This window comes from Mesorhizobium sp. M0293, assembly GCF_040321735.1.
Taxonomy (GTDB): Bacteria; Pseudomonadota; Alphaproteobacteria; order Rhizobiales; family Rhizobiaceae; genus Mesorhizobium.
Genome location: NZ_JAMYSA010000005.1, coordinates 1 through 55,685, shown reverse-complemented (window position 1 = coordinate 55,685; position 55,685 = coordinate 1). Strand labels below are relative to the sequence as shown.

Below are 55,685 nucleotides of genomic sequence, written 5' to 3'. Positions count from 1 at the left end.
CAGCTGATGCTCTACGATTAGCGAGTGCCGCTCTCCGCCGCCCGTTGCCGCGAGAATGACCGGCTTGCCGCGCAGCGAGGCCGGATCGAGCAGATCGAAGAAATGCTTGAAAAGCCCGGTATAGCTGCCCTTGAAGGTCGGCGTGCCGACCACCAGCACATCCGCGCCCAACACTTGTCCGATGATGCTGCGCGCGGTCAGGTCGAGATTGCCAATGCTCCGTGCGGCGGGGAGCGAGGGACCGAGGTCTTCAATGTCGAATACACCCGAAGTCGCCCCGATGTGGTCCGCCACCTCGCCGACTATATGACTGATGAACGCGTTGGTCTTCGACGGCCGCGTCAGATTGCCCGATATCCCCACGACCAGCTTTTTTGTCATTTCGGGCTCTCCTTCGATGCGCGCTTTCAATTAAGATTACCGATTTTGTAGAATTAAATGAGCGAGAAGATTTCAAAAGCAACCGGAAGGCGGGATTGAAATTGCGCCGCAACGCCGTTCATTGGTTCAGCGGATGCGGGCTTCGGGCCGTTTTGACTGCTCCGCAGCAGCGACATCTGCCTGAATGATGGAACCCGAAAACATTGTCCTTTCGGGACTTGCTCCATTCGAGAAATTCTACGATGCTTTTGGGAACAATTCGCGTAGCGGACACGACGACCGCAACAGTCGGTGCTGAGAAGGTAACTAGGCGAGCAGGCCGCACCTGCATTCTCGCTATTGTCCCTATGGGCTAGGCCGCGCCACCCGCTTCCCTAGCGACGTCGACCTTGCCATTGCGCCGCAAGGAGGTCCGCAGCTGATGCACCTGGTAACGTGTCGGGCGTAAACGGCACGTTGATATAGGCACGTCCGTCCGGCTCGGGTCGCGCGTGCACACCGCATTCCCTGAGCAGATCAAAGGCTGTCCGACCCAGAATGAGCATATCATCGTGGCTAGCCCAGCTTCCCCGGTTTTCCCATAGAGAGCGTAACTGTGACACGAGGGTGGTGACGGCAGAAACGAAAGCCGGGTCCTCCTTCGGGACCTCCAGCGCAACCTCGGGGAGTTCTTCCTCTGCCATGCCGTCAAGATGGCCAAACAGGTAGGAAGCCATGCGTAAAGGCTCCAAAACGACCGACTTCCTGAAAAACCCGCTCCACATCTCCGTGGGTCCGGTAAGATCTGATAGCATCGCGGGCCTTGATGCGCGCGTCCTGCAGGCGAACAGCGAGATTGTTCCGGAACCGCTGCTCCTCGTTCCTCGCAAATCGAGCAGATGCTCGGCATACGGCGTATTCACACCAAAAGGCTTGGGAGAATTGCTGCTCGTAAAGGCGCATGTAACTAGCTGGCGTCTGGTCCAGAAGGATACCGGGGAACTGCCGCTCACGGTCGGCATGTTCCGCCACATGTGCGCATTCGTGAGCGATGATCGCCAAAGCAACACGGAAATCCTCAGGCTCATGCTCCTCAAGTGCAAGGCAACATACGGGACCAGCTGAGAACACTAAATGCGTCTTCACGGCATCGCCGCGCTTGACCACGATGGATTTGCCGACTCCTACCAATCCCTCGTCATTGGTCCGCTCTTCAGGCCCAAGACCCTCGACGCCTCGATCGAGCTCCCGCAAGGCCTCGTCATAGTCCATCGCGATCGTAACACCGTCGATGGTGCTGATATCAATATAGCGCCCGACCTCATGGATAAGCGCCAACATTGCATGGGCCAATGCCTTCGCGGCTTCCTCGTTGTCGAAACCGCGGACGCTCACGGAGATGTTCGGGAGCGTTGAAGGGGTCTCGTCTTCTTCGGTTTCACAGATCGTATTTATGGCCGACCCCCAAGATGGCGCTGTGAAGCGGCATGTACTTACTCGCGCGCCCGAAATTAAGGGTGCCGTTGCAATTATTTTCATCTACCTCCAACTCGCATCGCTGGCGACTGAGCCTGCTGAAAGCCCTATCGCCTCCGGCTCCATTGACATCGGCGCGTCAGAGCGAACTTTGGAAGTGCCAAAGCTGGTGATGAAACGCTTCGGCTATCCGTCAATCCTGGAGCCGGACAAGCAAGACCTTGCCGTCGGCGAGCATATTGTCGTGTTCATGTGTCGAGACACGCGCGGATTGCAGTTCCGCACGCCAGGCGCCAACTTATGCTCACATGCGCGGGAGCATCCCGTTGTCGGTCGGCAAGCGCCCGCCGAGGAGATTTGCGTGCCTTCCGGGCGATGCAACTCCAGGTTAGGGAGGAATTGCAAGAAGCTCAAGACCGCGCCAGCAAATGTTTCCGGGCAGACTGCTCGCGTCAATTCCCATTCGCATAAAGGGGTAACGAGCAGAAGCCGCCTATGTCGGCCACATCCGGGAATTGATCGATAAGTACCTCCTTCGCTTCAGACTCGGATCGAATGATGCGGAGTTGGACCGGGTCAAGTCGATGCATTCAAACGGGTTTATGCTCACTGTTCCAAACACGCTTCTTCCTCCTGGCAACTGTTCTGGAACCCTGTCTGGCTAGCCAGCAACTGGGAAGTGTCGCTTACGCTTCCGGTTCCCACCGAGGGCGGAGCGAGCGACCCTCGGCGGCAAAAGAGCAGCATTAGTCAGCAAATGCCACCAAACTCAGATGCTGATTTGTCAAAGAGCAAACTCGCTTTCCCTGTCTAAATTCTAAATCGAATTGGGCGCAGTCTTTGGGAGCGGATGCCTGGCCAAGTCATCCAGTCGCAGCAGGTGTATCGAACCGTCGGACTTTGCTAGTTCTTCGACTTCTGCACGGAAGCCGTTGCGGCTGAATAACAGATAGTGCTTGCCTTTTTTCCCTGCGCCATAGGTCGTCTGCTCCGAACGATTTCGCAGGGTTTCGAGCATCGCAAGATCCATCGCCACCGAGCGCCACTTGCATTCGCCGTAAAAGAAGGAGCCGTTCAGGGTCCGACCCGCGACGTCGATGTCAAAGTCCGCATGGCCCCAGACGCTTCCGACCTCCATCGCGGGAGAACCGAGAGATTCCTGAGCGTTCGCGCGGGCATGATCCACGCACATGCGTTCGAACGCTCCGCCCATGAATTCAGGCAGCCTGGACTCGATCACGTCTTGGTATAGCCGTTCGCCAAAGCCGCTGTTGATCGCAGACAGGTTCGGACGGACGAAGTGATGCCAGAAGGCCATCAGGGGGTCATTCAGCGTGTAGCGGCGATTCCTCGCCTTCTCGCTTGCGTCCAAGGACTTGTTGACGTTTACGAGGTCGAGCCTCGAAAGCTTCTGGATGTAGGGAGGCAGGCTTCCTGCATCCACCCGAAGCCTTCCTGCGATCTCGCTTGATGTCGTACAGCCGTCCGCGATCGCGGCCGCGATGCTTGAATACATGCCGGGGTCCCGCAGCTCGTTTTTGAGCAACGTCATAGGTTCGTCCAGCAGTGCGCCTGTTTCCGTCAGGAGCAGGTCCACCACATTTTGCCTAAGGCTCTTCTCCGGGTCGCAGAGCTGCAGGTAGTGGGGGATTCCCCCGAAAATGCCATAAGCCTCGATGGCCTGGCGCGAATCGTAGTCTGGAAAAAACAAGGCGGCGTCCCGCAACGGAAGCTGTTTCACCTCAAGCGTCATCGTCTTGCGGCCATAAAGCGGGTTCCGTTCTGCCAGCAATTCCTCCATCTGCGCGATCGCCGAACCGCAGATGACCAGCTTGAGGTTCCCTTTCCGGGCGGCGCCGCCATCCCAGAATTTCTGGAGGATCGAAGGCAGTGCCTGCTCTTGGTCGACGATATATGGAAACTCGTCGATAATCACGGCAAGCCCTCTGCGGCCGCTGCCGGCGGCGCCCGCCACATAGTGGAGCACCCCCTCCCAAGACTCGATAGCTTGGAGCAGCGGATCGCTTCCAAGGACACGTGCCGTTTCGCCTTTGAAAGCTTCGAGGTTCAAGGTCGACGAGACGCGCGTCGCTTGGAAATAGATTTCGTTTGTCCCGTCTACTGCTTCCCGCAGCAGCCGTGACTTCCCGATCCGCCGCCTGCCATAGGCCACAATCAACGATGGCCGAGGAAGGGCAAGTTCCTTGCGGATAAGTTCAAGTTCGCGTTCCCTGCCGACAAACCTCATCATCCGCCCCCTAGCATAATCACGATTAGCATAATTACGTTTAGTATAATCACGATTATGCTAATTTCAAGCGCGCCATTGATCCCGGTCTTCCGCCCGGCATAACAGTCGCCTCCTCAGCGAGTTTCAGTACGCGAAGAGGTATGTGCCCTCCTATGATCAGAGCGTGCCAGCCCCGGCCCCGTGCCGACTTTTTCCTGAATTGCATCGGGTGATATTAAGTGGGCCGGGAGGGGTTTAACGGTTGGTGGCTTTTGCTACCTAACGCTGCAAAAGAGGCGCTCGGAATTCAATCGGACGTGGGTTCCGGACGGCACCAGGGGTTCTTGGGCAGAAGAGCGGCCTCGGCCTCTCAGACGGGAAGACTGTCTCGTTCGGTGTTGCTTGGGATCGACGTTTCGGGGGATTTGATCTCCGGCGGTAGGACAGGCAATTATAGCATCCGGCAGGGCGTACAGCAGGAGCGAACGAACCATGATCTTGTATACCTATTCACTAGACGTTGAGCCGAACGAAGGCCGCTGGAAAGACCCTGGAACCCCGGGCTTCTTTTTTGCGGAACTGGACGAGGTGCGGCAGGCCGTCATCGAACTCCGCCGCGAAGTCACCTCGAATGAGGACGACGAACCTTCATGGAGTCCGGTTCGCATCGAGCGGATTGAAATCCTCGCTCCGACAGCGCAGAGCGTCCTGACCCTACTCAACGATGGGATTGGACCGCTGATCCAGCGCTATGAGATCGTGGAGACCATTGCGTGAAAGTGATGGTCAAAGGATCGCTCGGCTAGGGGTTCGCGGCGGGCGCCCCATGCATCCATCTGCGGAACGACTACGCCCTGGTCGATCTCTGCTTGGCATACGCCCTGACTTGCGCTCACGCGACGAGAGGCAGAATGCCACCTGGACGAGAAGCTGCTGCGCGACCTGAGTCGGCAAGCGGGTTTCCCTAAGCTCAGCGAGGCGGATCGACTAGCGGTGACCCCTTGGATTCACCAGGCGGACCCCGCGCAGATGGCGCTCCAGCCAAGATGCGACCGTATCGGCATTTCGATCCGGCCTCATGTTGACGCAATTGCTCCGACATGAGATTCCGGTAATAACGTAAATATGAGGGAAAAGTGACGGGCACGCGCACGATCGACTTCGAAGGAAAGACCTACGTCATCAATGGAAAAGGACAGGTCAAGCACGATGGAGGCAGGCACAACGTCTACGAAATCCACTGCGGAGCGGAGCGTTTCGAAAACATTATAATGCCGACCGGCAGGGCGATCGTTGAACACCTGCGAAGAATTGGAGGTCCGAAGCCCCTCGGCGAAAGGCCCCCTTCAATACAGTCGACGTCGCTGTCGCCAGCGGAACCGAACGAAGCGATGCTTCGCGAGATCACAGCGCCGATCCTCGCTTATTATCCGGCCGATAAACGGAGCGATCCATTTCTCAGCCGACACTTCGCGAACACGCTTACAGGCGTCGCATCACTCATGAGCGGAGGATTCTCAGGAACAGCAACAGAAGCCATTCTCGAAGCCCATCGCATCGCAAAAATCACGCCGGGGCAATACGACACAACGGGAGCCTGGAAACACGAAGCCATCGAGCGCATCGTCATGAAGCTCATTGACGTCCAATTTCCCGCACAATCTCCGAAACGGCGTGGTCGGCTGCCGAAGACCGGCGTAGCGATGTCGAATGCCGAACGGCAGGATGCCCTTCAAAAGCGTCGCAGACAGGCTGTAGAAAAGGTCAAAGGCATCAGGACCGCGATCGAAGAAATCGAAAAGGCGACACGATGGCTGGGCCAAATCGCAAGTAGTCAAGACGAACCGAGCAGGCGCGACGTCAGTCTGATTCATCACAGACTGAACTCAGCCTGTGATGCTCTCAAAAAACAAGCATCAGCGGACTAGGACACGGTTTGCTTTAATGATGACGCGGCCGCCATCTTGTTCCGTGATCTTCATCGTCGGACCGGACGCCCGGAAATCTGCGATTACGCAACCCGGGAAAACGCTATCAGCGCGAGCGCAAAATCCCTGTTTGTGCTCGGTCGCAAATGCGGATCACCCTGTCGATTGCGGTCATGTCGTCCCGTGGCTGCCCTGATGCGGGCCTCCCCGCTCCAGACATCGGGGCCTACCATTGCTGGGAGTTCAGGCATGGCGGTTTTTGCTGCCGAATGCCGCTCCAAAGGTATGTCGAGGGTTGAGCGATCGGTTGCCAGGTGGATTCCGGAATGTGGTGCCGGAGACGATTCCGGTGACATTCACTGTCAATATTCAATGCCTCATGTTAGGGGCGCGCTCGATGCCGTTTCAGTTCATGACGGGGTAGATGCCGAATACTCTCATTCAACATCCTTCAAACGGCACGTATTATTTCGGGAGGGTCGAAGAAAAGAACGTCAGGGGAGTGGCAATTCCAGGCGCACCCATCGTCCTAAAACTCGGGCGCCACCGTCACATCTGGGCGCGACACAAAGCGGAGGTCCTCGCGTGCGGATACGTTGAGGAAGGCGACGTTCCGAACGTCGCCGCTATCGTCTGCCCCGGCTCGCCAGTGTATTGCGAGTTCGGCCACATCCGGGACGTGCGGGTGACAGTCGTCCGCACAAAAATCGGGATTGCCGTCCTCGAGCACAAGATTCGCGGCGATGATATCCATTATTCGGTGGTAACGGCTTTCGCGCAACGAAACCCACACGGGACCCGGATAGGTTCTATTCTTGCGCACGTGCCGCTGACTGATTAGAGAAGGCCGCAGAAAGCGAAACGCCCAGGGAACCTGCATAGGCTCCACGGGCGTTCGTTAAAATTTCGACAGTAGAAGCGCTTCCTTAGCTCAAGGGGTTGGAAGCCACCCGAAGTGTCCTGTCACAAGCTTCCTGCACAACTTGGTCGTCCTAGCGAGCGGGCGCTGAAACAGGGGCCGATGCTCGTTATGCTCTTTACGACAACCGAAACCATAGCGATCTCGGTAGAAAAGTCAATCGCCGGCGCGACCTTTCCGCGACCTTTCATCGTCCTCAAGCATCCGGCGCACGATCCAAGATCACCAAGGCCGCATCATCCCGAGATGCTCGAAACCTTGCCGACCGCGCGCCAGTTCCTCCTGCATGGAAATCTTGGTCATGGCGTCGAGGGCGCCGAGCGGTTCGTCAAGCAGCAGGATCTCGGGCTGCACGGTCAAAGCGCGGGCAATGCCGACACGCTGCGCCATGCCGCCGTAAAGCTGCCTCGGGTAAGCCCCGGTGAATTCGCTGAGGCCTACCAGCGCGATGTAAAAGCGCGCCCGCTCCTCGGCTTCCGCCTTCCCCAGGCCGCGCACTTCGAGACCGAAGGCTGGGACTCCGGTCTGTCTAGGCGATCCACTCGAACCGCTGCTTCAACCTGTTCAGCGCCGTGTTGTAGGGGACCACGCGCTCGTATTGAAGGCGCCCGACTCCCCGGCGCCTCCGCACGTTGCATGGGACGCGTTCTCGGCGTGATGAGGCCCCTGCATCCGCCGAATATCCGAACGCAATTCACGGGCCGTCAAGTTATGTTGAGATATCGGAGGATAGATGGGAATCTGCTGAGGTCGAGTTTGGATGGACACTAAGGAATTCAGAGGCTTCGGAAAGCGTGCTGACAATGTCGGCAAGGCAAGACAGATCAGGGCCATTGTCGCTCCACCCCCAAGGCGAACTCCAGCGGACTACGGGTTCTACGCGGTGCTTGGTCTGCTGGTCTTTGCCACCATCGGATTCGTCGGCCTTATGCTGAAACGTCCAACCATGGCAGCTGAGAAGACGGCTGCCGTCAGAGCCGTCGTGGAACTGCCATATGACGGCGGTTTGGTTACAGAGCCGACTCGCGTCGATCGGGCGGCGGAGCCTGATGTGAGGTATATGGTTCAGAAAGTGGCTTATGAAGGTGCTGGCGTCGTCAACGTGGTCAGCTCACGCAGCAGCGCCAACACTGGCATCTGGTTCACGCAGGCCAAGTACGACTGCAACAAAGGAACGCTTTTCGACCTTGCTGGTGGCGAGAGTCAGGCCGCTATGTCGACCAAAGGCGCGGACTACAAGTGGAGCTATCTGGTGGACGGCTCCTCGGCAACGATGGTAGCGCGGTTCGCTTGTTCCAAGGCGGGGTTGAAGCTGTACGTCGCGGGTAGAGTGATCGGTTGGTGATGGTCCCGGCTCAGACCCCGAGATCGTGGACGCGGTTCGTAATCACATGCAGCTGGTCCTTTGCTTCCTGCATTTCGCCTATGGTGAAGCGCCGCCGACTTCCGTCATGCATCACGCAGACTACCGCAGCTTCCTCGCCGCGCCATGGATTTGCCGAGGCCGACGACAAGCCGTGCGCTAAACAGTTTCGAAGGGTGGCCACTTCCTCGATATCGGCGAATAGCTGCGCCAGCCTCGGGTCACCGCGGTCGGCTTCCGCATGACGCCATCGGGCAAGCACTGGGGTTTTCGTTGGGACCTTGCCCTCGGCCGTATGGATCGCAGCAAGGCGCTTGCGTATCGCCGTTTCAAGAAAGCCCCAAAGCAATAGAAGTTCGCCGACCGTCGCCATCAGGTCGCGCATGGTTGGGCCAGGTGGCGGGGTGTCAGTCATTCGGCTAGATTTGCATGGGAATGGTGGAGTTGGAAGGTTGAGGGCAGAGCGCAGCCAAATCCAGCGCAGAGTTCAAATACAACTACGCGCAATAGGCGGCCTTAAGCCCCCTAGGCCCATACTGCCGGTTGGTTCCATAGGGGTCTGCTTCTAGAGGCGGCATGACCACCGCTTCTCGTTGAGGTATTTCGACTGGTACGCCCGCCGATCTCGCGTGGCACGAGACCATCGAATGAAGAGCACCTGTGAATTGCGTTCGGATATTCGGCGGATGCAGGGGCTCACCATGCCGGGGACGCGTCCCATGCAACGGTGACGTGCATGAAGGCCGCCAGCACCCCCGCATGGCGGACCGGCCCGGTCTTTCTGCAGGCTATCAAGGATCGAAGCCAGGCGGTTGTCGATGGTCGTGGCGCGTGGGTCGTGCTCACTGCATATCGATGAGGTCGATAACATCGATAGCAGGAAGAGGTCGTGGTTCTCACCACCGAGTGCTGCAGGCTCTTTTGCTCCGAAAATAACCGCGGGCTTGACGTCCGGCGGGCTCACAAGTCTGCGCCGGCCGGCTACAATTCGAGGACAGAGCAGGAGCGAATGAACATGTCGACGGCAATGGTGGAGTACACCGACAGAACGCCTTCCTCAGGCGAGGAGAATAGGCTTGAATTGCTTCGGGAAATGGTCAGGGACTATGCCGCCAATGAGATGGTCGATATCAAAGCGCCGCAATTCCTGTGGCCGATACTGTCCCCATTGGAAATCGGGCTGACTTCCGAACTCGGATGGGAACTCGGGCCAACACCCGACCATCAGAAATATGGCTGGGATGGCTCCTATGGCTGGGTCATCGAAGCCGTGAAGGAGATCTATCCTGTATGGAACAGTGTCGAAGAAGAATTCGGCTGGGGCGCGATGCTGAACATCGAAAAACCCAACATTACGGAGGCGATCGCTCGTCCTGCAGGAGCAGAATTCATCGGCCTTGAAAGGATCGAGAATGCCCGCAAGCTCAGGAGCGCAAAGGGGACGAATTGGTACCGGAAAGTTTTGGATTTCCAGTTCGCGGATCGATGAATTCTATCAATTCGCTGAGACTGCTGGTCCTGAACACTCCTTCGTCGGATGCAGTGTCGATTGACATGCAAACCTTGGTGCCGTTCTCGTCGATATGAACCTTACGACCCTCTAACATGCGCGCATATCTGTCATGCTCCTCCCGGAAATGCAGTATAAGCAGGTTCCGGAGCACAGCGTTCCGAATGGCGGCTAGAACTTTTCCAAGCCCTTCGGGGGCGAAGCCGCTCTCCTCGCTGCTGTCGTCAAGCTTGACGTGGAAGAACAACTTTCCTTGCCGAGCTTCAATTAGAATGTTCAATTCACGCTTCCTATGACATAAAGTGGCCTACCGAGAAACAGTAAACATTTCGCGACGAAATCCGAATTTTCGCTGGGAAAGCTTACTTGTGATGTCGCATACGCCCTGCCTTAGGCCTTCGGCAATCCGAAAAATCCCCGTCAACTATCCCAGTTAGTTCGCCAGCGAACCAGTCTCCACTTTGACTGCAAGTCGGTATCATTTGCCATTTGCCCCACCTCTCGCGGCACCCTGACCAAGAAGACAAGGATTTCGATATCGCGATCGAAGAAGTTCGGATCCTATCGAATTTGATGAGTTTTCCTAACCATATCTCAATCCTTTGCCGTCAAAACGCCGCTCCCGGCACCAAGCCTGCCGGAAAAAAGGAACCGAATTCCATGATGAAATTCATATCGATAGTTGGGCAGGACGGCCGTAAAGCCAGAACTTAAGCCATCGGTATGATTCATGCCGATGGCAGACATCGGCTTCGGTTCGCCCTTCCCCAGCTAGCCTGTTTATCTAGCCAGGAAGGATCGTAGTCATGAGCAAACAGCTCGCCTCTAAACATTTTTCTCCCAACGGACAGATGATCTGCCGCTGGCTGAGCAGGCGGCACCCGCTGCCGTATCGCGATGTTTGCTCAACGCGTTGGCCGCCCCGGCGGACGGTCGCCAGGTCCGCCGGATCCTCTGACCCACCGGCGTAACCTTCTCCAAGATTTTCTTTTGACACGCTCCGCTTTGACGCCGTATTCGCCGCTCCGGTTGCGGACCCTTAATGGACACGCGCTTAAGCGACCATTCGAGAGGACAATTTCATGTTCGCGAAGAACATATCGATAGCACTGCGGGAAGTCCGCAAAGCACAGAACTGAAGCCCCCGGTATGTTCCGCCGGGTTTCAAGCCCGGCTTTTCGGCCCTCCCCTTGATCGATGGATGACGTGGCGGTTTCCCGTGACGGCTTGCGTGAACGTTTCCATGACCGGAAGGTCGGGTCTGGTTCCGCCTGCTGTCGGAATCCTTCCCGTCGCCTGCGGTCGGCTCATCAATGCGTACGTCGCCTGTTGGCGGGGCGCTCCGATTGTCGCAAGGGAAACGAAAATGCGCTGCCATAACCTCCTGCTCGCCGAAGCCTTGAAGACATCCTTCCACGGATTCAGCTTCCGTTCCGACGCGCTCGCCAACCATCAGGTGGCCGAGGTCCGCAGCTCGTCCGGGGGCTGGTCTATACCGATGCCGCTCCGCGTGACTGGGGCCGGGATGCCCCTGCGGTAGACGTCGAGGACAGCGTAGCCAACCGTGTGCCGCGGCCAAGGAAGCGCGGCTCCAAGGTAGGCGCCGTAGTCGATCCGTTCCGTCGCAGGACCATTCGGTTCGACAGTGGCCTGGAAGAGGTCGCACTTGTTGTCCTCATCACCCTCCCCGAAACCCAGGAGATTTGCGAACAGCAGAAGGCGGAATACATCCAGCACGGCGAGAAGCGAAAACATTACTTCGATATCTTCCAGCGACAGGCATCCCGCAGGATTGCCTACGCGGTCAAGTACGAGGAGGACGTGGATGACGACCTCCGAGAAACGCTCCGGCTTGTCTCTGAACAACAGGGTGATCGGTTCGCCGACGAGTTCCGGATCCTGACCGAGAAAGACCTGACACTGACGCAGATCGAGAACGCCAGGGAAATCCTGGCGTATGCGTCCGACTTCGACTTCGAAGGCCAGGCGCTCGTGACCGCTGCGCTGCAAGGGCTTCCCGCGCGGGTCCTGCTCGCCGACGTCGTCCGCGTGACAGGCTTGGGTGAACGCGGGCGACGCGCCGCTGTGGCCTTGGTCCAGAAAGGACTCCTGAAGGTTCCGGCGAACGTCCGGCTGGCCGACAACGCGCTCCTCGTCAATCTCGCGGCACGCGAAGTGCTCCGTTAATTCAATCCTTACGGGAACCCAATAAAGGCGAAGGAAAACAAGATAATGGGGGCGTGCGTGAAACTGATGAACCCGGCGGTGTTGGCGGGAGGCTACGAAAGACCTCACCTATTTGGCCGCCACGACAGGCTCGTCATCGACAGTCAGTCCTTCAGGGTCGAGCGCAAGGTCAAGGACTCGCACGTACTGCAGCCCGTGACCGGCGACCTGATCGCCGAGGACTTCTTCGTCGTAAAGACGGACAAAGAGATCAACGGCCTGATCCGTTCGAAGCGCATTCGCATCGACGAAGGCTATTATTCTAAGGCCCTCGGCATCCTGCGGGTACGGTTCGACGACTCCGACCTCAGCGATCTTTCGGAAGCGGATCTCAGGACCGTCGCCTGGAAGAAGGAGTGGTGCGTTCGTTTCTTGGACGCCGCGGCAAACGTCGAAGGGCATTGGCGACCTCGCCGCACGATCGATGATTGCGCGCGTTTCATTGAGGAGAACGCGGACCGCATGGATCGCTGGTACCTCGACACATTCGGAGAGCGACGGCGGCCCGGCCGGCGACTCCCAGGCGAAGTGCGGAAGGCATTCGATTACCCAAGCCCTCCCTCCCTAAAGAAATGGATGGCAAAGTTCATTGCGGGGCACTGCCGCATGGACAGCTTCCGTCCGCGCTACTCGAACTGCGGAAACCGGGATCAACTCGACCCCCGCGCCGCCGCGGTGATTGCCGTTGAAGTCCAAAAGTTTGCCAGCATCCTGAAGCCCAAGCTGGCGGACATCTGCCAGAACGTTGAGCTGGCCTTCCACGAAATCAACAAAAGGCTTCCGCCGCAACAGCATGTCTACGCCAGCGACAACGCCATTCGCCGCAGGATTCATGCGCTCGACCCCTTTATGGTCGACGCCGGCCGTGAGGACAGCGACTACGCTCTTCGGAAATACACACCGGTCGGTAGGGGGCTTTCGGTCACCACCGCGTTGGGCCGGGTCGAGATGGACGACTGGGAAGTTGACCTCCACACACTCATCGAGCGCTCCGCGATCTGGAAGGCCTTGACGCCCGCGCAACGAAACCTTGTTCCTCGCATCCGAATGGCATTTACGGCGGGCATCTGCTGCGCGTCCCGCGCCATCGTCGGGTTCAACCTTTCCATCAACAGTCCCTCAACTGCCACGACGAAGCCGGCGCTCAGGTCGGTAATGGTCGACAAGACCGAATTGGCGGCTGCGGCGGGCGCAAAGGCCTCTTGGCATATGCATGGCCGCCCCACCTATGTGGCGACTGACGGAGGACCGGCGTACGGCAGCGAATTCGATGACGCAGCGATGCGCGCTAACGTCAGTCGTGTGATCCCAGAGCAAGACCCCCGCATGCGCGGCACGGTCGAAGCCTTTTTCCGCTACATGAAGCGCCTTTGCCGCTACTTCGCCGGACGAGCGTTCGCGAACGTTGTCGAACGGGGAGACTATCCGGCGGAACAGCTCGCGGCGCTGACGGTCGGAGAATTCTACAAGACCCTCATCGTGTTCATCGTCGACTATTACCATCTCCGCCCCCACCGTGGCCTCGAGGGCCGGACGCCGTACGGCAAGTGGATGGAGCTTGAAAAGGCTGGCCTGCCGCCTGCCCCATCCAAGCAGCAACTGGCCGTTGCCTTCGGGCTGCGGCGCAAGGATCGCAGCATCAGCAAGCACGGCGTCGAGTTTCTGGGGATTTCATACAACTCGCTGGAACTCGCTCGTCTCTATGCTCTCTTGGGCCAGAAGAAGGTCGACGTCATCATCGAACCCGAGGACCTCGGCTACGTATTCGTCCGGATTCCCAAGCAGTTCAGAGGGCGGATCAGAGAAGTCCCCGAAGACCAGCACTTCCTCACGGTTCCCAGCGTGGATGGCACGGGCAACGGGAAGACGCTCGCTGAAACGCTCCTAGCGAAGCAGGCGGTGCGCGAGTTCGTTAAAGGCGAGCAGGCAGCAGGGCGAACGATCCGCATCGATGCCCATCGGCACTTCCTTGATCTGGCCGAAAACGTCCGCAGGAGGGCCGCCATCGCGACCCACGAAATCACGGAAAAGACGCTGGATCTGATCGAAGCTCGGATCGCGTTCTCCGGCAGGGCAGGACTTGGGTCTGTTGAACATGCGGCCGAGGAACCCGAGGGCGACGGTTTGGGTACAATCGTCGCGCTCTCGACACGACGCCGTGTCGATGCCGGGCAGAAGGCCCTCCCGTCTCCGGAATCGCCCCACGAAGAAAGCTCACCAAAGCCGAAGCCGTTCGGCGGAAGCATGAACCTTTACGACGGAGACGACGAATGAGGCGTCAACTTGCCGATCAGGGGCTCCGTGCAGATCACGAGCGTGCCGACGGTACGCTCCCGACGGACTGGGACGATGCCATGTCCGACGACGACTTTCTCGATACGATCGAGGGCCGCCTGAGCGAGAAGGACAAACGCGTCAAGGAGATGCTGGAACGCGCGAAGAGCGTTTACGTGCGCTGCGGACGGGACGACGTCGCCAAAAAGACTCTCTCCCGCTTTGTCGCGATGATGCTGGCGAAGAAAAACAATCGGAGAGACGACGGCCGCATCCTGTTCGTCACCGGCGAAAGCGGCGCGGGAAAAACCACCTTGGCGGAGCGCATGCTTGAGGAAAACCTCACGCTGGCCCCGATCAAGAAGTCGTATGGCACCATCGAACCCGTGATTTCCCTTACGCTGATGGGACCTTCGACCCTCAAGTTCCTAGGGCTGAATATCCTGCGGAAGGCAGGTTACAAGATCACCCGCAAGTACGAGCAAGGCGAGGTATGGGACATCCTCCCCGAGCAGCTCCATCTGCGGAAGGTTCTCGTCATTCATATCGACGAAACGCAGCACCTGCTGAAACTGACCGAATCCGACAAGGAGCGGGACTCCGTCAGGAAGGCGCTCAAGGGCGTCATGAACTACACGCCCTGGCCTGTCAGCTTCATCATGTCTGGAATGCCGAGCATCACCTCTCTGGCCAAGCTCGATGAGCAGATCGAGCGGCGCGCACGACACCTGCACCTTCCGGATGTCGTTCTTCCGGAGGAGCGCATCCTCATCCTCAATGTCGTGGCCGCTATGTGCGAAGCGGCCGGCGTGAACCCCAGCAACGTGCTGGAAAGCGACCTCCCGGACCGTATCGCGCATGCGGCCAGGTATCGGTACGGACGCATCGCTCAGGTGATCCTTGCCGCAATTGAGCAAGCGGCGTCGCAAAACGCTGCCATTCTGACACGAGACCATTTCGCCCTCGCCTACATCGAACATTCACAAGCCCGTGGGCACGACGAAATGAATCCCTTCCTCGTAGACGACTGGATTCGATTGGAGCCCGGTCTGTTCATGATCGAGGACCACTGGCCATGAGGACGAACGGGCGGATTCTCGAACCGCTTGCGTTTGCCTATCCGCTCGAGGACCAGGAACCGGCGGCGGGCTTCGCGTCCCGCCTGGCGGCCCTGAACGGCCGCTCGCTGAAGGATCTCCTCCGCGACATGAGCATCCATCAGCGGAGCCTCGACAAGGGTGTCCCGTCGGCAGTGCGAGACATCGCCACGCTTGGACGGGCAGACCCGGATACCCTGCTGAGGTTTACGCCCATTCCCAAGGGCGGCAGATTCTACGAGGTAGCAGACGAGACAGTCGTCCGGCTTGCGGTCAATCGGACGTATTTCCGGTTCTGTGCCCGCTGCGCGCGGGAGGACATGGACCGCTATGATGGTCCGTCGTCCAGCAGACCGTGGCTCCGGCTTCAATGGACCTTGTCTCATTTTCGGTCCTGCGGCCGGCACAATGTTCTTCTCACTGCGACGAACCCCATCCGAACGCCTTTCGCTCCGTTCGATTTCAGCGGCACGATGCATGGGCTGATTCCGAGCCTTCACCAGATTGCTGACGCGGCGATCCCTGCGCCCGCCTCCCCTTTCCAGACATGGCTTCAGAATCGGCTCCGCGGTGTGCGGTCGCAGGAGAACTGGCTGGACGACCTCCCGCTGTACGTGGCGGCCCCGTTCTGCGAGGCTCTCGGCGTTTCCTCGCTGCACGAGCCCAAGGTCAAGGTCGCGCAGTTCACCGCCTCCGACTGGGCCGCGGCCGCCGATGAAGGATTCCGTATTGCCAGCGTCGGTGAGGAATCCCTTCGCACGTTTCTCGGAAGGCTCAACGACGCGCAGTCTTCGACGCGCGGTTTCTGGGGTCCACGGGACACCTACGGTTATGCATACGGCCTGCTCCAAAAGACGGTGGACGACCCGGCATACGCCAAACTGCGCGACGCCGTGCGCTACTTCGCTCTGGCGACCATGCCGATCGAACCCGGGACCGACGTGCTCGGAGAGCCAGCGGGCGACCGCAAGGTCCACACGGTTCGCACCGCGGCCCGGGACTCCGGCGTGCATGCCCTCACCATCCGTCGGCTATTCAAGCGGATGGGCATCGACGGCGCGGGAGAGCGATCCGGGGTCATGGACCATCGCATCCTCGCCACGTCCGGCGACGTCCATCGAGTCGTTTCCGAGCTCAAGGATGCGATCACCGCTCCGGAGGTCGAGAAGCTTCTCGGCGTTCCCCGCCTACACCTGAAGGCATTGGTCGCCGGCGGGCACCTTTCTGCATTGGCAGATACAGGCTCTCGAAGGAATGCGAAGCGACGTTTCTCAACAGAAGCAGTCGAAGAGCTTCGGACCCACCTTTTCGACGGCGCTTGCGAGATTTCAGAACCAACCGAGCGCCAGGTCGATGTTATCGGCGCGCGACGTGCGTCCTCCTGCAGCATTCCAGACCTTCTCGACATGGTCTTCACGGGGAAGCTGAGTTGGAAAGGCAGGCTAGTTGGCAGGACGGACTACATGGCACTGCTGCTGGACGCCGACGAGATGACGCGGATCGTGCGTTCTCGCGAGACGCGCACAAACTTTACCAAAGCGGAGGCCGAGGCGTTCCTTCCCGGTACGCATGAGCGTGTCGTCAACAGGTTGATCGAGGCAGGCCACCTTACCCTCGTCGAAGAATTCAGTCCCGACGCAAGGCGGATGATCCCGGTCGTTTCACGGGAGAGCGCAGAGGCATTCAGGACGCGCTTCGTTTCGCTTGGCGAGCTCTGCCAGAAGACGTTGATGCATCACAAGCAGGTCCGTGCGCTTCTCAGGCTGGCCGGAATCGCGCCGACCCTGCTCCCGGAAACGGTCGGAGCGTTCTTCTATAACAGGCAGTTGGTCGAATGCTTTGAGGCCGAAGGCGCGAATGCCTGGGCCTACGACAAGGCATCAGTTCAGAAAATGATCAGGAAGCAGAAAGCGGAAGTGCGGCGGGCCGCTCCTTCTGCAGTTGCGCCCAGAAAAACAGACCCTCCGGCCGACGCGACGTCAGGTCCGCGGGTTTCCTGATGCTCACCGCAACGCACAACCGTAAGTGACAGACAGAGACGGCAGGAATACGCAATTAAAAGGACAATGTAGGAAACAGTTCACCATGCGGCGTTGCCATTGACGGCGTTGCATACGAGTACGGTGAGGAAGCTGGCGATCTGGTTGTTGTGGAGCGAAAGAACGCCGGATATGGTCGCAATGACGAACCAACGGAGAATGATGCTTGAACGGCGTTGTAGAGGCTGAAAACAAAGGGGGGCTGGCACCCGTAGGTCCAACCCCCATGTCTGTGTCCACCGGGGATTTGACTGCTAGTGCAGAAATGGAACCCGACAGCGCATGCGAAACTTATAAGGTAGCTGATCACTTTCTGCAAGGCCCAAATTCCGTGCCTATCGCAGCCTTGGAGAAACTGAAGAAAACCATATCGCCTGCCCGTATGAAGCGCTACCTCGATTTGGCCGATGGCGACCTGCGACTAGCGGTACGCTTGCATACGTGGAATGCTGCGGTCGCTGGTTCGCTTCTGCCAACGTTGCACATCGCAGAGATCACGATTCGGAACGTCGCGATGAGAAGGCTCGCGAGCAAATATGGCAGGCAATGGTACCGTAGCACCGATCTCCTCGATTATCGGTTGGGAAAGTCGAACCTTGCCCAGCAGTTGACGGACGCCTATCAGAGCGAAATCGATAAGGGGCGCCGAGGCGACCTATCCGACTACATCACCAGCGAACTGACTTTCGGTTTCTGGGTGAACGTTTTCACGAGGAAATTCCACCCGCATCTATGGAGAGCCGAACTCCACACAATATTGGCGGGGTTCCCGAAAGAGAAGAATATCGATCACCTTCACGATGGAGTGGAGTTCGTCCGCACGTTCAGAAATAACGTAGCCCACCACAAGGACCTGATATGCAAGCCGGTGGTGGAGAACTACGAGAAAACATTGGACGTCATCGGAATGCTATGCGCCAAGACGCAAGATGCAGCAGGCAAGACTTCGGCATTTCGCCGCGTCTGGGCATGCGCCCCCATACCTCATGATCGGCTCGCAATCCAGAATTAGCTTGAGTTTTGCGCAAGCAACGAGGTTTGCACGCGCGTGGAAATTTCGCCAGCTCCTTTCTAAAACGCTGCCGTCCGATGGATCTCCAGTTTGAAACAAGGTGGCCGCTCATCTGGAGCGGATTCATGCGGATCAAGGAGTTTCGAAATCGGATCGCCCACTACGCCGAACGTTCCAGCTCGCCGATATCCAGCACGTATGCTTGACATCAGCAGTGAATCCTTGAGTGCCGAATGTGGCCGGATCGCGCTAACCAGCGGACTGCAAGGATTCGAAAGCTGGTCGCTACCGAAAGCGAAGCTAGTGGAAGGAGCAAGACTTTGTCAGGGAACCATTCCGACGACATCGCCCCGGAGATCGAAGAAGGTCCGGTCGACAGCAACGGCGATGGCGAAATCGTTGAACAACGGAAGGGCGGAGAGCATGTCGCCTACGTGGTCATTCCGGCGAAGACCGGGAAACGACACACCGTGGTTGGTGACTTGGGAGACGCTCATAAGGCGCTCGGAGTGTTGAATTCCGGCAAGGACGAGTGAGCGCAGGCATATGCCTCTGCATTGCGGATGATATCCGAATTTAACAGCCCTTTTGCACGCAAGTCCACGAAGACCGGATCGTCGAGCTTCAGGAGGGCGCCCTCGCCCCATTCCGCCTCGATGGCCTGCCACTTCTTTGTGACTTCCTGCCATCGTGCGTACTTCGCCCTGACGTCCTTCGACGCCGAGGTCGCCAAGTCCGAGAAGTTCCCCTTCAAGACGTTGGCCATCATTCTGACACTGCCGGACCGCTCGAGCCCGGCGAGGACACTAAGCTTTTCATCCTCGGTCAGCCTGCAGAAATACCGTGGCTCGTTTTCCATCGCGCAACCTTTCTGTTCTCGATGCAGAAAGGGTCAGGCGCCAGGTTGCTGACGTCAACCGCAGCACGCCTCATATCCCGCTCCCTTTGGCTCGCCCGGAAGCCGAAGCAAGCTGACACCATAGCAAGAGATGAGGCGCGATTCCATGAGGGGGCGCGTTACGCTTCCATGTCGCTCCGGCAGTTCCACTCGCCCGTTCCCGATCCGGCAATCTCAGCCGACCGTTCCATAGTCGTCACGAAGCGCAATAAAATTGAGGTCTCTGGCTTCTGCTCCAAACGAGCCCAGGCGGCATAGTCAACGTCGCGAGACGGTAAGGGCGACTCCCGGGCATTGCTCTGTGGTACGTGCCCGGAATCCGAAACCCCAAAGAGCGATACGCAAAACAATCTGTAAACCCGAATGGATGTAGTTCTCGCAAAGCTCAGTGTCGACAGCAATTGTGGTGGAAAGAAATACTGTGAACGACGACCAGCCTCACCTGACTTTTTTCATGGACGATTTCGGAACTCGTACCATGTGCAAACCGGGTGACGCCCTGCCTATGGAGTCTCATATCTTCAGCTTTGGCCTCGGCGGGATAATCGTTCCTTCGGAGGCGGTCCAGGCGCTGTCTGATGCCACAATTCGGTTCTGCAAGCGCTGGGGTGTACCGGAGCTGCACGGAAATAAGATTCGATCCGGAAAGGGCAAGTTCGGTTTCCTGAAACAGGACGAGGAACGGAGGAACCTCTTCTTCGAAGAGCTGGAAGCTCTGATCATCGATGATCGTATTACGGCCCATGCATGCGTGATCTGCCGCCCGGGCTATCGAGACAGGTACTATGAGAAGCACGCTGAAGGATCACGATGGCAGATGAGCCGGACGGCCTTCGACATCTCCGTCGAGCGTGCGGCAAAGTACGCGAGGCTCGCTGGCCGGAAACTCTCTATTGCTTATGAACGATCAGGCGCGGTCGAGGATCGCCTCATCGAAAATTATTTCGAGGGACTTCTCAAAAGGAACTGGCTTTGATGCAACAAACTCATCGAGGCATACGCCTCTCACGAAAGATGAGCTGGCAGAGACGCTTCTGACCATCTGGCCAGACGGGAAAAGCAATCCCATGCTGCAATTGGCTGACCTTGTTCTTCACCCCCTCGGTCACCGTCCAACCGGCTTGAAAAACCGAGCGCACGACCGATTGTCAGAAGCAGGACAAATTATCGATTTGAGGAGCAACGGCGACGAGACGATCGCGGTCAAGTACTCCTGCTACGATGATCCATACAAGGAATGGGTGAACCCTAGAAACACATAAGGGACCCGAAGGTCCCTTATGGCGGTCAGCGTAAAGCCAGACCCCGTGGCAAAGCCATGAACATGTTATAGGGCGGTGCTTCCGGCTTTTCAAGCGCTTTTTTAGATCATCAGAACAGTGAGCCGGCCTTCAAAAGCTGCACGCTGCTCCGATTCCCGTTGTGGCTTTTGCTGCCAGGCGAGCTTGAGCTTCTTCCAACGCTGGACGGGGGCTTCCGAGGCCAAAATGCAGCTAATGCTGATCTTGGAGGGCCGAAAAGCCCTTGAAGTCCCCCCGGGGCAGCCAAGCTTTGAAGCTTGCATCGCGCCGCGCAATCTTCTCCCGAGATATCGAGGAGATGAAGGATGCGACGCAGGAAAAACATGAGCCGCCCTACCGGCGTTGATGCTTACTTGGGCATTCCCGCGACAGTTTTCCATGAGAACTGGATCCGACGCACTCCGAACTACGTCGTCCACTTCCAGCGCAACCCTTTCTACGATCCGGCGCTGCCGCCCTTCTGGGAACTGACGGTTGGAAACTCAAGGTACTCGTACCGAGTCATCTTATGCCTCCCTGCCGACGAGCTCGAAACTGCTATGCGGAGCCTTCCGGTACCATCGGCCGAAAGGCATGGCGTTGACTTCATGCGCGCATACAAGGAGGTGATCCTTCCTGAAGACATAAGGCGGCTCAGCGGCGAGACGATAATGGCGATCCTCATCTACAAGGTGAAGTTCGCGCCGCCGGGATCACCATACAAACAGGGGCGGTACTACAACGACGCCGACCTTAGTCGTCCAATCACCCAAACCGAGGCGGACGTCGCCGCCAACGACAGGCGCAACGAGGCTCTGTTGAAGGCAGTTGAAGTCGAGATAGCCTCCCGGCAAACTCGCTGTCACAGCGCGAGGATGTCTCCGTAAAGCTCCGCCAAGGACCGGGTCCGTCACTCAGGCCGCTCTGAGCAGAACCAGCTGGATTGTGGATCGAACAGTCCTGCCGTAATCACTCCAATCTCTTTCCCGATATCCGACCGCGCTTTCTCCCACAGCCTTCTCGGCAGGGCCTCCGAACCATTCCGTGAAACTTCGCTGCCTGGAAATTCTCGACGAAATCTGAGATGGGCGTTCCGCGACCTGCCAAAGGACCGCTGCCGCTTCTTCCGGCGTCGTGTTCAGGGCTGTCACGCCGACTTCGTACGCCAAGCATTCGAGGCGCGCAGAAACCAGCGCGAAGGCAAGGACGGCATCAAGTGGACCAGCCGAACACATCGTTTCGATCGCGCCCCGCCTCCTGTGCGATCACTTTGCGACGAGCCGGCGCACGGCAGCTACGGCACGCACGTTCTCAAGCCTCAGGTGATCGAGCGGATCCAATCCTTCCCGAGATTTCGTAAAAGGACTATTGATCGATTGACTCGCTTTCAAATTGTGCTGCATCCCTCGATCGTGCGCAGGCTGAAGGAGGAAAGCGGTGGGGATCAGCTTCGATGGGAGAATGCGGATCGCCGGTTACAGACCTGCGGTTTTCAAGCAAGCGCTGCAGAGCTTTGAGAGGACCGGATCGCCAGGAAACGTAATCGATCTCAAATCGGTATTCCCGTTGCGTCGGGACGGCGCGATCGTGTTTGAAGAATGCCTTGACCGAGGGCTAATCGACCAAGAGACGCTTAAGCTTACCGACAGCGGCGAAGCCATCGCGCGTGCGAAAGCGAAGCGACGGACACCTTATTCCCAGGCACAGACACAGCTCGATGAATTCCTCGACCGCGTCAACGCTCTCAATCAAGATCCCGATGCGGTCAATTTTGTCGAAGAAGTTTGGCTGTTCGGCAGCCTCCTGAGGGAGCAGGACAGCGTTGGCGATATTGATCTGGCATTGAAGAAGGCGCGACGGCCCAGATATGCTGGCGATTACGACGGCATGTTGCGCCACATCGATAGGCTTTTGTCCAGGATTAGCGACGCTCCGAGCCACTGGGAGCGTCGTTGGTCGAAGGAAGGTTGGATAACGGACCGCGTTCTCTTCGGATCTCGCCGGCATCCTCTTCTTAGCGGTGTCCAAGAGAGCACCATGAATCTCATCGCTTTGGCAGTACCGTGCCGACTGATCTACGACCGTAAGCGTGGCGGAAGGGTCAATGATCCTATGCTGCATCGACATCCAGAGGCAGGCGAGCGCGACAGCGAGATTAAGGCTCCTGCAGAGATGCCCGATTTGGCGCCAGGACCAATCAGGCCTATGGATGCGCGCTGGGTCGCCGATTATCGGAAATGGGGCAACGTTTCACCGTATGACATTTTTCGGGGTTGGACGGATGATGCGCATAAGCTGTTCCCGCACTATCCTGAAGGACTGCGTGTTGCAGGAGACGATTTTCGTCGGCACAGCGAGTTTTGGGTACCGAAGCGTCTGGGGGCGACAGGACTTGATGGACGAAGCGCCGTCGGGTTGATGAATAGGACACAATGGTGGGGGACCAGCATCGTGCTTTGTCGAAGGATTGAAACCACCGCAAAATTGTGGACACTGGATGCCAGTTTCAGCGACCTTGAACTCTACCGAAGCCGTAAGCGGCTCGAACTTATGACCTTGCCTGACTTAGCGTCTGTCACGGCGCTAATCCTTGCGGTGGATGCCGAACGAATGCTCCGGCGCGCTGCAGACTCGTTAGCGCCCCCATCGATCGAAATCAGGATCGCAGGCGTTACCGACAACCGGGACTTTCAATCTCACTTTGTTGAGCCCCTGCATAACCTGCTGAAAACCCGAGCAGTTCGTGTCGAGCCTCCTGGTTGGGAAGACCGGTCCGTTCAAGTCAATCTGCAATTAGCGGGACTGGCAAAAGCCTAGGCAGCGATGAGAGCAGGCCGAGAGGCGATCAAGAACGGAGCTAGGTACGGGCTGGCCAGCAAATGAAGCGTCTTGTTGGCGTTGGAGCCGATAACGGCGGACGGCTCCTTTCGGCAAACTCTTGCAGCCGCGAGGACATAGCGAGGATTTGGCGGGTCGATTTCCAGAACCGCATCGGCGAACCGTTCGAAGCCTTAGGACAGCAATCGCGCGTTTGGTGCCGACCCGCTTCGGCAAGACGATGCGCGGACTCTACACCGCGACGAGCACGATAACGAAACCGCAATGTTTCAAGGGTTACGGGTTGCCGACGCATAAGTCCTTAGAAGGGAGCTTGAGTATGCCTGTGGAACATCCTGAACATAACAAAGAAAACGAGAAACCCGGCCATATCAGCCAGTACGAGGAACGCCTGGTCGATATGAGCCAAGACGGCGAGATCTACCTTCAGCTGAAACTAACGGAGGACGGAAAGGCGCCGGACGAAAGCGAAGGAACCTTTATTGTGATTCCGGCTAGCACGGGGGTGCGGCACATAGTGGTCGGCACCCAAATTCGCGCCTACAACGAGCTTGCTGAATTGAACTCAGCCGGCGGATGAGCTGCGGCATACGCTTCCGCATTCCGGACGCGGACGGGATTCATTTGCCCTCGTGCTCGCATGTCGACGAAGACTGGATCGTTAAGATTCAGGAGAGCCCCCTCGCCCCATTCCGCCTCGATGGCCAGTCCATTCCGGGCAACCTCCTGCCATCTCGCGTATCTCGCCCTGACCTCTTCGGACTGCGAAGCCGCCAAGTCGGCGTAACTTGTCCCGAGGAGCCGATTCAGGGTGCGAACGCTTCCGGACAACTCGAGCCCGGCGAGAACCTCAAGCTTCTCTGCTTCGCTCGTCACGTAGATTTTCCGGCTTCCATCTTCCATGACCGTGGCTCCTCTTGTTTGAACCCAACCAAGGTCAGGCGCCAATTGGCAAACGTCAACGGCTCATCTCGTAGGCCTATTCCCCCCGAGGGATCTTCCAACTCAGGCCCGGAGGCACGCTCTCCAATCGGTGTTGAAGAGCTCGATGCTGAGGATAAACGTTCGGAATCTGCCCTGATCTCGCTGTCACCGTCGGTTCGTGACCGTCTTCATAGCGTCAAGGTAGTCCGTCGGCGCGGGTCATCCGCCTAGTCCTCTGCTGGTCTCTTCCCGCCAAGACCCCGGTTGGTAGTGCCGCCGTCGTCCCGCGCGCCACTCTGCTCAGGGGCATCGCGGGCTCGCCAGCAGTCAGACTGTGGTCTCAGCGCCATCTCCCGCGGTGACGGGTTGCCCAGCTCCTCTTGGGCGCGATCCGGATGCTAACGGGAGAGCGGCCTCGGCCATCGCCCAGGCGCAAATACCTCGTCCCGCACGAGATAGACTTGATCTTGATGCCAGAAACGGGGCCAGAAAACCCTTGTCAGGCACATCAGGATACAACTTTGCGTCTGGCAGGTACCTAACTTTGGGTGTGGAATATATTCCCAATTAAAATGCCTGCAATTTCAATTAGATCTGAAGGGGCCTGGATACAACTTTGGCTCTCGCACCAGCCACCTCGTCGGCTTACGGTTCGCGAAGTCATTCGCCTGCTGGAGGCCGACGGCTGGTATCTGGTTGCAACCAAGGGCAGTCATCGCCAATATAAGCACAAGATCAAAGCCGGCCGCGTTACCGTGGCCGGCAAGCCGTCTGAAGAGGTTGCACAGGGAACACTGAACAGCATCCTCAAGCAGTCAGGTTTGAAGGAGTGATGACATGCGTTACGCGGTGGTGATTGAAAAAGCAGGAAACAATTTTTCTGCCTATGTGCCGGACCTCCCCGGCTGCATCGCGACCGGTGCGACCGTACCTGAGGTGGAAACCGAGATTCGCGACGCAATACGCTTTCACATCGAAGGCTTGCGCGCCGACGGGCTGGATGTGCCCAACGGCGTCAGCCTGGCCGAATATGTAGAGGCATAGAGCCCACGGGCCAAAGCGGGTGCGGCGGGCAGCAGCGGCGCTCCTTTCTTAGCGCCAGAATCCTGCGACAGTGCGGAATGATTGATCACATCACCATTGCTGTGAGCGACCTTGAGAAGAGCAAGCTCTTCTACGAAAGGGCTTTTGCACCCTTGGGATATAGCCTCTCCTTCGGCAAGGAGGGCGTGTTCTGGGCCTTTGATGTCGGCGCAGGCAGCCTGTTCGAGATCCAGCGATCGGACAGCAACCCACCGCTGACACGTGTGCATGTCGCTTTCCGGGTGAACAGCAAGGCGGACGTCGAGGCGTTTTATCGAGCTGCTCTCCAGGCCGGCGGCACGGACAATGGCGCACCCGGCCCGCGGCCGGAGTATACCGCGACCTACTATGCCTGCTTCGTTCTTGATCCCGATGGCTACAACATCGAAGCCATGCTCAACGAGCCTGGCGTCTAACTCGCCGGCAACACCCGTAGCGTCTGCTCGTCAAATAACGGCTCGTCTTGGCCTATACGCACGAACAGCACTTTCCGCCCCTCGCCCGTGGGCACCTCGAAATACTGGATACCGTCAGGCATTTCGCCCCAGTCGCCGCAGAGCGGCTCCGGAACCTCGTTGGGATCGGCTACCGCTTTCAGCTCTTTCGCGTAGGCGGCGTCGGGGCTGAATGTGTAGCGTTTGACGCCGGTGGGCACGGTGCCCTCGATGTAAGGCTTCAGCACGCAGCGCGCGCTGACGGCCTTGTCGGTCTTCTCCAGGAACAGGCGCTGCAATGCGGCCTCGGCGGTTTCGCCGGGCCTGATGTCATACAACTCGACAAGTGGATCGGCGTCTCCGCCATCGCTGTATTTGATGGCAAGCGCATTGCCGGCAAATTCGAAATGGATCTGGCGGAAGCCGAAGTCGCAGCGCTGCGCCCAGGCGGCCAGCCCGACAGTCTTGTCGGCCAGTTTTTCCCAGACGCATTTGTCGATAGGCTGGCGCGATGGCGACGGCTCGTCGGCACGCACTACGGTGATGATCGTCGCGGATGCAAACAGGGCGCTGGCCCAGATGATTGATCTCATGGTGCTACTCATCGCTGCATCCCGTCAAAGTGAAGGCATCCCACGCCGAGCCGTCGGGATTGGCATTGGCGAAATCGGCCCATTCGGTGAAAGCCACGCCGAAATCGGGCAAAAGCAGCCCCTTCGGCGCGGGTGTCGCTTCGCGCGAATTCAACTGTTCGGCGCCGCCGCCGGTCAGGGCGTAGACTTGGCCATCCCATATCCTGCACAGCCCGCTGCCATCCTGCAGGCCCGCTTCGCGGTCGTCGTCGGTGCAGGCGTGGCGGATGGTGCCGAGCGGGAATGAATTCTTGCCGTTGGTCCAGGTGATGTCGGCCGGCAGGCTTGTGTCGGTGTTCGGCACGCTCAGCGAAAAAACTTCCGCCGTCAGCGCCGCCGGCTCGTTGGCGAGCGGCCGAAATTGCATGACGGCACCCGAACGTGGCTCCCGATAGGTGGCGTGGCTCAGCAGACAGTCTTCTGCGAAGGCAGCCTGCATCGGGCCGAGCAGGCCCAGGAAAACGAAGACCAGTTTGCGGGTGATCATCAAATGTCCCTGGAAAGCGTTGTGAAAGCCAGATGCGGGCTGCATGCCGGCTCGCACAGTCGCATCGTCCGCGCAAAAGCATAAGCGAAATCCGGAACGGCTGCGTTTATCCTCTCCCGGATGAAAACGTGCCCCTCGCTGGGTTCTGACGCGCCTGCCTAAGCAGATTTTCCTTTGTCTCGGTATCAAGCGCCCGCCAGTCACAACCGCGAACTGCCGCCTCCATCGCATAGAGTGCGAGGATCGTCACATGCCGCCCGAACCGAAACTTCAGTCGGTGGTAAGCTTCGACGACGCCAAAATTGCGCAAATCCTCATCATCGAGAATATCAATTTCCGCCAGCATCCGCGCCATGGCTGGTCCGAGATTTCTCATGTCTTCGACGTGCGTGCTCATCGCAGCGTATCGGCGTGTTCAAGGAGCATAAGCTAGTCCCGTAGATTTGCCGCTCTTCCCGGAGAGCGGTTGCAGGCAAGGCCAGCCGGCACAGTCGCATCATCCGTGTGAAACCATAAGCGAAATCCGGAACGGCTGCGTAGTCCGTTCCGTCGAAAACTTGTCCCTTGCGAACCCAACAGCCTGTATGGTCGAGCGCCCTGACCGAAGGAGACAAGCTGGTGATGCGGCGTTTGGCAATAACGGTGGCAATGTCTGCATTCGCGGGCGGGCCTGCATTGGCGGCCGCACCGTATGTCGGGACATGGTCCAGCGACCGGCTGAACTGCAGTGCGGCCGCCGACGTTCAGCGCGAAACCGTCTTCACCGTAGACCGGGCGGCGCTGTCGCTTCCCGAATTCGGCTGCGAGCACGCGACGTTTCGCAAAAATCCGACTGGCTGGGTGGTGCATGCCAGCCAATGCTACGGCTCTGACCCGTCGCTGGAGGAGCCGTTCACGCGCGTCATCCATATAGTCAGGCATGACGCCACGCTGCGGTTAACCTGGCCTGGCTTCGACAGCGGCCCCCTCGTTCGCTGCTGAAGGGGTCCGGCGCCTCAGAACAGCCCGACCAGAAATGCGGCGCCACCGAGAAAGCCAGCCGAACAGACCCACAGCAGCCAGAGCCCGCGCACCCGGCATTCGAGCACGGCCGAGCCGGGGTTGGCGGGGTCATAGTGCACGTCGACCTTGCTGCCCTCGATATACTGCCGTGCCTGACCGCCGACGAGGCCGGGCAGCGAAGCCGTCACGGTGGCACCGAAGGTCACACGATCGGCGCTGTAGCGCTGGCCGGCAACGCCATAGGAGTAGACGATGCGGGATTTGAAGACCGTGCGCCATCGTCGATAGCCTGAATGGCTTCGCAGCGCCTGCAGGCCCGAGGCATCGATGCGGCCGGCGGCGACGGGCCATTTTGCCGCCTGGTCGGCGAGCGACTTCTGGGCGAAGCCCATGCGCAGGGCGAACAGGCCCATGAACAGCAGCAGCGCTCCCGCGCCGAGGTTCTGCGGCTTGGGCAGATGCGGGCCGATCGCCTCCAGGACACCGCCGACCGAAAACACCAGCACCAGCGCGCCGATCACCAGCCCCGCCGAAAGCTGGACCATGAACTTGAAAGCGCCTTCGGGCATGGTACGCTCGATCACGGCTTTGCTCGGATCGGCCGGATTGTAGAAGACAGTCACTTCCGCGCCGCGGGGAAACTGCGCAAGGGTCTCCTTGACCTCGAAATTTCCCAGATTCTCCTGCACGCTGTAGCGCGAGCTTTGAAATTTCTTACCGCCGACCTTGTATTCAAAGGTGATCGCCGGAAAATTGCGCATTTCGGTGGTATCAGTGCTGTCCGAGCCAACGCCCGAGCGCCTCACTTCACGGGCTTCGACGCGCGAAGAGATGATCTTTCCCGGCGCCGGCAACCAGCGGCTGAGTGCCTTCACCTCTCGCCATTTCAGGAAGGTGATGAGCGACAACATGCCGGCGACCACGCAGGCAAAGCCGACAAGCATAATCTTGAGTTCCAACTCGTCTCCCCCCGGAGTGCAGGAACCTGAACATAGACAGCAAGGCGACGGCAATGTCTTGTATATTCTCAAAATCCAAAAGGGCTGAGCAGCGCAAACAGCAACAGCCCGCGGAGCGTCATGACGGCCTCACAGCCAGGAACGTGTTCCATTCTTCGCGATCGCCCGGACGGCTGAGATCAGGGAGAGCGAAGGACGCCGGGCCTAGTGGACTGCGTCAGTCGGCTTCGGCGACGGAAACCCGCCCGCCGGCCCAGGCACGCCACTGCCGCTCGTCGCCGTGGAAGACGTTGAGGTCGATGCGGCCGGTGACGCCATGCGACAGACCGGAGCCGGAATACTGCCAGAACAGCCATTTGCGGTCGGGGTAGACTTTTGACGGGTGCCGCGCCACGGCCCGCAGCCAGAACGGATAATCGAGGAAGGCGCCGCGCAGATTGTCGCGATAGAAATCGGGCGCGGTGTAGATGATGGGCCGCTGGCCGTAGTAGCGCTCCAGCCTGTCCATGAACACCTGCATCTTCTCCAGCACCTTTTCGCGCGAAGGCCGCCGCTTGCAGCTGGATTCGCCGTTCCACTCGACGTCGATCACCGGCGGCAGAGCGCCTTCGACCCTGGGCACGTTGCGAATGAACCAGTCGGCCTGCTCGCCGGCCGTGCGGCACCAGTAGAAGAAGTGGTAGGCGCCGCGCTTCAGGCCGGCGGCGTCGGCATTGCGCCAATTCCTGGTAAACATCGGATCGAGGTGGTCGCCACCGTCGGTCGCCTTGATGTAAGCGAAGTTGGCGCCCTGGGCGCGCAGTTTGTCCCAGTTGACGTTGCCTTGCCAGCGCGAGACGTCGACGCCGTGCACGGCAAGATGGCGGGGCGAAGCCTTGCCGAAATTGATCGGCTTGGCATCGCGAAATCCATAGCGGGTAAGCGGCCCGGCAAGCATCGGCGGCGCTGCGCGGCTCAGCAGCCTCGGCGGCGACACAAGGGCCGCCGGCTCGATTGACGGCTCGACGCTGTCCGACGGTTCAGGCGCTGAAAGCGCCACCGTTTCTTCCTCCGCCAGTCCGAAAGGCCGGGGGCTTTCGTCCACCGGCGCCATTTCGACCCTTGGCGCTCGTCTGGCCGTTGCCGCTGGCACTGCCGCGATAGGTGCGGGCGGCCGGATCACGGAACTCGTGGTCTCGCTGGACGGTTTCTGCAAATCCAGCGCGTCGACGCCGGCCGTCGACGTGCAGCCGGCAAGGCATAGCGATGCGATCAAGAAACTGATGGCGCCCGGAATCCGCATCTGGACCTGTACTCAAAACACAACAGACCGAGGGCAAAGCGACAGCCGACGGACAAACCGGATCAGTTATGAATGAGAAATTACCAATAAAGTTTGAATCAATTTTTTTCACGTAGGCCAAACAGCGAAATCTGGCTCTCCGTGCAAGGGATCGGCCAGCCTTGTGGGGTCGGCAAAGCCGCTAGGGCTTCCTGAAAACGCCGATCATCGGCCCCAGATTCCAGTAGTCGTCATTGCGGCCGATGGCAGGCGCAAACAGGCTTGATATCGTGCCGTCGAGGAACAGCGCATTGTCGCAGCCGAGCGCGTCGCGGAAAAGACGGGCGAAGGCATGGAAGGTCACGGTGCCGTTCGAAATCGCGAAGACCGCGACGCCATCCTTGCGCACACCGACCCCGTCGCGTGTTTTTCGCGAGGTGCCGTCGGCCTGAAATTTCGGATGCAGTCGGCCGTCGATCACCAACATCGGCCCGGATTGCGTCGCATAGTCGACGGGCGGACGCCTTTTCACGAAATCCCTGGTGGCGCGAACCGCAGCCTTGCCGTCGCGCATGTAGAAAATGCCATTCGGCTGCAGGGAAAAATTGCCGCTTCCCGACCCCGTCTTCACAGAAGCCATTTCCTGGCCCTGCTCGACATAAAGACCGACTGGCGCGAGGTTCGGATGATACATGCCGGCATTGATGCCAAACAGCATCGTGCGCCCGGCCGCCTCCTGCGAGGCAGTGAGATTGTGCAGCGACTGAAACGGCTTGCCCGCCGGATCCTTCCAGAACAACTCGACCTGATATCGCTTCGGATCGACCTCGCACACGAGATAGCTGGTCGCCTCGAAGGCGAAGTCCCGGCATGGCGGCAGCGAGGCAACCCACTGGCCAAACCCCATGCCGAAGGCCGCCACCGACGGCAGCGCGCCCTTGGCCAGCGCCAGCAGCAGTGGGACTGATTGCAGAAGGGTGAAGAAATCCATGCGCGTACCGGAATCCAGATTCGGGGTCCGGTACGGATATAGCCCGTTTCAAGCGATACTGTGAAAGTGCCCTAAACGAGCCAGCCCATGGCCACGCCCAGCAGCAGGACGACGCCGAGCACGCCGCGATAGATGACGAACGGCCAGGCCGAAAAACGCTCCAGTACGCGCATCAGCCCCCATATGGCGAAGAAGGCGGAGATCGAGGCGACGACCAGCCCGACGGCAAGGACCGACCAGCCATGGGCGTCGAGATGGACCTTGTGCAGTTCCCAAAGCTCCTTGAGGCCGGCCAGCGCAATCGCCGGCAGCCCAAGCAGGAACGAGAAGCGCGCCGCCTCGGCCCGCTTGAAGCCGAGCCCCAGTGCCGCCGTCAGGGTCGAGCCCGAGCGCGACACGCCAGGAATCAGCGCGCCGATCTGGGCGACACCGACAAGCAGCGCATCAGTCAGCGAGGCTTCGCCCATGGTGCGCCGGTGGCGGGCAAAAATCTCGGCCAGCGCCAGCAGGATCGCCATGGCGATGCAGGCCCAGCCGATCACCGTCAGGCTGCGCAGCGGCGAATTGCAGGCGTTGAGCAGGCCCGACAGCGCGACGCCAGCGATGACGATCGGGATCGTCGCCAGCACGATCCACAGCGCCAGCTTGAAATGCCGGTCAGCGAAATCGCGTCGCGCCAGGGCATCGAGCGAACCAAACAGGATGTCCCTGACATCGCTCCAGAAATAGCTGACCACCGCGGCAAGGGCCGCGAGTTGCATGGCGGCGGAGAAGGCGGAACCCGGATCCTGCCAGCCAAGCACTGCCGGCACGATGCGCATATGGGCGGTCGAGGAAATCGGCAGCAATTCGGTGATGCCTTGCACCACGCCCAGGAACGCCACCTTGGCATACCCTAACCCGACAAAGCCCGTGTCCAGGCCTTGAGTGCAGATGTCAGCCAATGTCGAATTCCATGCATGAGAGATCGGGTCTGCGCGGACCGACCAATATCGGTCGGGCAAGCCTTATCGTCATGGGCAGGATAATCAATTTACGGATTTGTAAGCTGGTGCGGCGAAATGCGCGCGATTGAAAACCGACCCAGCTTGGGCCGGTTTGAGGTTCATAGGGAAAATCGCAACGCGATTACGGGCAAAGCCAGAGTTTCTGGCATGCCCTGGCGATCACATGCGCCGGCGGAACGACAGGTTCATCGATGGAAGGCCGACGAGCCCGTTCGAGCAGCATGCGCACCTGTTCAGGGCGCACACGATCGCGCTCCATCACAAGCAGGACCATCGGATCGCTCAAAAGCTCGTCCAGGGTGCTGATGCTGTCGTTCATCCGTCGTCTCCTCGAATGCCGTGCCCGCGACCCTTAAATGGGGAGACAATGATGGCTCGCCAATGACGCTTTGCCGGCTATCTCGTGTTGATTTGGATTAAATTTTGTTCAGGCTTGCGCTCTTCCTTCCCCTCAAGGGGAGAAGGAAAAAAACTAGCCTGGCGGCGGGGCGCCTTCGTATTGCGGCAGGCCGTCATCGAGCACCAGCCAGGGCTGCTTCGAGGCCGTAAAAATATGCATTTGCGGCTTGAAAGCGGTCGGATCGTCGAGCGAACCGGTGGTGACGCCGATGATGCCCGCGGAATCGCGTCGGGAGAACATCGTCGTGCCGCAACTCGGGCAAAAGCCGCGCTTGAGCTCCAGCGAGGAGTTTATCGTCGCCAGCGGCCCGTCGACCGTCAAATCGTCGATGCGAAACAGCACGCGTGCGTTGAAGGCGGCGCCGATCGCCTTCTGGCAAACCCGGCAATGGCAGATGCGCTCGTTGATCGGGGTTGCGTCCGTGCGGTAGCGCACCGCCTTGCACAGGCATCCGCCCTCATATCTTGCCATCGCCCGGATCCATTGTTGGAGAGAATAGGCGGCAAGGTAGCGGCGGGACCGATTGGGTCAATTGAAAAGCTTTGATACAACGCCATCGATTATGGTGATGCGGGTAGGACTGAAGTCATGACGCAGGACATCGAAACCATCGGCATTGCGGACCTGTTCGGGCCGCCCTCGCCCGCTCGCGACCGCACCGACGCCAGGATCATGGCGGCGGCCGCTGGCATCGGCTTCATGGCGGTCCGGGACTTTCCCGGCGACGATTGGCTGACGCCGGACAAACGTGCACAAGTGCTGCATATCTTCTCGCTTGCCGACGCCGAGAAGCAGCAACTGCTGCGCTGGAATTTCGACCGCACGAAAAACAATGTCTATCGCGGCTGGTTCCCGCTGCAGCCGACAGCCGTTTCCTACAAGGAAGGCATCGACATGGGGCCGGACCTCGCCCATGCGGCGCGCACCCCGGCTTCCGACGATCCGTTGTGCGAGCCGACGCCCTTGCCGGCCGACGACGCCCTGCCCGGCTGGCGCGCGGCGGCAGCGGACTACTACCGCGCTATGGAGGCGGTGGGCAACGCGCTGATGCGCTCGAATCGCCCGCGGACTTGGCCTGCCGGAAACCATTTTCGATGCCTATTTCGAGCATGGCATCTCGACGCTGCGGCTGATCCGCTATCCCCTGCGTGACGCCAATGCCGGGGTCGACACCAGCGGGCCGGAGTTTTCGGTTGTTCACAAGGGCGAGACGCGCACCATCATCGGCCGCGAGCATGCCGATTCCGGCTTCGTCACCTTGCTGGCGCAGGACGGCGTCGAGGGCTTGCAGGCAAAGACCCTTGCCGGCGAATGGATCGATGTGCCGCCGGCCAACGGTACGCTGGCGGTCAATTTCGGCCAGCTGCTGGAACGCTGGACCGGCGGGCGCATCCGGGCAACGCGGCACCGGGTGATTGCGCCGAAGACGGCGCGCTTCTCGATTCCGTTCTTCTACGAACCGCGTGTCGACGCCGAAATCGCGCCGCTGCCATTGAGCGGCCCGGAACCCTTCGAGCCGTTTTTCTACGGCGACTATCTCTGGGACGCGGCGACGAATTTCGTCGAGATGAGCGGCATCAAGCATCTCAGGCAGCCGCGCCGGGCGAGGGCTTCATAGGCACGGCTATAGGGCACAAAACATTGCCGGCCGCCTCGTGGGAGACGACCGACAGCCGATTAGCAGGCAAGCCTATTCCGTTTCGCTGACCACTTCGTCCCAGGTCTTCACCTTGGTCTCGCCGTTGAGGAACGGCAGTGCCGCGGCCGTCAGCTCGGGAGCGAAGAAGACGTCGTAGTGGGTGCGGTTGGGCAGGATCGCGAGGCGGTTCTGCGACAGGTTCTCGCGCATCCAGCCGGCGTCCTTCAGTCCGCCGCCGAGCATCTGGTAGAACTTGATCTCATGCTCGGGCCGGTACATGTCGCTGTCGCCATAGGCCAGCATGACCGGCATCTTCAGCTCGGCGACGTCGGCTGAGTAGTCGTACTCCTGGCGCATGAAGTTGCCGAGCGCGTCGAGCAGCTTCGGGAAATCCTGCGGACGTGGCGCCACCGCCACGTAGGATTTGTACATCGGCGTGTCCTTCATGAAATCGGCCGCCGCCGCGCTGACCTGCGCCTGCTGGCCGCGCATCTCGGCGTAGAAGCCGTCCGCGGCGTAGCCGGTCGACACCAGGACGAGCCGGCGCACCGCTTCGGGATGCTGGACGGACATGCGGAAGGCGACGCCGCCGCCCAGCGAATAGCCCATGACGTCGACCTTGTCGTAGCCAAGCGCCTTCACGATGGCTGCCATGTCGTCGCCAATCGCCTCCACGCTGAACGGCCGGTCGCCAAGCGCGGTGCGGCCATGCCCTTGCAGGTCGACGCCGATGACCGTGCGGTTTTCGGCAAATTTCGGCAGGATCGGCGCGAACATGTCCGTTGTGCCGAGGCCGCCATGCAGCAGAAGCAGCGGCTCGCCCTTGCCGTAGATGGCATAGTAGTAGTTCAGGCCGTTGATCGGCAGCAGACCGGACTTTTCCGGCTTCGGCAGTGCGTTCGTTGCGGTCGTCATGACGGACTTTGTCTCCTCTGCATGGGTGGCGGCCGGGCAGCCAAGAAGCACTGCGGCCGAAGCAAAAATGGCGAAAAACAGGGTTTTGGACATATCGATCTCCTCGCGTCCTGCCGATATCAAAGCGTTTTGCTGATCAAACCGTTTGGTTGATCAAAGCGTTTTGGCGAGTTCTTCGAGCTGGTCGGTGCACTGGCCCCAGCCCTCGTCAAAGCCCATCTTCTCGTGCTGTTCGCGGTCGGCGACACTCCAGTGCCTGACCCGAGCGATGTAGCGGGTCTTGCCAGTCCCCTCGTCCTCGAAGGTCAGCACGCCGGTCATGAATGGCTTTTCCGACGGTTCCCAAGCCTCTGTGTAGGCATCGGTGAAGACGATCTTCTTGCCGGGGATGACTTCTAGGAAAACACCGGGGTTGGGGAATTCATTGCCGTCGGGGCCAGCCATGACGACTAGGCTCGAGCCGCCGGTGCGCACATCCATTTCGGCGCGCGGTGTCGTCCACGGCTTTGGCGAGAACCACTGCGTCACCAGTTTCGGATCGGTCCAGCAGCGATAGACGTTCTCGCGCGGCGCATCGATGATGCGGCCGAGAACCAGTTCGCGGTCATTGGCGGGGGCGATGTCGAGCTTGGTGGTCATGATGTCCTCGGTGTGCGTTTGATCTGGCTTCCGTCCCAAGGACGAGCCGATGAACCGCAAACCGACACCGCCGGCGAAAAAATGTCAGCACCGTCTCGATTGGCCCGAAGCGTCACCCACCTTCGTCATCCACGGGCGAAGCGGGAGCGCAGCTCCGTCGCGGAGACCCGAGGATGGCGAAGCGACGGGCGCGTTTCCGCCAAACGCCGAGGCATTCGGCTTATCAAAGCAGCATGTCTGATCGAGAAACTGGATGTTCTATCGACGTGTCAGTGGCGCTTGGCTTGCACCAGATAGGCCTCGATCTCGGTCTCGCCGAGCCACTTTGCCGCTTCCAGCCGATGCAGGCCTTCGACCAAGATATGGCGTTTGCCGTCGTGGCGGACCTGGATCGGCGTCTTCATGCCGTTTTCCAGAATGTCCTCGGCCAGATGGCGGACGGTCTCGGGATGCAACGTCTTCTTGCGCGCCGTCGGCACGTAGATCTCGTCGACCTTGACCTTTTGCACTCTGAGCATGCCGACCCCCGTGGCGGAAATGCCGCCCTGTGTGGAGATAGTCTCTTTGACCTCGGGGGCCAAGGGCGCGGCTAACGAATGCTGGCCCGATCGTTTCCATTTGACGCTGGACCGGCAGATCGCCGAAATGGCGGCCTTCGAACTTCTCCGGTGTTCATGACCCAACTGCCGACCGAATTTCCCGATTTCGGACTGACGCCGGAGCAGCGCCGGCACGCGGTGCGCGGCCACTATTACGAATGGCCTGAGATGGATGGCGAGCGCGGCGAGATCTGGTGCTACAGTGACCGGTTTTCCTATCGCGCTGGTGAGACGGTGGCGTTGCACGTCAGTTCGACGGCCTCGCGATTCAACATTGCAATCGTCCGCGACGGCGGCACCGAGACGAAAGTGTTCGAGCAGGCGGACATCGCGGCGCGCTGGCAGGACACGCCGGACCAGTGCTCAGCAGAAGGGTGCGGCTGGGACGCGTCCTTCGAGTTCCGTGTCGGGAACGACTGGCCGTCCGGCGCCTACCGGGTGACGCTGACCGCCGACGGCCGTGACGGCAAGCCGATCCAATGCCACCATATTTTCATCGTCGCACCCCTGCCCGGCAAGAAATCCGGCCGCGTGCTGCACGTGGCGGCGACGGGAACCTGGCTCGCCTACAACACCTGGGGCGGCTCCAACCATTACCAGGGCATCACTGGGCCGGATCGCAACCAGTATTCGCCCATCGTATCGACACAACGCCCCTGGTGTCGTGGCTTCGTCGTGCTGCCGAAGGATGCGCCGCGCGTGCCGCTGGAAGTCGCCGTGCCGCCGAAGACGGTGCCGCGTTATCCGCATATGGAATGGGCGCTCGCCACCGGCCATTCGAAGAAATACGCGTCGTCGGGCTGGGCCAGCTATGACAGCCACTTCTTCCGCTTCGCCGAACGGGCCGGCTATGAAGTCGATCTCGCTAGTCAGCACGATCTGCATGTTTCGCCAGAGATTCTCGACGGCTATGACTGCGCCGTCTTCGTCGGCCATGACGAGTACTGGACCTGGGAAATGCGCGATGCGGTTGACAACTATGTCGAGCGCGGCGGCCACGCGGCACGCTTTGCCGGTAATTTCATGTGGCAGACGCGGTTCGAGGACGAGGGCCGCCGGCAGGTCTGCTACAAATACCGCGCCCGCGCCGAGGATCCAGCCTATCGCAGTGGTGACGTCACCCGCGCCACCAATTCCTGGGAGGCGCCGGAAATCGGCCGGCCGGGTGCGGCGACCTTCGGGCTCAACGCGACCCGTGGCCTCTATGCCGGCTGGGGCGGCTGCGCGCCGCGCGGCGTGCGTGGCTTCCCGGTCTACCGGCCGGAACACTGGGCGTTCGCCGGCACCGGCATCTACTACGGTGACCTGCTGGGCGCCGACAGCCATGTCTATGGCTATGAGGTCGACGGGCTCGACTTCGAGATACGCGGCGGCCTGCCCTATCCGACCGCGACCAGCGGCGCGCCCGAAGGCCTCCAGGTTCTCGCCGTCGGCATGGCATCCCAGGTCGAGGAAAGCGCCGATATCCCGATCGAGGACCAGTTCCTCACCGACGAGGACGGCCGCTTCACCGCAGAAACGCTATTTGGCGACAGGAGCGACGCCAATCTGGAAAAAGTCAAACGCGGCAATGGCATGATCGTCAACTTCCCGCGCGGCAAGGGCGAGGTGTTCCACGCCGGAAGCTGCGAATGGGTCGCCGGCCTGCTACGACAAGACCCGATGGTCGAACGCGTTACCAAGAATGTCCTCGATCGTTACCTCGGAAAGTCCTGACATGTCGAAAGTCCAGATCGCCGCTCAAGACACCGAAGCCCGGCGAGAATCGCATCTGTTCTATCTGTCCAGCCTGCGCCGGCCGCTGATCGACCGCGCCGAGGGCATCTATATGTGGACGCAGGACGGCCGCCGCTTCATCGATGGATCGAGCGGCCCGATGGTCGCCAATATCGGCCATTCCAACCGCAATGTGCTGGATGCCATGAAGCGGCAGATGGACCGCGCCACCTTCGCCTACCGCCTGCATTTCGAGAACGAGCCGGCCGAAGAACTGGCACGCGAGCTGGCCGGCAAGTTGCCGGAAGGCATGGACCGCATCTTCTTCGTCTCGGGCGGCTCGGAGGCGACCGAATCCTGCATCAAGCTGGCGCGGCAATGGGCCGTCGCCACCGGACAGGCCAGCCGCTGGAAGGTGATCACGCGCTTCCCGTCCTATCATGGCGGCACGCTGGGTTCGCTGTCGATCACCGGCGACGATGCGCTGGCCGAAACTTTCGAGCCGATGATGCGGGTGATGCCGACCGTGCCGGCGCCGGATGCCTGGCGCGACCGCGACAATCTTTCGATGGAACAGCGCGGCATCCGCTATGCCGACATGCTGGAGGAGAAGATCCTGGCGGAAGGTCCAGACAGCGTGGTGGCCTTCATCATGGAGACGATCGGGGGTGCTGCGACCGCAGCGCTTGTGGCTCCCGACAGCTACTATCCACGCATCCGCGAGATCTGCGACCGCTACGGCATCCTGCTCATCCATGATGAAGTGATGAGCGGCGCCGGCCGTACCGGCAAATTCCTCGGCGGCGACCACTGGAACTGCAAGCCCGACATCGTCGCGTTGTCCAAGGGGCTAGGCTCCGGCTATGCGCCGCTTGGCGCGCTGGCCGCACCGATGCGGCTGGTGCAGCCGCTGCTTGCCTCAGGCGGCTTCCAGCACGGCCACACCTATGCCGGCAACCCGCTGGCCTGCGCTGCCGGGCTGGCTGTCCTTGGCGAAATGGATCGGCTCGACCTGATCGCCAATGCGGCTGCCATGGGCGACGTGCTGATGGATGGGCTGAAGGCGCTGTCCAAGCGGTTTCCGTTCATCGCCGACGTACGCGGCAAGGGCCTGCTCACAGGCGCCCAGATGGTTGCCGATCCCGAGACCTTGAAACCGATCGACCAGACCAAGAAGGCCACGCAACGGCTGCTCGACCTCGCCTATGAGCGCGGGCTGATCATCTATGGCCGCAAGGTCAAGGGCGGCGTCGACGGCGACAATTTCATGGTCGCGCCGCCGATGATCGTCACCAGGGAGCAGCTCGGCGAGATCATTTCCATCATCGGCGATTCGCTGGAGGCATTAGCCTCCGAGCTCGACCTGCCGGTCGAAGGGTAAGAGCATGGCCTCGCGAAAAGTCATCATCACCTGCGCCGTCACCGGCTCGGTGCACACGCCGTCGATGTCGCCCTATCTGCCGGTGACACCGGACCAGATCGCTGCAGACGCGATCGCGGCGGCCGAGGCCGGTGCATCGATCCTGCATCTCCACGCCCGTGACCCCAGGGATGGCCGCCCGACCGCCGATCCGGACGTCTATATGCAGTTCCTGCCGCGCATCAAGCAGGCGACCGATGCGGTGATCAACATCACCACCGGCGGCTCGTCGCTGATGACCTTGGATCAGCGGCTGGCTGCCCCTTTGCGCGCCGAGCCAGAAATGTGCTCGCTCAACATGGGTTCGATGAATTTCGCGCTGTTTCCCATGCTCGACAAGCCACGGGAATGGCAGCACGAATGGGAGCCGCAGCTGCTCGAAGCGACGCGGCATACAATTTTCAAGAACACCTTCGCCGACATGGAAGGCGTGCTGGAAAGGCTGGGCAAGGGCTGCGGCACGCGCTTCGAATTCGAATGCTACGATGTCGGCCATCTGTATTCGCTGGCGCATTTCCGCGATCGGGGCCTGGTGTCGGGACCGCTGTTCATCCAGTTCGTGCTGGGCATATTGGGCGGCATCGGCGCCGATCCCGACAATCTCGTCCATATGAAGCGGATCGCCGACAAATTGTTCGGCGACAGCTACCAGTTCTCGGTGCTGGCCGCCGGCCGCCAGCAGATGCCGCTGATCTCGATCGCCGCGGCCATGGGCGGCAATGTTCGCGTCGGGCTGGAAGACAGTCTCTATGACGGCCGCCAGCTGGCGAAATCCAATGCCGATCAGGTGCGCCGCATCCGTGGCATCCTCGATGGGCTGTCGCTGGAGGTTGCCACACCCACCGAAGCGCGCGACATGCTGGCGCTCAAGGGCGGCGACCGAGTGGCGTTTTGAGATGTGATTGATTGAGATGGTAGTGTCCAGTCCCGCCCCCCTCTGTCCTGCCGGACATCTCCCCCTCCAGGGGGGAGATTGGCAGCTTCTATCTCGCCGTCCATCCTACAACGCAGATGATTGGCGAAAGCCGTGGCAATATCCGATCTCCCCCCTTGAGGGGGAGATGTCCGGCAGGACAGAGGGGGGTGCCTTGGCGCCATACCTGTCTTGACCAGCCCAACAGCAGACGAAATCGTCCTCCGTCCCGGCAATATCGACGACGTCGCAACTATCCACGCGGCGATCCTGAAACTCGGCACCCACATCGGCGCGCCCGAGGAGATCATCTCGACGCATGACGATCTCAGAACTTACGGCTTTGGCGAGAAACGCGCTTTCTCCACCCTGATCGCCGAAGTCGGCGGCAACTTTGCCGGGCTCTGCCTGCATTTCCCCATCTTTTCGACCTGGATGGGGCGGCCTGGTGTCTATGTGCAGGACCTCTATGTCGAGGACCGTTTTCGCGGCCGCAAGATCGGCGAGCGGCTGCTGCGGCACGTCGCGGCACAGTGCCGGAGAGAAGGCGGCGTCTATCTCCGACTATCCGTCGATACCGACAATGAGGGCGCCAAAGCGTTCTATGAAAGGCTGGGCATCGCCTGGTCGAGCTACGAACAGACGCAGAAGATCATCGGCCAGGCCTTCTTTGCCTTCGCCGACTCGGCCGAAAATGGGGAGCAGGTATGAAGGCCTTCTATGCGGAGGAACAGAAGCGCCACGATCCCAAGGCCTTCCTGTCGAGCGGTGCCGCGAAGCCCAATCCGGAACAGCCTGAACGCGTCGAGAGATTGTTAGCCGGCGCAAAATCTGCCGGCTGTGCCATCGACCGGCCGCGCAATCATGGGCTCGGTCCGGTCGCGGCAGTGCATACGCCGGAATATCTCGACTTTCTTGAGCACATCTACACGCGCTGGCAGCGCATCGACGGTGCCTCAGCTGAAGTGATCCCCAACATCCACCCGATCGCGCGCAACGGCTCCTATCCAGCCTCGGCCGTCGGTCAGGCCGGCTATCACATGGCCGACACCGCCTGCCCGATCTCGGGCGAGACATGGCAGAGCGCGCTGTGGAGTGCCTGGAGCGCGGTCGAAGCCGCTGAAGCGGTGATGGCAGGCGCGCCGGCCGCCTACGCGCTGTGCCGCCCGCCCGGCCACCATGCCTTTGCCGATGTCGCCGGCGGCTTCTGCTTCATCAACAATTCGGCGGTCGCCGCACAGACCTTGCGCAGGACGGCGTCGCGGGCGGCGATCCTCGACGTCGACCTGCATCACGGCAATGGCACGCAAGGCATCTTTTACGCGCGGCCGGATGTGCTGACCGTCTCGCTGCATGCCGATCCGGTGCGCTTCTATCCGTTCTTCTGGGGCCATGCCGACGAGCGCGGCGAAGGGCCTGGCCTCGGCTACAATTTCAACCTGCCCTTGCCGCGTAAATCCGCCGACGCGTTGTTTCTGGAAGCGCTCGAGGTGGGGTTCCAGCGCATCCGTGCCTTTTCGCCAGACGCGCTGGTCGTGGCGCTCGGCCTCGATGCGTTCGAAGGCGATCCGTTCGGCGGACTTTCGGTGACGACACCTGGCTTCTCGCGCATCGGCGAGGCCATCGCAAAGCTCGGCCTGCCGACGGTCATCGTCCAGGAGGGCGGCTATCTCTGCGACGAACTCGGCGACAATCTCACCGCGTTCCTCACCGGCTTCGGCGGAAAGACGCGGTGACCTCGTTGCGACAGTGCGTCAGGGTCGTTGCTGCCTGAGCATGGCGATCACCCGGTGCACGCTCTCCAACGTCTCGTCGATTTCGGCTGTAGTGTTGTAGTGGGCGATGCCGATACGCACGACGCCTTGCTCGGCAGGAATGCCGAGTTGGTGGACGATCTCCCAGGCGTAGTTGTGGCCGGACCATAGGAAGATGTTTTCGGCGTTCATCTGCCGCACGATCGTCTCCGGCACGATGCCGTCGACGGTGAAGGACACCGTCGGCACGCGCTCGCCAATCCGCTTCGGATCGGTGATGCCGTGGATCGTCAAGCCCTCGATATCGGACAGGCCATCGATCAGCTGTTGCGCCAGCGGGTTTTCGTAGGCGATCGAGACTTCAAATGCCTTGGCGATCTTCTGCCTTCGCGATCCACCCTCGCCCGCTGCCGCGCCAAGGTCGGCAAAGTAGTCAACCGCGGCCGTGAGACCGGCCATCAACTCGATTTGCGGAGTGCCTAGTTCGAACCGCTCCGGCAGCCCATTCGACGAGCAGCGGCATTTGTAAGGTTTCAGGCCATCGATGACGTCGCGCCGCCCCCACAAAATGCCCATGTGCGGACCGAAGAACTTGTAGGCCGAGCAGATCAGGAAATCGCAGTCGAGCTCCCTGACGTCGATCAGGCCATGCGGAGCGAACTGCACGGCGTCGACATACACCAGCGCACCGGTCTGTTTCGCGATGGCGGTCAGCGCCTTCACCCGGTTGATCGAGCCGGTCAGGTTGCTGGCATAGTTCAAGGCGACCAATCGCGTCCTGCCTGAAAGCAGGCTAGCCAGCGTTGCCTCTTCGACCTGCCAGCTCTTTTCATCGAACGGCAGCCAGCGCACGACGAGCCCGAGATCCTCGGCCAGTTGCAGCCAGGGCGAGACGTTGCCCTCATGGTCCATACGGGTGAGGATGATCTCGTCGCCGGGCTGCATGGTGCGGCCGAGCGTGCGCGACATGTGATAGGTCAGCGTCGTCATATTGGCGCCGATGATGATTTCCTCGGGGCTCGCCGCACCGAGGAAATCGGCCATCGCCTGATGCGCGACGTCGACGACAGCTTGCGCGGCAATCGTCGTTTCGAAATAGCCGCCGAGGTTGGCATTGGTGGTCAAAAGACAGCGCGACACCGCATCCGCCACTGGCTGTGGTACCTGCGTGCCGGCAGGGTTGTCGAGATAGATGCGGCGACGGCCCTTGTCGGTCAGGGAAAGAGCCGGAAACTTTTCACGCACTGTCTCAACCGGAAAATTCATTGTCGCTCGCTCACTTGGAATTATCGAGTATTCGGCCACATCCAATCCGTTCAAGGACAGGGATTGCCGACCCGCTGGTGGATCGCATCCACCGCCTTCTGCATCTCTTCGGTCCAGACGATTTCCACGGAAGACAGCGCTAGGTCGAGCTGCGAAATGGTCGTCGCGCCGACGATGTTCGAGGTGACGAAGGGCCGGCTTGAGACATAGGCATTGGCAAACAATGCCGGCTCCAGGCCAAAGGCGCGCGCCAGCTCATTGTATTCGAGCTGCACTTGCGCCGCGTTGGGCGTCTCATAGCGCTGGCCACGATTGAACAGCTGCGAGCGCGACCCTTGCGGGCGCGCGCCATGATCGTATTTGCCGGTCAGATAACCCTGCGCCAGCGGCGAATAAGGAAGCAACGACACCTGCTCGCGCTCGCAGACCTCGGCGAGGTTCACCTCGAAGGTGCGGTTGACGAGATTGTAGGCGTTCTGGATCGACGCGACGCGCGGGCCAATACCCTTTTCAGCCTCGGCAAGGAACCGCATCACGCCCCAGGAACTCTCGTTCGACAGGCCGAAATGGCGGATCTTTCCCGCCTTCACCAGTTCGTCGAACACGGCAAGCGTCTCGGCGATCGGTGTTTCGTCGGCCGGTGCGCCGACAGAATCGGCGCGCGGCGATACGGCGCCGATGCGCGTCGAATTGGCGCCCCAGGGAATGTCCCGTTCCGGCCAGTGGATCTGGTAGAGGTCGATGTAGTCGGTGCCGAGCTTGGCCAGCGACTTGTCGATGGCGTCAAAAATATCGGCGCGCACCAGTTGCGACGGCCTGTCGCCGCGAAACCAGCTGTTGGCCGTGCGGCCGACAACCTTGGAGGCCAGGATCACCTTGTCACGGTTGCGGTTGACCTTCATCCAGCTGCCGATGATCTTTTCGGTCCGCCCTTGCGTCTCCGCTTTGGGCGGGATCGGGTAGAGTTCGGCGGTGTCGATGAAATTGACGCCGCGTGAAAAGGCGAGGTCCATCTGGGCGTGGCCCTCGGCCTCGGTGTTCTGCTGGCCCCAGGTCATGGAGCCCAGGCAGATCTGGGTAACAAGAAGATCGGTCCGACCGAGACGGCGTTTGTGCATGGAATTCTGCTCCGGAGGAAAAGCGTGCGCGGCTGCGCGGGGAGTAAGCCCATCCTACGGAAAGCAGAGGCACTCTCCAAGCCTCGCCAGGCCGACTTTTGCGTGAACCAGCGGCGTTTAGCGGCGAGCGCCGGCCACCGCACGCCGCTTGGCCTCGTCGATCAGCATGTTAGCCACCTGCATGCGGATCATAGCGCGCTGGCGCAGATGCGGGGCGACACGGTCGGGATGGTTGGCAAAGGCAAAGCTGCGGCGCATGCGGCCGAAATCGGCGATTTGCTTGGGCTGATTGAGGCCAAGTTCGACCGCGATGGATTCCGGATCGATCGGCGGCAGCTTTTCCTCAGGCTTTGGCTCCTCGCCGGCAAGAGCCAGTTTGGCATGATCGAGCAAGGCGGCGAATTCGGTCGCCAGATCGGCACCGGCCTCGCGATATTCGCTGGCAAAGCTGCTGCCAGAAACCTTGATACGGCCGGAATGGAGTTCATCGGCCACCGAGAGATAGTCGAACGGGATGGATGGACGAGCGCCGGCCTCTTCAATCCCGTCTCTCCCAATCTCGCCGCCCCTGTCGGAAGCGACGAAGAGGTCGTCGAGCAACGAAGCGAAATCCCGCTTGGCGCCAGTAGCGATGTCAGCCTCCCCCTTGCCCGACCGTGCAAGCCTCAGAGCTTAGAGCCGGCTCGTTAAAAATGCATGCCACCGATCTTAACGAATTTAGCCGTCGCGCAGGCTAGCCTCTTCGGCCTCTTCAGCCTCCTCAACCCCAACACAAAAAGCCGGACTGCACTTTCATGCAGTCCGGAATTCGCCAGGAGTGGCGAGGAAAAACCGGCCATGTAGCCAGCATTCAAGGCTACGATGCGCGTCGCGCAAAAGTTTCTGTCGATTAGGGAAATGGCGAAAGAAATTCGCCAAGACATGGCAGGCATGCAAATGCTGCACTGCACAATTGTCACGATTCACCTATATTGGCGGCTGTGGAGGACCAATTAAGGGGCTTGAATCATGGGTTTCTTCACTGAAATGTTCGCCCGGCCGCGGCCGCAGGAGCATCTGAGATACCGTTCGGCGCTCGCACTGCTTCATTCGATGAGCAGTGCCGACCGCGCTGACATCGGTATCAAACCCGCCGATTTTCCGCGCATTGCCCGCGAAATGTCCATTCGCTAACTGCCGTCGGAGTCGTCAGATGTCCCGGATCAGTCCGGGACATCTCGAAGACCTCAATCCTTTACAGCGCGCCCAGGAACGTCGCCTTGCCCAACGGCACGCCATTGTGGCGAAGGATGTCGTAAGCAGTGGTGAGGTGAAAATAGAAGTTGGGCATGGCCACATGCAGCAGATACTGCATGCCGGGCATCGAGCTTTCGCGTCCACCAAGCTTCAATTCGATGATCTTGTCGTCGGAGCCGTCGAACTCGGCAGCCGAAAATGACGCCAGAAGATCCAGGGTCTTCGTGATGCGGGCCTGGACATCGGCGAAACTCGCCTCATTGTCCTCGTATTTCGGCACCTCACGGCCGGCGAGCCGCGACGGCGCGCCCTTGGCATGATCGGTGGCGATCTGCACCTGCCTGGTCAAGGCGAACATGTCTGGCGCTAGCCGCGCCGTCAAAAAAACCTGCGGGTCGATCTTGCGGTCAAGCGCATTCTGTTCGGCGGTCGCAAGCACATTGGAAAGCGCTTTCAGCCTGACCGAAAACACGGGCACGGATGCCTCATACATCGATATCGTCACGTCAAATCTCCCTGTCCGGCCGAACGCCAGCGGACGCGACGTAGCGCCTTCGCGCACGATTCTTCAAGACCGCCGGCGCTGCGTCACCACGTTGCCGCAATCGCCATAGTAGAATCTCCTATCGAGCGGAGATTCCCGATGAGACGCGCCCTTCTCGCAGCGACTGCCTTTCTCTCCCTTGCCCCGATCGGCCAGACGACATTGGCCGCCGAAGATGCACCCGAAGCGCCCTATGTCGACGACCGGTCGAGCGCCGATGCGGTCGTCCGCTCGCTCTACAGCGCCATTAGCCGGCACGAATTCGCCCGCGCCTGGGGCTATTTCGGCGATACGAAGCCGGCAAAGGATTTCGACAGTTTCGTCAAGGGTTATGACGGCACAGACAAGGTCGAGGTCGCCACCGGTGCTGTTTCGGACGAGGGTGCGGCCGGCAGCATTTTCTACAACGTCCCGGTCGCCATCCGCGCCACCGACAAGAGCGGCGGCGAGAAGGTCTTTGCCGGCTGCTATACGCTGCGCCAGGTGAATGCCCAGATCCAGGCCGCGCCGCCCTTCGATCCGATCCACATCGAAAAAGGCGCGCTTAAACCCTCCACCGCCGATTTCGAAGAGGCGTTGCCGCCAAGCTGCGGCGACGGGCCGCCGCCGCCGAAGAAGGACACGGCATTGGAACAGGCCAAGAAGGCGTTTCTGGCGACGTATGGCGACCAATGCGACAAGCAATTCCTGGCCGATGAGCCGGAGGTCTTTTCGATCAAGTACAAGGACAAGAATGCGCAGCCCGGCGATCCTGACAAGGAAACGCGGCTGTTTCATTTTTCCTGCTCGGCCGCAGCCTATAATGAAAGCTCGATCTACTACATGACCGACGAGGTCTCGGGCGTACAGCAGTTGCAGTTCGCCGAACCCAAGATGGACATCCGCTACGAAAACAATGACAGCGACGGCAAATTACTGGGCATGAGCATCATCGGTTTCCAGACGACCGGCTGGGCGGTCAATTCCGACTATGACGAGAATGCCCACACGATCACCACGTTCAACAAATGGCGCGGCATCGGCGATGCGTCCGACGCGGGGACATATCTGTTCCGGAATGGCAATTTCTCGCTGGTCCAGTTCGACGTCGATGCGTCCTATGACGGCGAGGAAAATCCGCAGACGGTTGTCGACTACAACACTCCGCCGTGAGCCCGTACGGGCTTCCCGCGGTGTCGATCAAGGTGCCTTCGACAGCATCCAGTTGAGTGTACCGCGCCAGTCGGTCATGCGGATCGGCGTGCCATGGGTGCCGGTCTCGAAACGGACGAAACGCGTCGGATAAGTGTTCGACTTGGCCAGGATCGAGCGAAAGAAGGCTTCCTGCTTTTCCACCGGGAAAACCACGTCGTGGCTGCCCTGGCCGAAGAAGACCGGTACGCGGCGCTTGAAGGCTGGGCTAGTGAAAAAGCTCTCGTCCCACAGCGAGCCGAGCAGCAGCAAGCCGTTGATACGGCCGCCGGTGTCTTTGCGGGCAGCAAGCTTCCAGCACAGGGCGCCACCCATCGAGCCGCAGGCGACGAAGATTTTCGCGCCCGGCGATTGTTCGACATAGTGATCAATCAGGGCCGCCACCTGAGCGGCACCGGTGTCACCGAAATCGGAAAAATCCGGACTGAGGTAGAGGCCGCCATTGCCGGCCATCAGATTCTTGAGCCGGTTGAAATTGCCTCCGAAGGTGAAGTCGTCGACGCCCTGCTTGCGGCTGCCACCCTGCCCGTGCAGATAAAGCACGATGATACCGGCGCCCTCGGTCTTGCCGACGGCGACATGCCTGACATCGCCGGCATCGGTCTTCAGGAGCAGATCCTGCTGCACCTTGCGAACGCTGGTGTCGGTGTATTGAGCGTTCACCCGGCGCTCGGGCACCTGGTCACGCTGGTTGATGTCGCGCATCTCGCGGTAGTCGATGACGATGTAGGCACCATTGGTGTCGGACGACAGCGTGGTCGGATAGGCGAAGAGATCGTCCTTGAAGGGTTTTAATTCGAGAGCATTGGCGTGGGTGGCTGAAGAAACCAAGAAAAGCATTGCTGTGAGGAACGCGCGGCACGCCCCCCTCTGGCCTGCCGGCCATCTCCCCCTCAAGGGGGGAGATTGGATGCGCTTTCGGTTTTCGCCAATTTCCAAGGCCGCAGGATGGACGCTTCCATCGAAACTGCCGATCTCCCCCCTTGAGGGGGAGATGGCCGGCAGGCCAGAGGGGGGTAAATGCGCAAACGCAGAGGGAAAGAAACGAAAAGACATGGCCAAGGCATGCGTTTTTCGGCTTGGGTTTGTCAATCCTGCAGCACGCCGCCGGCGCCTTCCAGCGCCTCGCGGGTATCGACATCGACAGACGCCGCCGCGCCGATCTCAACATCGATGACATCGAGCCCTTCGGTCTCGACCAGATGGCGTGCGCCGGTGTCGCCTTCCAGATGGGCGATCGCCGGAAACAGCGAGCGCGGCAACAGCACCGGGTTGCCGCGCTTGCCGTCATGCGAGGCGCGAACCACCGAATTGCCGCCGGCCTTGCGGAAAGCTTCGATCAACCTGTCGAGGTCGTCGGACGCAATACCCGGCATGTCGCCGAGAACGATCATCACGCCGGCGGAGTCTTCCGGCAGGTACGCAATGCCGGCTTTCAGCGAGGTGGACAGGCCCTCAGCAAAGTCGGGGTTGTCGGCGAAGGTCACGTCGAGGCCCGCCAGCGCGGCGCGCACCCGCTCGCGCTGGTGGCCGGTGACGACAATTGTGCCCGATGCCTTCGAGCCGAGCGCCCGCTCAGCAGTGCGGCGCACCAGAGGCTTGCCGTCGAACAGCGCCTGGAGCTTGTTCGGCCCCCCCATGCGGCTCGACCGGCCGGCCGCCAGCAGCACGATGCCGACCTTGAGCTGACTTTTGGCCGGCAGCGGTTCGCGCGGCTGCGGCCGTGTCGGAATTTCCATCAGCAGCCCGCCGACGCCCATGCCGGCAATGTCCTTGGCGGTCACATCAAGGCCAGCGATCAACCGGTCCAATACCCAATCGAAGCCGTTCTCCTTGGGGCTGCGGGCGCAACCGGGTGCACCAATGACGCGCTTGCCGTCGAGCGTGCCCAGCACCAGCAGGTTGCCGGGGTCGACAGGCATGCCGGCGCGGATAACGGTACCGCCCGCCCTCTCGATCGCCGCCGGAACGACATCGGCGAAATCGCTCATCGCCGAGGCGCCGAAGATCACCACCATGTCGTTGTCGCGCGCCAGGGAGGCCGCGGCTTCCGCCACCGGTGCGATCTCATGCGGCGTGCGGCGCTCCGCCGTCAGCCTGCCGCCGGTGCGGCCGAGCCGGGCTTCGGTGACGCGCAGCGTCTTGTCGAGTACGGAAGGCTTGATGCCGGGCAGAACCGTCTGGATGACGCCGACACGGACCGGCTGGTAGGCATTGACGGCAAAGATCTCACCACCGGCGCAGATTTTTGTCGCGGCGTCGACCAGTGCCGAACTGACCGCGAAGGGGATGATCTTCACGGTCGCGACCATTTGGCCTTTCTCGACCGGCGCATGCTGCGCCAGCGTGGCGATGGTGATGGCCGGATCGATGGCATTGATAGCGTCGATGACAGCATTATCGACAGTGAAGATGCCCGACGCTTGGGCATGGAGATTGACCCGCCCGGTCGCGGCCGACCTGGCCTCGATGCCGCGAAAGGCCATGCTGTCAGCGATCGCCTGCGCGGCGGCATCCTCGCCGAGGTCGTCGGCGGCCAGCACCGCCGCAACGACTTCAGAAATGCCGGCGGCCCGCAGCAGCGCGACATCTTCGGCGCTCAACCTGTGCGCCTTGCGAAAGCGGCGTTCACCAGCCGTGGTGGCATGCGCCAGCACCGCGCCTTCGGCCGTATCGATCGGGATCGGCCCGAACTTCACGCTGCCGCGCCTTTAACTTCCACACCGCGCGAGCGAAAGGCATGGATCGCTTGCGCAAGGACCGCAACGGCGATCTCGGCCGGGCTGGCTGCACCAATATCAAGCCCGATCGGCGCATGAATACGCGCAATCTGGTCGGCGCTCGCGCCCAGCGCCAGCAGGTGTTCGACCCGCTTGGCATGCGTCTTCCGGCTGCCAAGGGCGCCAACATAGAAACAGTTGGCGTCGAGCGCGATCTTCAGGGCGAAATCGTCGATCTTCGGATCATGGGTAACGGCGGCCAGCGCTGTATAGCTGTCGAGTGGCTGACGCTTCAGCACGTCCTCGGGCCATTCGGCATGGAGCGCGACGTCTGGAAATCGGTCCGGCGTGGCGAAAGCGGTGCGGGGGTCGATGATCTCTACGGGGTAACCGGCGATTTTCGCCATCGGCGCCAGCGCCTGGCTGATATGGACAGCGCCAATCACGACCAGACGCGGCTGCGGCAGATGCGCATTGAGAAAGAAGGTCCGCCCCTCGGCCTCGACCGAACCGGAATTGCCAGTGCGAAACGCCCTGGCGATCGCGGCGCCGCGATCGCCAGCGACCTGATCGCCCTCACGCACGATGCGGTTGCGACCGTCACCGAGATCAGTGACCAGGATCGCCGCGCGGCGAGCGCGGCGTTCGGCGTTGAGCGTTTTCAGCGCATAGGGATCCATCCGAGATCAGCCGAGCCTTTCGACATACACCTTGATGCGGCCGCCACAGGACAGGCCGACCTGCCAGGCGGTTTCGTCGGCAACACCGAACTCAAGCATTTTTGCCTTGCCGCTGTCGATGACGTCGATCGCCTCGGTGACAACAGCGCCTTCGACGCAGCCGCCCGAGACGGAGCCGTGGAAATTGCCGTCGGCGTCGATGACCAGATGGCTGCCTGCGGGTCGGGGCGCGGAACCCCAGGTCTCGACCACTGTCGCGATGGCCACGTCCTTGCCGTCCTTCATCCAGCCCTCTGCGATGATCAAGGGGTCGCGGGCCTCATCCAGATAAATGCTGTTTTCCATGACCGTTTTTCCAGAAGTCTGTTTTTCTCGAGGATCTGTTTTTCGGATGAGAAAGATATGGTTATGCGGCGTGCCTCGCGCCAGCCTCCAGCCATCGGCGCGGATCGACCGACTGTGCCGATTTCTTGTCCAGCGACGCGCAGAGATCGGCGAGCGCATCGAGATTGTGCACCGAGCGGAATTCGTCGACATGCGGCAGCATCGCCATGACGCCACGGGCGCGCGCCTGAAAACCGTCGAAACGCAGCAATGGGTTCAGCCAGATCAGCCGCCGGCAGGATTTGTGCAGACGCTCCATTTCCTCCGACAGGCCGGCGACATCGTCGCGCTCCAGCCCGTCGGTGATCAGAAGCACCACCGCGCCCTGCCCCAGCACGCGGCGCGACCATATCAGGTTGAACTCGGCCAGCGTATCGCCGATGCGGGTGCCGCCTGACCAGTCCTTGACCGCCGCCGAGCAGTCGGCAAGGGCGGCATCGGGGTCGCGATGGCGCATCTGCCGGGTCAGGTTGGTGAGCCGGGTGCCGAAAACAAAAGTGTGCACGCGCCGGCGTTTTTCGGTCAGCGCATGCAGGAAATGCAGGAAGATGCGTGTGTACTGGCTCATCGAGCCGGAAATGTCGGCCAGCACCACCAGCGGCGGATGGACTTCGCGGGCTGAACGGAATTTCGGCAGGATCAATTCGCCGCCTGTGCGCGCTGCCGAACGCATCATGGCGCGCGGATCGATGCGGCGGCCATGCGCATCAGCCTTGAAGCGCCGCGTCCGCACCATGTCGAAAGGCAGCCGCAACTGCGCGATCGCCTTCTTTGCGTCGGCCATCTCGGTCGCGTTCATCTGGGCAAAGTCCTTGCCGCGCAGCACCTCGTTGCCGGAAAAGGTGAAGCGGGCGTCGACCTCGATCTCAGGGATTTCCTGAGCCGGCTGGTTCTTCTGGTGGCCTTCGAACATCGCCTGGCTGACACGGTTTTCGGGTGTGCGGGGGTTCTGCTGTTCCCTGTTGTCGGGCGCCACGGGCGAAAACATCGCCAGCATCTTTTCGATCAGCTCGCGCGACTTCCAGAACAGCCGGAAGGTTTCGTCGAAAGTGGCGTGATCCTCATGTCTGGACACCAGCACGGCGTGCAGCGTCCAGTAGAAATCGTCGCGCGAACCGATGCCGGCGACGAGCACCGCTTCGATGGCATCCTTGACCGAGGCGGGCCCGACCCGCATGCCGGCCTTGCGCAGAGTGCGGGCGAAATAAACGATATTGTCGGCGATCCGCCCGTCGGCCTTCGCTTGTTTCGGTTCCTGGATCGGCATCGCCTACTCCGCCGCCGAAAGCTCGGCCTTCACCTCGTTGAGGATGCGCCGGCCTTCGCCCTGTTCGATGCGGGCAATGTCGTCCTGGTATTTCAACAGCACGCCGATCGTGTCGGAGACGGTTTCAGGATCGAGCGCCACCTTGTCGAGCTCGGTCAGCGCGCCGGCCCAGTCAATGGTTTCGGCAACGCCCGGCACCTTGAACAGCTCGATCTGGCGCAGCTTCTGGATGAAGGAGACCACTTCGGCCGAAAGCCGCTGGTTGGCTTGCGGCACCTTGCGGCGCACGATCTCCAGTTCGCGCTCAGCATTGGGATAGTCGACCCAGTGATAGAGGCAGCGCCGCTTCAGCGCATCGTGGATCTCGCGGGTGCGGTTGGTGGTGATGATGACGATCGGCGGCTCGTCCGCCTTGATGGTGCCGAGTTCAGGCACCGTCACCTGGAAGTCCGACAGGATTTCGAGCAGGAAGGCTTCGAACGCCTCGTCGGTGCGATCGAGCTCGTCGATCAGGAAGACCGGAGCAGCCCCGGCCTTGCCGGTCAGCGCATCGAGCACCGGGCGGCGGATCAGATATTTTTCGGAGAAGACGTTGCGCTCCATCGCGGAGCGCTCGACCTTGCCGACCGCCTCCTCCATGCGGATCTCGATCATCTGCGCGGCGTAGTTCCACTCATAGACGGCGGACGAGACGTCGAGGCCTTCATAGCACTGCAGGCGGATCAGCCGACGGCCGAGCGCCTGCGCCAATACCTTGGCGATTTCGGTCTTGCCGACGCCGGCCTCGCCCTCGAGGAACAGCGGCCGCTTCATGCGCAGCGACAGGAACAGCACGGTCGCCAGCGACCGGTCCGCTACATAGTCCGCGCCGGTCAGGAGATCGAGCGTCTCGTCGATCGTCCGCGGCGCGGCGCGCGGTTTCAGCTCGGTCATTCTTTCTCCGTGAACGCCGCCGCTCCGCTTTCCAGAACGTGGTAGCCGCGGGCGTGGTAGATCAGCGGCCGCAAATTATCGCCCATCCGAAGGCCTGTCACCTTGCCAAAAAGCACACGATGCGTGGCCAGGTCCTTGGTGTCGATCAATTCGCAGTCGAACACGGCGAGCGCGCCCTTCAGAGTTGGCGCGCCGGTGGAGATCTCGTCCCATTCGCCAAGCGCGAAGCGCTCCTCGACCGGCAGGCCGGTGATGCCGGAAAACCCGATCGACAGCGGCTCCTGGTGCGAGGCCAGCGTGTTCAAGGCAAATTTGCCGTTTTTTACGAACGGCTCATTCTTGGGATTTTCACGGTTGAGACAGACCAGAATGGTCGGCGGTGTATCCGACACGGAACAGGCCGCAATCACCGTCGCACCGCGCTTGCCGGCCGGCCCATCGGTGGTGACAACATGGACGTGGCCGGCAAAATGGCTCATGGCGTCGCGGTAGGCCTGCGGCCCAATTTCGTTCTTCTTCAGCACCGTATATTTTCCATGGTCAGGATCCTACCGACATATATGGCCATACATAGCCTGCCACAAGCGAAGTGCTTGAGCCATATCCCGAAATTCGCGTGTTGCACCAAGGTCGGGCAGGCTTTAGGTCTTGGCGATAAATAGGTGCCAGCAGCATAAGACCGGCACAGAGGACCTCATCGCTCGAATGCGACCCAGGACAAGAACGATAGCGGCGCTGTTCTGGCTGTTTCTGGCCAGTGATGCGAATGCCCAGACGCTGGTGGTCGGCGTCTCAGCGTCTCTCTCTGGACCATCGGCCATTCTCGGCAAGCAGATCGAGGCCGGCACCGGTCAGGCGGCCCTAGCAAACGGCATAGAACTCAAGATCGTGGATGACGCCTGCACTGCGGACGGAGGCGCTGCGGCGGCCAGGGAATTCGTCGCAGCCAAGGTCAATGTCGTGGTCGGATTCCTTTGCACCGAGGCGATCGAGGCGGCGATGCCGATCCTGAAGGATGCCAACATTCCAGTCATTACCGTTGGCGTGCGAACCGAAAGCCTGACCGACCGCCGCGTCAAGACCGGCTGGCCGGTCTATCGTCTCGGGCCACGCGGCGACGATGAGCGTAACGCCGTCGCCTCCACCCTCACCCATCTGTGGCAAAGCGAGCTGTTCGCCGTCATCGACGACGGCACCATCTATGGCCGCGAAATCGCCGAGACGTTGCGGGCGGCCGCCGAGCAGGCAGCGCTGAAACCGGTATTCGTCGACACGTTCCGGCCGCAGCTCGACAATCAGATCGGCATGATCGGCCGGCTGAAGAAGGCCGGCGCCACGCATGTGTTTGCCGGCGGCGACGGCGACGACATAGCCATCATGGGCCGGGATGCAGCACAGCTCCAGGCCGGCATCGTCTTTGCCGGCGGGGAGAACCTCCGCACACCGACCGGAGACGTGCCCTATGCCGTGGGAACATTGATGATCGCACCGCCGGAATGGGCCGATGTCGCCGACCCCAAACTATTGTCGGCCTTTGCCACGCAGAAGGTCGTGCCCGACGGTTATACGCTGCCCGCCTACGCGGCTATCGAGATCGCCAAAACGGCGTCAACCTTGTCCGAGGGCTCGGGCAAGCCACTGACCGAGGCCCTGACCGGACAGGATTTCACCACTGCGATCGGGCCGATCCGCTTTGATGCAAAAGGCGACCTCAGCCAGAGCCCCTACCGCGTCTTCCGATTCGACGGCACGCGCTTTGCGCCTTTGGAAAGCAACTGATGTTTCGCACCGGCCCGCGCAACCTGATCACCGACGTTGCCGGACTGCGCGTCGGCAACGCGTCCGATGCCAAGCTGAAGTCCGGCGTGACGACCGTGCTCTGCGACGGACCGACGGTGGCCGGCGTTCAGATCCTGGGCGGCGCGCCGGGCACCCGTGAGACCGACCTGCTCGAACCGCACAATTCGGTCGATGTGGTGCACGCCGTGGTGCTTTCGGGCGGTTCGGCTTTCGGCCTCGACGCTGCATCCGGCGTGCAGGCGGCGCTGCGCGAACGCGGCATCGGCCTGGAGGTCGGAGGCTGTCGCGTGCCGATCGTGCCGTCGGCGTTCCTGTTCGACC

60 protein-coding genes and 1 pseudogene (1 of these 61 running past the window's edge) are annotated in these 55,685 nt (G+C 60.6%); 30 read left to right on the top strand and 31 right to left on the bottom strand.

Annotated elements, in window-relative coordinates; all coding sequences use genetic code 11:
- The 3 genes from msuE to NKJ06_RS03535 form a co-directional block, all read right to left on the bottom strand.
- Positions 1-381: the 5' portion of an FMN reductase gene (gene msuE / locus NKJ06_RS03545; RefSeq protein ID WP_352809118.1), read on the bottom strand. Its footprint begins 177 nt before the window's first position; only the first 381 of its 558 coding nucleotides appear in the window; its start codon is at positions 379-381; its stop codon lies off the left edge, out of view.
- Positions 382-755: 374 nt separating this feature from the next.
- On the bottom strand, positions 756-1,097 hold the full coding sequence (locus NKJ06_RS03540; RefSeq protein ID WP_352809116.1) for a hypothetical protein: 342 nt from the start codon (positions 1,095-1,097) through the stop codon (positions 756-758).
- Complete coding sequence (locus NKJ06_RS03535; protein WP_352809115.1) at positions 1,069-1,755, bottom strand: hypothetical protein; 687 nt, start codon at positions 1,753-1,755, stop codon at positions 1,069-1,071. The genes NKJ06_RS03540 and NKJ06_RS03535 overlap by 29 nt, the downstream gene beginning before the upstream one ends.
- Positions 1,756-1,759: 4 nt before the next feature.
- On the opposite strand from NKJ06_RS03535, the gene NKJ06_RS03530 reads away from it, so the two are divergent.
- The gene (locus NKJ06_RS03530) at positions 1,760-2,362 is read left to right on the top strand and encodes a hypothetical protein (RefSeq protein WP_352809114.1); all 603 of its coding nucleotides are present in this window, start codon (positions 1,760-1,762) and stop codon (positions 2,360-2,362) included.
- 291 nt (positions 2,363-2,653) lie between these two features.
- On the opposite strand, the gene NKJ06_RS03525 is transcribed toward NKJ06_RS03530, so the two are convergent.
- Complete coding sequence (locus tag NKJ06_RS03525; RefSeq protein ID WP_352809113.1) at positions 2,654-4,084, bottom strand: ATP-binding protein; 1,431 nt, start codon at positions 4,082-4,084, stop codon at positions 2,654-2,656.
- A 474-nt stretch (positions 4,085-4,558) separates the two neighbouring features.
- Here NKJ06_RS03525 and NKJ06_RS03520 point away from each other — a divergent pair, with 474 nt between their 5' ends.
- The 3 genes from NKJ06_RS03520 (at position 4,559) to NKJ06_RS03510 (ending at position 6,835) form a co-directional block, all read left to right on the top strand.
- A complete protein-coding gene (locus NKJ06_RS03520) occupies positions 4,559-4,843 on the top strand; it encodes a hypothetical protein (RefSeq protein WP_352552596.1) in 285 nt (94 codons plus the stop codon).
- A 359-nt stretch (positions 4,844-5,202) separates the two neighbouring features.
- A complete protein-coding gene (locus NKJ06_RS03515) occupies positions 5,203-5,994 on the top strand; it encodes a hypothetical protein (RefSeq protein WP_352809112.1) in 792 nt (263 codons plus the stop codon).
- A gap of 424 nt (positions 5,995-6,418) precedes the next feature.
- Positions 6,419-6,835: a hypothetical protein gene (locus NKJ06_RS03510; protein WP_352809111.1), complete on the top strand. Its 417-nt coding sequence runs from the start codon at positions 6,419-6,421 to the stop codon at positions 6,833-6,835.
- Positions 6,836-7,180: 345 nt separating this feature from the next.
- On the opposite strand, the pseudogene NKJ06_RS03505 reads toward NKJ06_RS03510, so the two are convergent.
- Positions 7,181-7,435 (bottom strand): annotated as a pseudogene (locus tag NKJ06_RS03505) (ATP-binding cassette domain-containing protein); the annotation flags it as partial.
- 238 nt (positions 7,436-7,673) lie between these two features.
- On the opposite strand from NKJ06_RS03505, the gene NKJ06_RS03500 reads away from it, so the two are divergent.
- Positions 7,674-8,258, top strand: coding sequence for a hypothetical protein (locus NKJ06_RS03500; RefSeq protein WP_352809110.1), 585 nt, complete (start codon positions 7,674-7,676; stop codon positions 8,256-8,258).
- 10 nt (positions 8,259-8,268) lie between these two features.
- Here the strand turns inward: NKJ06_RS03500 and NKJ06_RS03495 are convergent, their stop codons facing one another.
- The gene (locus tag NKJ06_RS03495; protein ID WP_352809109.1) at positions 8,269-8,661 is read right to left on the bottom strand and encodes a hypothetical protein; all 393 of its coding nucleotides are present in this window, start codon (positions 8,659-8,661) and stop codon (positions 8,269-8,271) included.
- Between the two features lie 624 nt (positions 8,662-9,285).
- On the opposite strand from NKJ06_RS03495, the gene NKJ06_RS03490 reads away from it, so the two are divergent.
- From NKJ06_RS03490 to NKJ06_RS03465, 6 genes are all read left to right on the top strand, one after another.
- Positions 9,286-9,765 carry a hypothetical protein gene (locus tag NKJ06_RS03490; RefSeq protein WP_352809108.1) on the top strand — a complete coding sequence of 160 codons (480 nt, stop codon included), beginning with the start codon at positions 9,286-9,288 and terminating at the stop codon, positions 9,763-9,765.
- A 1,587-nt stretch (positions 9,766-11,352) separates the two neighbouring features.
- Positions 11,353-11,973: a PDDEXK family nuclease gene (locus tag NKJ06_RS03485; protein ID WP_352809107.1), complete on the top strand. Its 621-nt coding sequence runs from the start codon at positions 11,353-11,355 to the stop codon at positions 11,971-11,973.
- A gap of 66 nt (positions 11,974-12,039) precedes the next feature.
- Entirely contained in the window at positions 12,040-14,286 is a 2,247-nt protein-coding gene (locus tag NKJ06_RS03480; RefSeq protein WP_352809164.1) for a TnsB C-terminal domain-containing protein, read from the top strand.
- Positions 14,283-15,365 carry an ATP-binding protein gene (locus NKJ06_RS03475; protein WP_352809106.1) on the top strand — a complete coding sequence of 361 codons (1,083 nt, stop codon included), beginning with the start codon at positions 14,283-14,285 and terminating at the stop codon, positions 15,363-15,365. The genes NKJ06_RS03480 and NKJ06_RS03475 overlap by 4 nt, the downstream gene beginning before the upstream one ends.
- A complete protein-coding gene (locus tag NKJ06_RS03470; protein ID WP_352809105.1) occupies positions 15,362-17,383 on the top strand; it encodes a TniQ family protein in 2,022 nt (673 codons plus the stop codon). The genes NKJ06_RS03475 and NKJ06_RS03470 overlap by 4 nt, the downstream gene beginning before the upstream one ends.
- Positions 17,384-17,588: 205 nt before the next feature.
- Complete coding sequence (locus NKJ06_RS03465) at positions 17,589-18,434, top strand: hypothetical protein (protein ID WP_352511227.1); 846 nt, start codon at positions 17,589-17,591, stop codon at positions 18,432-18,434.
- A 323-nt stretch (positions 18,435-18,757) separates the two neighbouring features.
- Here NKJ06_RS03465 and NKJ06_RS03460 read toward each other — a convergent pair whose 3' ends face one another.
- On the bottom strand, positions 18,758-18,931 hold the full coding sequence (locus NKJ06_RS03460; protein WP_352809104.1) for a hypothetical protein: 174 nt from the start codon (positions 18,929-18,931) through the stop codon (positions 18,758-18,760).
- Positions 18,928-19,293, bottom strand: a complete 366-nt coding sequence (locus tag NKJ06_RS03455; RefSeq protein WP_352511231.1) for a hypothetical protein — start codon at positions 19,291-19,293, stop codon at positions 18,928-18,930. The genes NKJ06_RS03460 and NKJ06_RS03455 overlap by 4 nt, the downstream gene beginning before the upstream one ends.
- Before the next feature lie 460 nt (positions 19,294-19,753).
- Here NKJ06_RS03455 and NKJ06_RS03450 point away from each other — a divergent pair, with 460 nt between their 5' ends.
- From NKJ06_RS03450 to NKJ06_RS03420, 7 genes are all read left to right on the top strand, one after another.
- On the top strand, positions 19,754-20,308 hold the full coding sequence (locus NKJ06_RS03450) for a hypothetical protein (protein WP_352809103.1): 555 nt from the start codon (positions 19,754-19,756) through the stop codon (positions 20,306-20,308).
- A gap of 630 nt (positions 20,309-20,938) precedes the next feature.
- Positions 20,939-21,499: a hypothetical protein gene (locus tag NKJ06_RS03445; RefSeq protein WP_352809102.1), complete on the top strand. Its 561-nt coding sequence runs from the start codon at positions 20,939-20,941 to the stop codon at positions 21,497-21,499.
- Positions 21,500-22,049: 550 nt separating this feature from the next.
- Complete coding sequence (locus NKJ06_RS03440; RefSeq protein WP_352809101.1) at positions 22,050-23,429, top strand: hypothetical protein; 1,380 nt, start codon at positions 22,050-22,052, stop codon at positions 23,427-23,429.
- 340 nt (positions 23,430-23,769) lie between these two features.
- The gene (locus tag NKJ06_RS03435; protein ID WP_352809099.1) at positions 23,770-24,030 is read left to right on the top strand and encodes a hypothetical protein; all 261 of its coding nucleotides are present in this window, start codon (positions 23,770-23,772) and stop codon (positions 24,028-24,030) included.
- Between the two features lie 952 nt (positions 24,031-24,982).
- The gene (locus NKJ06_RS03430; protein WP_352809163.1) at positions 24,983-25,207 is read left to right on the top strand and encodes a type II toxin-antitoxin system HicA family toxin; all 225 of its coding nucleotides are present in this window, start codon (positions 24,983-24,985) and stop codon (positions 25,205-25,207) included.
- A 4-nt stretch (positions 25,208-25,211) separates the two neighbouring features.
- Entirely contained in the window at positions 25,212-25,418 is a 207-nt protein-coding gene (locus NKJ06_RS03425; protein WP_352629053.1) for a type II toxin-antitoxin system HicB family antitoxin, read from the top strand.
- 77 nt (positions 25,419-25,495) lie between these two features.
- Positions 25,496-25,873 (top strand): VOC family protein, encoded by a 378-nt coding sequence (locus NKJ06_RS03420; RefSeq protein WP_352629055.1) that lies wholly within the window; start codon positions 25,496-25,498, stop codon positions 25,871-25,873.
- Here the strand turns inward: NKJ06_RS03420 and NKJ06_RS03415 are convergent.
- The 3 genes from NKJ06_RS03415 to NKJ06_RS03405 all read right to left on the bottom strand — a co-directional run bounded on the left by NKJ06_RS03415 (position 25,870) and on the right by NKJ06_RS03405 (position 27,407).
- Positions 25,870-26,484 carry a hypothetical protein gene (locus NKJ06_RS03415; protein WP_352629057.1) on the bottom strand — a complete coding sequence of 205 codons (615 nt, stop codon included), beginning with the start codon at positions 26,482-26,484 and terminating at the stop codon, positions 25,870-25,872. The two genes, NKJ06_RS03420 and NKJ06_RS03415, sit on opposite strands and share 4 nt — an antisense overlap.
- 4 nt (positions 26,485-26,488) lie before the next feature.
- Positions 26,489-27,010, bottom strand: a complete 522-nt coding sequence (locus NKJ06_RS03410) for a hypothetical protein (protein WP_352629058.1) — start codon at positions 27,008-27,010, stop codon at positions 26,489-26,491.
- 106 nt (positions 27,011-27,116) lie between these two features.
- Complete coding sequence (locus NKJ06_RS03405; RefSeq protein ID WP_352629060.1) at positions 27,117-27,407, bottom strand: TfoX/Sxy family DNA transformation protein; 291 nt, start codon at positions 27,405-27,407, stop codon at positions 27,117-27,119.
- 251 nt (positions 27,408-27,658) lie between these two features.
- Between NKJ06_RS03405 and NKJ06_RS03400 the strand changes: the two genes are divergently transcribed.
- Positions 27,659-27,991 (top strand): hypothetical protein, encoded by a 333-nt coding sequence (locus NKJ06_RS03400; protein WP_352629062.1) that lies wholly within the window; start codon positions 27,659-27,661, stop codon positions 27,989-27,991.
- Between the two features lie 14 nt (positions 27,992-28,005).
- Here NKJ06_RS03400 and NKJ06_RS03395 read toward each other — a convergent pair whose 3' ends face one another.
- The 6 genes from NKJ06_RS03395 to NKJ06_RS03370 form a co-directional block, all read right to left on the bottom strand.
- Positions 28,006-28,971, bottom strand: coding sequence for a DUF3592 domain-containing protein (locus tag NKJ06_RS03395; RefSeq protein ID WP_352629064.1), 966 nt, complete (start codon positions 28,969-28,971; stop codon positions 28,006-28,008).
- Positions 28,972-29,188: 217 nt separating this feature from the next.
- Positions 29,189-30,253 carry a glycoside hydrolase family 25 protein gene (locus tag NKJ06_RS03390; RefSeq protein WP_352629067.1) on the bottom strand — a complete coding sequence of 355 codons (1,065 nt, stop codon included), beginning with the start codon at positions 30,251-30,253 and terminating at the stop codon, positions 29,189-29,191.
- A gap of 181 nt (positions 30,254-30,434) precedes the next feature.
- Positions 30,435-31,223 (bottom strand): phosphodiester glycosidase family protein, encoded by a 789-nt coding sequence (locus NKJ06_RS03385; RefSeq protein WP_352629069.1) that lies wholly within the window; start codon positions 31,221-31,223, stop codon positions 30,435-30,437.
- 71 nt (positions 31,224-31,294) lie between these two features.
- On the bottom strand, positions 31,295-32,167 hold the full coding sequence (locus NKJ06_RS03380; RefSeq protein ID WP_352629071.1) for an undecaprenyl-diphosphate phosphatase: 873 nt from the start codon (positions 32,165-32,167) through the stop codon (positions 31,295-31,297).
- A gap of 184 nt (positions 32,168-32,351) precedes the next feature.
- Positions 32,352-32,549: a hypothetical protein gene (locus NKJ06_RS03375; RefSeq protein WP_352629073.1), complete on the bottom strand. Its 198-nt coding sequence runs from the start codon at positions 32,547-32,549 to the stop codon at positions 32,352-32,354.
- 153 nt (positions 32,550-32,702) lie between these two features.
- Entirely contained in the window at positions 32,703-33,101 is a 399-nt protein-coding gene (locus tag NKJ06_RS03370; RefSeq protein ID WP_352629075.1) for a GFA family protein, read from the bottom strand.
- A 117-nt stretch (positions 33,102-33,218) separates the two neighbouring features.
- Here NKJ06_RS03370 and NKJ06_RS03365 point away from each other — a divergent pair, with 117 nt between their 5' ends.
- Complete coding sequence (locus NKJ06_RS03365) at positions 33,219-33,782, top strand: isopenicillin N synthase family oxygenase (protein ID WP_352629077.1); 564 nt, start codon at positions 33,219-33,221, stop codon at positions 33,780-33,782.
- Positions 33,783-33,888: 106 nt separating this feature from the next.
- On the top strand, positions 33,889-34,248 hold the full coding sequence (locus tag NKJ06_RS03360; protein WP_352629078.1) for a 2OG-Fe(II) oxygenase family protein: 360 nt from the start codon (positions 33,889-33,891) through the stop codon (positions 34,246-34,248).
- Between the two features lie 72 nt (positions 34,249-34,320).
- Here NKJ06_RS03360 and NKJ06_RS03355 read toward each other — a convergent pair whose 3' ends face one another.
- The 3 genes from NKJ06_RS03355 to NKJ06_RS03345 all read right to left on the bottom strand — a co-directional run bounded on the left by NKJ06_RS03355 (position 34,321) and on the right by NKJ06_RS03345 (position 36,341).
- Positions 34,321-35,277, bottom strand: coding sequence for an alpha/beta fold hydrolase (locus NKJ06_RS03355; protein ID WP_352629079.1), 957 nt, complete (start codon positions 35,275-35,277; stop codon positions 34,321-34,323).
- A 60-nt stretch (positions 35,278-35,337) separates the two neighbouring features.
- Positions 35,338-35,823, bottom strand: coding sequence for an SRPBCC family protein (locus NKJ06_RS03350; protein WP_352629080.1), 486 nt, complete (start codon positions 35,821-35,823; stop codon positions 35,338-35,340).
- A 269-nt stretch (positions 35,824-36,092) separates the two neighbouring features.
- On the bottom strand, positions 36,093-36,341 hold the full coding sequence (locus tag NKJ06_RS03345; protein ID WP_013532091.1) for a ParB N-terminal domain-containing protein: 249 nt from the start codon (positions 36,339-36,341) through the stop codon (positions 36,093-36,095).
- Positions 36,342-36,497: 156 nt separating this feature from the next.
- Here NKJ06_RS03345 and NKJ06_RS03340 point away from each other — a divergent pair, with 156 nt between their 5' ends.
- The 5 genes from NKJ06_RS03340 (at position 36,498) to NKJ06_RS03320 (ending at position 42,207) form a co-directional block, all read left to right on the top strand.
- Positions 36,498-38,138: a N,N-dimethylformamidase beta subunit family domain-containing protein gene (locus tag NKJ06_RS03340; RefSeq protein WP_352629082.1), complete on the top strand. Its 1,641-nt coding sequence runs from the start codon at positions 36,498-36,500 to the stop codon at positions 38,136-38,138.
- A gap of 1 nt (position 38,139) precedes the next feature.
- Positions 38,140-39,519, top strand: coding sequence for an aminotransferase family protein (locus tag NKJ06_RS03335; RefSeq protein ID WP_352629084.1), 1,380 nt, complete (start codon positions 38,140-38,142; stop codon positions 39,517-39,519).
- A gap of 4 nt (positions 39,520-39,523) precedes the next feature.
- The gene (gene kce / locus NKJ06_RS03330; protein ID WP_352629086.1) at positions 39,524-40,453 is read left to right on the top strand and encodes a 3,5-dioxohexanoate:acetyl-CoA acetone transferase; all 930 of its coding nucleotides are present in this window, start codon (positions 39,524-39,526) and stop codon (positions 40,451-40,453) included.
- A gap of 210 nt (positions 40,454-40,663) precedes the next feature.
- Entirely contained in the window at positions 40,664-41,182 is a 519-nt protein-coding gene (locus NKJ06_RS03325; protein ID WP_352629088.1) for a GNAT family N-acetyltransferase, read from the top strand.
- Positions 41,179-42,207, top strand: a complete 1,029-nt coding sequence (locus NKJ06_RS03320; protein ID WP_352629090.1) for a histone deacetylase family protein — start codon at positions 41,179-41,181, stop codon at positions 42,205-42,207. Before NKJ06_RS03325 ends, NKJ06_RS03320 begins: the two co-directional genes overlap by 4 nt.
- 18 nt (positions 42,208-42,225) lie before the next feature.
- On the opposite strand, the gene NKJ06_RS03315 is transcribed toward NKJ06_RS03320, so the two are convergent.
- The 3 genes from NKJ06_RS03315 to NKJ06_RS03305 all read right to left on the bottom strand — a co-directional run bounded on the left by NKJ06_RS03315 (position 42,226) and on the right by NKJ06_RS03305 (position 45,209).
- The gene (locus NKJ06_RS03315; RefSeq protein ID WP_352629092.1) at positions 42,226-43,491 is read right to left on the bottom strand and encodes a cysteine desulfurase-like protein; all 1,266 of its coding nucleotides are present in this window, start codon (positions 43,489-43,491) and stop codon (positions 42,226-42,228) included.
- A 50-nt stretch (positions 43,492-43,541) separates the two neighbouring features.
- Positions 43,542-44,609, bottom strand: a complete 1,068-nt coding sequence (locus tag NKJ06_RS03310; protein ID WP_352629094.1) for an aldo/keto reductase — start codon at positions 44,607-44,609, stop codon at positions 43,542-43,544.
- Positions 44,610-44,726: 117 nt separating this feature from the next.
- Positions 44,727-45,209 (bottom strand): hypothetical protein, encoded by a 483-nt coding sequence (locus NKJ06_RS03305; protein ID WP_352629096.1) that lies wholly within the window; start codon positions 45,207-45,209, stop codon positions 44,727-44,729.
- Between the two features lie 408 nt (positions 45,210-45,617).
- Between NKJ06_RS03305 and NKJ06_RS03300 the strand changes: the two genes are divergently transcribed.
- Positions 45,618-45,782, top strand: coding sequence for a hypothetical protein (locus NKJ06_RS03300; RefSeq protein WP_352629098.1), 165 nt, complete (start codon positions 45,618-45,620; stop codon positions 45,780-45,782).
- A gap of 61 nt (positions 45,783-45,843) precedes the next feature.
- Here NKJ06_RS03300 and NKJ06_RS03295 read toward each other — a convergent pair whose 3' ends face one another.
- On the bottom strand, positions 45,844-46,350 hold the full coding sequence (locus NKJ06_RS03295; protein ID WP_352629100.1) for a DUF1993 domain-containing protein: 507 nt from the start codon (positions 46,348-46,350) through the stop codon (positions 45,844-45,846).
- A 138-nt stretch (positions 46,351-46,488) separates the two neighbouring features.
- Between NKJ06_RS03295 and NKJ06_RS03290 the strand changes: the two genes are divergently transcribed.
- Positions 46,489-47,541 carry a DUF1176 domain-containing protein gene (locus NKJ06_RS03290; RefSeq protein ID WP_352629102.1) on the top strand — a complete coding sequence of 351 codons (1,053 nt, stop codon included), beginning with the start codon at positions 46,489-46,491 and terminating at the stop codon, positions 47,539-47,541.
- A 27-nt stretch (positions 47,542-47,568) separates the two neighbouring features.
- Here NKJ06_RS03290 and NKJ06_RS03285 read toward each other — a convergent pair whose 3' ends face one another.
- From NKJ06_RS03285 to NKJ06_RS03255, 7 genes are all read right to left on the bottom strand, one after another.
- Positions 47,569-48,420 carry an alpha/beta hydrolase gene (locus NKJ06_RS03285; RefSeq protein WP_352629104.1) on the bottom strand — a complete coding sequence of 284 codons (852 nt, stop codon included), beginning with the start codon at positions 48,418-48,420 and terminating at the stop codon, positions 47,569-47,571.
- Between the two features lie 248 nt (positions 48,421-48,668).
- Positions 48,669-50,279, bottom strand: coding sequence for an NTP transferase domain-containing protein (locus NKJ06_RS03280; protein WP_352809091.1), 1,611 nt, complete (start codon positions 50,277-50,279; stop codon positions 48,669-48,671).
- On the bottom strand, positions 50,276-50,980 hold the full coding sequence (locus NKJ06_RS03275; protein ID WP_352809089.1) for an XdhC family protein: 705 nt from the start codon (positions 50,978-50,980) through the stop codon (positions 50,276-50,278). Before NKJ06_RS03275 ends, NKJ06_RS03280 begins: the two co-directional genes overlap by 4 nt.
- Positions 50,981-50,986: 6 nt before the next feature.
- Positions 50,987-51,325: an XdhC family protein gene (locus NKJ06_RS03270; protein ID WP_352629110.1), complete on the bottom strand. Its 339-nt coding sequence runs from the start codon at positions 51,323-51,325 to the stop codon at positions 50,987-50,989.
- Positions 51,326-51,386: 61 nt separating this feature from the next.
- Positions 51,387-52,631: a vWA domain-containing protein gene (locus tag NKJ06_RS03265; protein WP_352809087.1), complete on the bottom strand. Its 1,245-nt coding sequence runs from the start codon at positions 52,629-52,631 to the stop codon at positions 51,387-51,389.
- Between the two features lie 3 nt (positions 52,632-52,634).
- Positions 52,635-53,564: an AAA family ATPase gene (locus NKJ06_RS03260; RefSeq protein ID WP_352602640.1), complete on the bottom strand. Its 930-nt coding sequence runs from the start codon at positions 53,562-53,564 to the stop codon at positions 52,635-52,637.
- Positions 53,561-54,088: a flavin reductase gene (locus NKJ06_RS03255; protein ID WP_352629114.1), complete on the bottom strand. Its 528-nt coding sequence runs from the start codon at positions 54,086-54,088 to the stop codon at positions 53,561-53,563. The genes NKJ06_RS03260 and NKJ06_RS03255 overlap by 4 nt, the downstream gene beginning before the upstream one ends.
- A 181-nt stretch (positions 54,089-54,269) precedes the next feature.
- Between NKJ06_RS03255 and NKJ06_RS03250 the strand changes: the two genes are divergently transcribed.
- On the top strand, positions 54,270-55,343 hold the full coding sequence (locus NKJ06_RS03250) for a branched-chain amino acid ABC transporter substrate-binding protein (protein WP_352629116.1): 1,074 nt from the start codon (positions 54,270-54,272) through the stop codon (positions 55,341-55,343).
- Positions 55,343-55,685, top strand: a 343-nt coding sequence (locus tag NKJ06_RS03245; RefSeq protein WP_352809086.1) for a P1 family peptidase, incomplete at its 3' end; no start/stop codon positions are given. The genes NKJ06_RS03250 and NKJ06_RS03245, both read left to right, overlap by 1 nt.

Excerpts from the sequence above, each read along its gene's own strand:
- NKJ06_RS03540 (WP_352809116.1), bottom strand. The coding sequence starts at position 1,097 with ATGGCTTCCTACCTGTTTGGCCATCTTGACGGCATGGCAGAGGAAGAA.
- NKJ06_RS03530 (WP_352809114.1), top strand. The coding sequence starts at position 1,760 with ATGTTCGGGAGCGTTGAAGGGGTCTCGTCTTCTTCGGTTTCACAGATC.
- NKJ06_RS03525 (WP_352809113.1), bottom strand. The coding sequence starts at position 4,084 with ATGAGGTTTGTCGGCAGGGAACGCGAACTTGAACTTATCCGCAAGGAA.
- NKJ06_RS03520 (WP_352552596.1), top strand. The coding sequence starts at position 4,559 with ATGATCTTGTATACCTATTCACTAGACGTTGAGCCGAACGAAGGCCGC.
- NKJ06_RS03510 (WP_352809111.1), top strand. The coding sequence starts at position 6,419 with ATGCCGAATACTCTCATTCAACATCCTTCAAACGGCACGTATTATTTC.
- NKJ06_RS03500 (WP_352809110.1), top strand. The coding sequence starts at position 7,674 with ATGGACACTAAGGAATTCAGAGGCTTCGGAAAGCGTGCTGACAATGTC.
- NKJ06_RS03495 (WP_352809109.1), bottom strand. The coding sequence starts at position 8,661 with ATGCGCGACCTGATGGCGACGGTCGGCGAACTTCTATTGCTTTGGGGC.
- NKJ06_RS03490 (WP_352809108.1), top strand. The coding sequence starts at position 9,286 with ATGAACATGTCGACGGCAATGGTGGAGTACACCGACAGAACGCCTTCC.
- NKJ06_RS03480 (WP_352809164.1), top strand. The coding sequence starts at position 12,040 with ATGAACCCGGCGGTGTTGGCGGGAGGCTACGAAAGACCTCACCTATTT.
- NKJ06_RS03475 (WP_352809106.1), top strand. The coding sequence starts at position 14,283 with ATGAGGCGTCAACTTGCCGATCAGGGGCTCCGTGCAGATCACGAGCGT.
- NKJ06_RS03470 (WP_352809105.1), top strand. The coding sequence starts at position 15,362 with ATGAGGACGAACGGGCGGATTCTCGAACCGCTTGCGTTTGCCTATCCG.
- NKJ06_RS03460 (WP_352809104.1), bottom strand. The coding sequence starts at position 18,931 with ATGAGCGTCTCCCAAGTCACCAACCACGGTGTGTCGTTTCCCGGTCTT.
- NKJ06_RS03455 (WP_352511231.1), bottom strand. The coding sequence starts at position 19,293 with ATGGAAAACGAGCCACGGTATTTCTGCAGGCTGACCGAGGATGAAAAG.
- NKJ06_RS03445 (WP_352809102.1), top strand. The coding sequence starts at position 20,939 with ATGCGACGCAGGAAAAACATGAGCCGCCCTACCGGCGTTGATGCTTAC.
- NKJ06_RS03435 (WP_352809099.1), top strand. The coding sequence starts at position 23,770 with ATGCCTGTGGAACATCCTGAACATAACAAAGAAAACGAGAAACCCGGC.
- NKJ06_RS03425 (WP_352629053.1), top strand. The coding sequence starts at position 25,212 with ATGCGTTACGCGGTGGTGATTGAAAAAGCAGGAAACAATTTTTCTGCC.
- NKJ06_RS03420 (WP_352629055.1), top strand. The coding sequence starts at position 25,496 with ATGATTGATCACATCACCATTGCTGTGAGCGACCTTGAGAAGAGCAAG.
- NKJ06_RS03415 (WP_352629057.1), bottom strand. The coding sequence starts at position 26,484 with ATGAGATCAATCATCTGGGCCAGCGCCCTGTTTGCATCCGCGACGATC.
- NKJ06_RS03410 (WP_352629058.1), bottom strand. The coding sequence starts at position 27,010 with ATGATCACCCGCAAACTGGTCTTCGTTTTCCTGGGCCTGCTCGGCCCG.
- NKJ06_RS03405 (WP_352629060.1), bottom strand. The coding sequence starts at position 27,407 with ATGAGCACGCACGTCGAAGACATGAGAAATCTCGGACCAGCCATGGCG.
- NKJ06_RS03400 (WP_352629062.1), top strand. The coding sequence starts at position 27,659 with ATGTCTGCATTCGCGGGCGGGCCTGCATTGGCGGCCGCACCGTATGTC.
- NKJ06_RS03390 (WP_352629067.1), bottom strand. The coding sequence starts at position 30,253 with ATGCGGATTCCGGGCGCCATCAGTTTCTTGATCGCATCGCTATGCCTT.
- NKJ06_RS03385 (WP_352629069.1), bottom strand. The coding sequence starts at position 31,223 with ATGGATTTCTTCACCCTTCTGCAATCAGTCCCACTGCTGCTGGCGCTG.
- NKJ06_RS03375 (WP_352629073.1), bottom strand. The coding sequence starts at position 32,549 with ATGAACGACAGCATCAGCACCCTGGACGAGCTTTTGAGCGATCCGATG.
- NKJ06_RS03370 (WP_352629075.1), bottom strand. The coding sequence starts at position 33,101 with ATGGCAAGATATGAGGGCGGATGCCTGTGCAAGGCGGTGCGCTACCGC.
- NKJ06_RS03365 (WP_352629077.1), top strand. The coding sequence starts at position 33,219 with ATGACGCAGGACATCGAAACCATCGGCATTGCGGACCTGTTCGGGCCG.
- NKJ06_RS03355 (WP_352629079.1), bottom strand. The coding sequence starts at position 35,277 with ATGTCCAAAACCCTGTTTTTCGCCATTTTTGCTTCGGCCGCAGTGCTT.
- NKJ06_RS03350 (WP_352629080.1), bottom strand. The coding sequence starts at position 35,823 with ATGACCACCAAGCTCGACATCGCCCCCGCCAATGACCGCGAACTGGTT.
- NKJ06_RS03345 (WP_013532091.1), bottom strand. The coding sequence starts at position 36,341 with ATGCTCAGAGTGCAAAAGGTCAAGGTCGACGAGATCTACGTGCCGACG.
- NKJ06_RS03340 (WP_352629082.1), top strand. The coding sequence starts at position 36,498 with ATGACCCAACTGCCGACCGAATTTCCCGATTTCGGACTGACGCCGGAG.
- NKJ06_RS03335 (WP_352629084.1), top strand. The coding sequence starts at position 38,140 with ATGTCGAAAGTCCAGATCGCCGCTCAAGACACCGAAGCCCGGCGAGAA.
- kce (WP_352629086.1), top strand. The coding sequence starts at position 39,524 with ATGGCCTCGCGAAAAGTCATCATCACCTGCGCCGTCACCGGCTCGGTG.
- NKJ06_RS03320 (WP_352629090.1), top strand. The coding sequence starts at position 41,179 with ATGAAGGCCTTCTATGCGGAGGAACAGAAGCGCCACGATCCCAAGGCC.
- NKJ06_RS03315 (WP_352629092.1), bottom strand. The coding sequence starts at position 43,491 with ATGAATTTTCCGGTTGAGACAGTGCGTGAAAAGTTTCCGGCTCTTTCC.
- NKJ06_RS03310 (WP_352629094.1), bottom strand. The coding sequence starts at position 44,609 with ATGCACAAACGCCGTCTCGGTCGGACCGATCTTCTTGTTACCCAGATC.
- NKJ06_RS03300 (WP_352629098.1), top strand. The coding sequence starts at position 45,618 with ATGGGTTTCTTCACTGAAATGTTCGCCCGGCCGCGGCCGCAGGAGCAT.
- NKJ06_RS03290 (WP_352629102.1), top strand. The coding sequence starts at position 46,489 with ATGAGACGCGCCCTTCTCGCAGCGACTGCCTTTCTCTCCCTTGCCCCG.
- NKJ06_RS03285 (WP_352629104.1), bottom strand. The coding sequence starts at position 48,420 with ATGCTTTTCTTGGTTTCTTCAGCCACCCACGCCAATGCTCTCGAATTA.
- NKJ06_RS03275 (WP_352809089.1), bottom strand. The coding sequence starts at position 50,980 with ATGGATCCCTATGCGCTGAAAACGCTCAACGCCGAACGCCGCGCTCGC.
- NKJ06_RS03270 (WP_352629110.1), bottom strand. The coding sequence starts at position 51,325 with ATGGAAAACAGCATTTATCTGGATGAGGCCCGCGACCCCTTGATCATC.
- NKJ06_RS03265 (WP_352809087.1), bottom strand. The coding sequence starts at position 52,631 with ATGCCGATCCAGGAACCGAAACAAGCGAAGGCCGACGGGCGGATCGCC.
- NKJ06_RS03260 (WP_352602640.1), bottom strand. The coding sequence starts at position 53,564 with ATGACCGAGCTGAAACCGCGCGCCGCGCCGCGGACGATCGACGAGACG.
- NKJ06_RS03250 (WP_352629116.1), top strand. The coding sequence starts at position 54,270 with ATGCGACCCAGGACAAGAACGATAGCGGCGCTGTTCTGGCTGTTTCTG.